Origin of the sequence: Fibrobacter sp. UWR4, assembly GCF_003149045.1 — a bacterium.
Taxonomy (GTDB): Bacteria; Fibrobacterota; Fibrobacteria; order Fibrobacterales; family Fibrobacteraceae; genus Fibrobacter.
Window position 1 is genome coordinate 57,672 of the sequence record NZ_QGDU01000008.1, and the last position, 57,671, is coordinate 115,342.

49 protein-coding genes and 1 pseudogene (2 of these 50 cut by a window edge) are annotated in these 57,671 nt (G+C 50.1%); 23 read left to right on the forward strand and 27 right to left on the reverse strand.

Annotated features, from left to right (window positions below; all coding sequences use genetic code 11):
* Positions 1 to 527 carry the end of a GIY-YIG nuclease family protein gene (locus BGX12_RS04700; protein ID WP_109734937.1) on the forward strand. Its footprint begins 2,362 nt before the window's first position, so the window shows 527 of its 2,889 coding nt (coding positions 2,363–2,889); its start codon lies off the left edge, out of view; its stop codon occupies positions 525 to 527.
* 67 nt (positions 528 to 594) lie between these two features.
* Positions 595 to 867: a hypothetical protein gene (locus tag BGX12_RS04705; protein ID WP_109734938.1), complete on the forward strand. Its 273-nt coding sequence runs from the start codon at positions 595 to 597 to the stop codon at positions 865 to 867.
* Between the two features lie 5 nt (positions 868 to 872).
* On the opposite strand, the gene BGX12_RS04710 is transcribed toward BGX12_RS04705, so the two are convergent.
* The 3 genes from BGX12_RS04710 to BGX12_RS04720 all read right to left on the reverse strand — a co-directional run bounded on the left by BGX12_RS04710 (position 873) and on the right by BGX12_RS04720 (position 5,225).
* Positions 873 to 2,222, reverse strand: a complete 1,350-nt coding sequence (locus BGX12_RS04710) for a LamG-like jellyroll fold domain-containing protein (RefSeq protein WP_109734939.1) — start codon at positions 2,220 to 2,222, stop codon at positions 873 to 875.
* Position 2,223: 1 nt separating this feature from the next.
* Positions 2,224 to 3,057, reverse strand: coding sequence for a TIGR02147 family protein (locus tag BGX12_RS04715; protein ID WP_233246254.1), 834 nt, complete (start codon positions 3,055 to 3,057; stop codon positions 2,224 to 2,226).
* Positions 3,058 to 3,206: 149 nt separating this feature from the next.
* Positions 3,207 to 5,225 carry a carbohydrate-binding domain-containing protein gene (locus BGX12_RS04720; RefSeq protein WP_109734941.1) on the reverse strand — a complete coding sequence of 673 codons (2,019 nt, stop codon included), beginning with the start codon at positions 5,223 to 5,225 and terminating at the stop codon, positions 3,207 to 3,209.
* A gap of 227 nt (positions 5,226 to 5,452) precedes the next feature.
* Between BGX12_RS04720 and BGX12_RS04725 the strand changes: the two genes are divergently transcribed.
* The gene (locus BGX12_RS04725) at positions 5,453 to 6,346 is read left to right on the forward strand and encodes a metallophosphoesterase (protein ID WP_109734942.1); all 894 of its coding nucleotides are present in this window, start codon (positions 5,453 to 5,455) and stop codon (positions 6,344 to 6,346) included.
* Positions 6,347 to 6,552: 206 nt separating this feature from the next.
* Here BGX12_RS04725 and BGX12_RS04730 read toward each other — a convergent pair whose 3' ends face one another.
* From BGX12_RS04730 to BGX12_RS15470, 3 genes are all read right to left on the reverse strand, one after another.
* Positions 6,553 to 7,854, reverse strand: a complete 1,302-nt coding sequence (locus BGX12_RS04730; protein ID WP_109734943.1) for a nucleobase:cation symporter-2 family protein — start codon at positions 7,852 to 7,854, stop codon at positions 6,553 to 6,555.
* 113 nt (positions 7,855 to 7,967) lie between these two features.
* A complete protein-coding gene (locus BGX12_RS04735) occupies positions 7,968 to 8,588 on the reverse strand; it encodes a xanthine phosphoribosyltransferase (protein ID WP_109734944.1) in 621 nt (206 codons plus the stop codon).
* Positions 8,589 to 8,684: 96 nt separating this feature from the next.
* Entirely contained in the window at positions 8,685 to 9,050 is a 366-nt protein-coding gene (locus BGX12_RS15470; protein WP_199220729.1) for a hypothetical protein, read from the reverse strand.
* On the opposite strand from BGX12_RS15470, the gene BGX12_RS15475 reads away from it, so the two are divergent.
* Positions 8,979 to 9,236, forward strand: coding sequence for a hypothetical protein (locus BGX12_RS15475; protein ID WP_158278170.1), 258 nt, complete (start codon positions 8,979 to 8,981; stop codon positions 9,234 to 9,236). The two genes, BGX12_RS15470 and BGX12_RS15475, sit on opposite strands and share 72 nt — an antisense overlap.
* Here the strand turns inward: BGX12_RS15475 and rsmA are convergent.
* On the reverse strand, positions 9,233 to 10,012 hold the full coding sequence (gene rsmA, locus BGX12_RS04745; protein ID WP_109734946.1) for a 16S rRNA (adenine(1518)-N(6)/adenine(1519)-N(6))-dimethyltransferase RsmA: 780 nt from the start codon (positions 10,010 to 10,012) through the stop codon (positions 9,233 to 9,235). The two genes, BGX12_RS15475 and rsmA, sit on opposite strands and share 4 nt — an antisense overlap.
* Positions 10,013 to 10,090: 78 nt before the next feature.
* Complete coding sequence (locus BGX12_RS04750) at positions 10,091 to 10,948, reverse strand: patatin family protein (RefSeq protein ID WP_109734980.1); 858 nt, start codon at positions 10,946 to 10,948, stop codon at positions 10,091 to 10,093.
* Positions 10,949 to 11,163: 215 nt separating this feature from the next.
* On the opposite strand from BGX12_RS04750, the gene BGX12_RS04755 reads away from it, so the two are divergent.
* The 3 genes from BGX12_RS04755 to BGX12_RS04765 all read left to right on the forward strand — a co-directional run bounded on the left by BGX12_RS04755 (position 11,164) and on the right by BGX12_RS04765 (position 14,281).
* Positions 11,164 to 11,592 (forward strand): hypothetical protein, encoded by a 429-nt coding sequence (locus tag BGX12_RS04755; protein ID WP_109734947.1) that lies wholly within the window; start codon positions 11,164 to 11,166, stop codon positions 11,590 to 11,592.
* Between the two features lie 149 nt (positions 11,593 to 11,741).
* The gene (locus tag BGX12_RS04760; RefSeq protein WP_109734948.1) at positions 11,742 to 13,280 is read left to right on the forward strand and encodes a phosphomannomutase; all 1,539 of its coding nucleotides are present in this window, start codon (positions 11,742 to 11,744) and stop codon (positions 13,278 to 13,280) included.
* A gap of 74 nt (positions 13,281 to 13,354) precedes the next feature.
* Positions 13,355 to 14,281, forward strand: coding sequence for a PorV/PorQ family protein (locus tag BGX12_RS04765; protein WP_233246256.1), 927 nt, complete (start codon positions 13,355 to 13,357; stop codon positions 14,279 to 14,281).
* Positions 14,282 to 14,315: 34 nt separating this feature from the next.
* Here the strand turns inward: BGX12_RS04765 and BGX12_RS04770 are convergent, their stop codons facing one another.
* Complete coding sequence (locus BGX12_RS04770) at positions 14,316 to 15,323, reverse strand: sigma 54-interacting transcriptional regulator (RefSeq protein ID WP_109734950.1); 1,008 nt, start codon at positions 15,321 to 15,323, stop codon at positions 14,316 to 14,318.
* A 223-nt stretch (positions 15,324 to 15,546) separates the two neighbouring features.
* On the opposite strand from BGX12_RS04770, the gene BGX12_RS04775 reads away from it, so the two are divergent.
* A complete protein-coding gene (locus BGX12_RS04775; RefSeq protein WP_109734951.1) occupies positions 15,547 to 16,866 on the forward strand; it encodes an aspartate kinase in 1,320 nt (439 codons plus the stop codon).
* Positions 16,867 to 17,017: 151 nt separating this feature from the next.
* Here the strand turns inward: BGX12_RS04775 and BGX12_RS04780 are convergent, their stop codons facing one another.
* Both BGX12_RS04780 and BGX12_RS04785 read right to left on the reverse strand, forming a co-directional pair.
* Complete coding sequence (locus tag BGX12_RS04780; RefSeq protein WP_109734952.1) at positions 17,018 to 19,228, reverse strand: FISUMP domain-containing protein; 2,211 nt, start codon at positions 19,226 to 19,228, stop codon at positions 17,018 to 17,020.
* Between the two features lie 11 nt (positions 19,229 to 19,239).
* Positions 19,240 to 20,760 (reverse strand): PEGA domain-containing protein, encoded by a 1,521-nt coding sequence (locus tag BGX12_RS04785; RefSeq protein ID WP_109734953.1) that lies wholly within the window; start codon positions 20,758 to 20,760, stop codon positions 19,240 to 19,242.
* 153 nt (positions 20,761 to 20,913) lie between these two features.
* Here BGX12_RS04785 and BGX12_RS04790 point away from each other — a divergent pair, with 153 nt between their 5' ends.
* Genes BGX12_RS04790 through BGX12_RS04800 form a run of 3 tightly spaced genes read left to right on the forward strand, consistent with a single transcriptional unit; the run spans position 20,914 to position 21,931 of the window.
* The gene (locus BGX12_RS04790; RefSeq protein WP_146196249.1) at positions 20,914 to 21,132 is read left to right on the forward strand and encodes a DUF3791 domain-containing protein; all 219 of its coding nucleotides are present in this window, start codon (positions 20,914 to 20,916) and stop codon (positions 21,130 to 21,132) included.
* Complete coding sequence (locus BGX12_RS04795; protein ID WP_109734955.1) at positions 21,129 to 21,677, forward strand: DUF3990 domain-containing protein; 549 nt, start codon at positions 21,129 to 21,131, stop codon at positions 21,675 to 21,677. The genes BGX12_RS04790 and BGX12_RS04795 overlap by 4 nt, the downstream gene beginning before the upstream one ends.
* Positions 21,674 to 21,931, forward strand: a complete 258-nt coding sequence (locus BGX12_RS04800; RefSeq protein ID WP_109734956.1) for a hypothetical protein — start codon at positions 21,674 to 21,676, stop codon at positions 21,929 to 21,931. The genes BGX12_RS04795 and BGX12_RS04800 overlap by 4 nt, the downstream gene beginning before the upstream one ends.
* 21 nt (positions 21,932 to 21,952) lie before the next feature.
* Here BGX12_RS04800 and BGX12_RS16075 read toward each other — a convergent pair.
* Positions 21,953 to 22,382: pseudogene (locus BGX12_RS16075) on the reverse strand (phospholipase D family protein).
* 8 nt (positions 22,383 to 22,390) lie between these two features.
* Positions 22,391 to 24,115 (reverse strand): AAA family ATPase, encoded by a 1,725-nt coding sequence (locus BGX12_RS04810; RefSeq protein ID WP_109734957.1) that lies wholly within the window; start codon positions 24,113 to 24,115, stop codon positions 22,391 to 22,393.
* Positions 24,116 to 24,285: 170 nt separating this feature from the next.
* On the opposite strand from BGX12_RS04810, the gene BGX12_RS04815 reads away from it, so the two are divergent.
* The 4 genes from BGX12_RS04815 (at position 24,286) to BGX12_RS04830 (ending at position 27,122) form a co-directional block, all read left to right on the forward strand.
* Entirely contained in the window at positions 24,286 to 24,840 is a 555-nt protein-coding gene (locus tag BGX12_RS04815) for a fibrobacter succinogenes major paralogous domain-containing protein (protein ID WP_233246258.1), read from the forward strand.
* Between the two features lie 293 nt (positions 24,841 to 25,133).
* Positions 25,134 to 25,667, forward strand: coding sequence for a hypothetical protein (locus BGX12_RS04820; RefSeq protein ID WP_109734959.1), 534 nt, complete (start codon positions 25,134 to 25,136; stop codon positions 25,665 to 25,667).
* Positions 25,667 to 26,332, forward strand: a complete 666-nt coding sequence (locus BGX12_RS04825) for a hypothetical protein (protein WP_109734960.1) — start codon at positions 25,667 to 25,669, stop codon at positions 26,330 to 26,332. Before BGX12_RS04820 ends, BGX12_RS04825 begins: the two co-directional genes overlap by 1 nt.
* 22 nt (positions 26,333 to 26,354) lie before the next feature.
* Positions 26,355 to 27,122, forward strand: a complete 768-nt coding sequence (locus BGX12_RS04830) for a hypothetical protein (protein WP_109734961.1) — start codon at positions 26,355 to 26,357, stop codon at positions 27,120 to 27,122.
* A gap of 149 nt (positions 27,123 to 27,271) precedes the next feature.
* On the opposite strand, the gene dnaN is transcribed toward BGX12_RS04830, so the two are convergent.
* Together dnaN and BGX12_RS15480 are read right to left on the reverse strand one after the other, a co-directional pair.
* A complete protein-coding gene (dnaN, locus tag BGX12_RS04835; RefSeq protein WP_109734962.1) occupies positions 27,272 to 28,387 on the reverse strand; it encodes a DNA polymerase III subunit beta in 1,116 nt (371 codons plus the stop codon).
* A 1-nt stretch (position 28,388) separates the two neighbouring features.
* Complete coding sequence (locus BGX12_RS15480; RefSeq protein ID WP_158278171.1) at positions 28,389 to 28,538, reverse strand: hypothetical protein; 150 nt, start codon at positions 28,536 to 28,538, stop codon at positions 28,389 to 28,391.
* Positions 28,539 to 28,602: 64 nt separating this feature from the next.
* On the opposite strand from BGX12_RS15480, the gene BGX12_RS04840 reads away from it, so the two are divergent.
* From BGX12_RS04840 to BGX12_RS04850, 3 genes are read left to right on the forward strand one after another with little or no spacing between them, the layout of a single operon-like run.
* Complete coding sequence (locus BGX12_RS04840; RefSeq protein ID WP_109734963.1) at positions 28,603 to 28,869, forward strand: hypothetical protein; 267 nt, start codon at positions 28,603 to 28,605, stop codon at positions 28,867 to 28,869.
* Positions 28,870 to 28,872: 3 nt separating this feature from the next.
* On the forward strand, positions 28,873 to 29,703 hold the full coding sequence (locus BGX12_RS04845) for a M23 family metallopeptidase (protein ID WP_109734964.1): 831 nt from the start codon (positions 28,873 to 28,875) through the stop codon (positions 29,701 to 29,703).
* Between the two features lie 33 nt (positions 29,704 to 29,736).
* Positions 29,737 to 30,747, forward strand: a complete 1,011-nt coding sequence (locus BGX12_RS04850; RefSeq protein WP_109734965.1) for a haloacid dehalogenase-like hydrolase — start codon at positions 29,737 to 29,739, stop codon at positions 30,745 to 30,747.
* Between the two features lie 7 nt (positions 30,748 to 30,754).
* Here BGX12_RS04850 and BGX12_RS04855 read toward each other — a convergent pair whose 3' ends face one another.
* Complete coding sequence (locus BGX12_RS04855; RefSeq protein ID WP_146196250.1) at positions 30,755 to 31,984, reverse strand: hypothetical protein; 1,230 nt, start codon at positions 31,982 to 31,984, stop codon at positions 30,755 to 30,757.
* A gap of 710 nt (positions 31,985 to 32,694) precedes the next feature.
* Between BGX12_RS04855 and BGX12_RS15740 the strand changes: the two genes are divergently transcribed.
* The gene (locus BGX12_RS15740; protein ID WP_233246259.1) at positions 32,695 to 35,805 is read left to right on the forward strand and encodes an Rne/Rng family ribonuclease; all 3,111 of its coding nucleotides are present in this window, start codon (positions 32,695 to 32,697) and stop codon (positions 35,803 to 35,805) included.
* A gap of 116 nt (positions 35,806 to 35,921) precedes the next feature.
* On the opposite strand, the gene BGX12_RS04875 is transcribed toward BGX12_RS15740, so the two are convergent.
* Both BGX12_RS04875 and BGX12_RS04880 read right to left on the reverse strand, forming a co-directional pair.
* The gene (locus BGX12_RS04875; protein WP_233246260.1) at positions 35,922 to 39,869 is read right to left on the reverse strand and encodes a fibro-slime domain-containing protein; all 3,948 of its coding nucleotides are present in this window, start codon (positions 39,867 to 39,869) and stop codon (positions 35,922 to 35,924) included.
* Positions 39,870 to 40,059: 190 nt separating this feature from the next.
* A complete protein-coding gene (locus BGX12_RS04880; protein WP_233246261.1) occupies positions 40,060 to 43,860 on the reverse strand; it encodes a fibro-slime domain-containing protein in 3,801 nt (1,266 codons plus the stop codon).
* A 333-nt stretch (positions 43,861 to 44,193) separates the two neighbouring features.
* Between BGX12_RS04880 and pta the strand changes: the two genes are divergently transcribed.
* The 3 genes from pta to BGX12_RS04895 all read left to right on the forward strand — a co-directional run bounded on the left by pta (position 44,194) and on the right by BGX12_RS04895 (position 46,592).
* Positions 44,194 to 45,582, forward strand: a complete 1,389-nt coding sequence (gene pta, locus BGX12_RS04885) for a phosphate acetyltransferase (RefSeq protein ID WP_109734969.1) — start codon at positions 44,194 to 44,196, stop codon at positions 45,580 to 45,582.
* Between the two features lie 115 nt (positions 45,583 to 45,697).
* The gene (locus BGX12_RS04890) at positions 45,698 to 46,075 is read left to right on the forward strand and encodes a hypothetical protein (protein ID WP_109734970.1); all 378 of its coding nucleotides are present in this window, start codon (positions 45,698 to 45,700) and stop codon (positions 46,073 to 46,075) included.
* A gap of 103 nt (positions 46,076 to 46,178) precedes the next feature.
* Positions 46,179 to 46,592 carry a hypothetical protein gene (locus tag BGX12_RS04895; protein WP_111361653.1) on the forward strand — a complete coding sequence of 138 codons (414 nt, stop codon included), beginning with the start codon at positions 46,179 to 46,181 and terminating at the stop codon, positions 46,590 to 46,592.
* Positions 46,593 to 46,642: 50 nt separating this feature from the next.
* Here BGX12_RS04895 and BGX12_RS04900 read toward each other — a convergent pair whose 3' ends face one another.
* The 8 genes from BGX12_RS04900 to BGX12_RS04930 all read right to left on the reverse strand — a co-directional run bounded on the left by BGX12_RS04900 (position 46,643) and on the right by BGX12_RS04930 (position 54,769).
* The gene (locus BGX12_RS04900) at positions 46,643 to 47,398 is read right to left on the reverse strand and encodes a lipopolysaccharide assembly protein LapB (RefSeq protein WP_109734972.1); all 756 of its coding nucleotides are present in this window, start codon (positions 47,396 to 47,398) and stop codon (positions 46,643 to 46,645) included.
* 15 nt (positions 47,399 to 47,413) lie between these two features.
* On the reverse strand, positions 47,414 to 47,557 hold the full coding sequence (locus BGX12_RS15485; protein ID WP_158278172.1) for a hypothetical protein: 144 nt from the start codon (positions 47,555 to 47,557) through the stop codon (positions 47,414 to 47,416).
* A gap of 72 nt (positions 47,558 to 47,629) precedes the next feature.
* A complete protein-coding gene (locus BGX12_RS04905; RefSeq protein ID WP_109734973.1) occupies positions 47,630 to 48,967 on the reverse strand; it encodes an ATP-dependent 6-phosphofructokinase in 1,338 nt (445 codons plus the stop codon).
* A 107-nt stretch (positions 48,968 to 49,074) separates the two neighbouring features.
* Complete coding sequence (locus BGX12_RS04910; RefSeq protein ID WP_109734974.1) at positions 49,075 to 50,976, reverse strand: cell wall metabolism sensor histidine kinase WalK; 1,902 nt, start codon at positions 50,974 to 50,976, stop codon at positions 49,075 to 49,077.
* Positions 50,964 to 51,686 carry a response regulator transcription factor gene (locus BGX12_RS04915; protein WP_073228368.1) on the reverse strand — a complete coding sequence of 241 codons (723 nt, stop codon included), beginning with the start codon at positions 51,684 to 51,686 and terminating at the stop codon, positions 50,964 to 50,966. The genes BGX12_RS04910 and BGX12_RS04915 overlap by 13 nt, the downstream gene beginning before the upstream one ends.
* Before the next feature lie 29 nt (positions 51,687 to 51,715).
* On the reverse strand, positions 51,716 to 52,639 hold the full coding sequence (locus tag BGX12_RS04920) for a hypothetical protein (protein ID WP_109734975.1): 924 nt from the start codon (positions 52,637 to 52,639) through the stop codon (positions 51,716 to 51,718).
* An 86-nt stretch (positions 52,640 to 52,725) separates the two neighbouring features.
* Positions 52,726 to 54,123, reverse strand: a complete 1,398-nt coding sequence (locus tag BGX12_RS04925; protein ID WP_111361652.1) for a hypothetical protein — start codon at positions 54,121 to 54,123, stop codon at positions 52,726 to 52,728.
* Between the two features lie 112 nt (positions 54,124 to 54,235).
* Entirely contained in the window at positions 54,236 to 54,769 is a 534-nt protein-coding gene (locus BGX12_RS04930; protein ID WP_109734977.1) for a PEGA domain-containing protein, read from the reverse strand.
* A 119-nt stretch (positions 54,770 to 54,888) separates the two neighbouring features.
* On the opposite strand from BGX12_RS04930, the gene BGX12_RS04935 reads away from it, so the two are divergent.
* The gene (locus BGX12_RS04935; protein WP_109734983.1) at positions 54,889 to 56,628 is read left to right on the forward strand and encodes an ABC-ATPase domain-containing protein; all 1,740 of its coding nucleotides are present in this window, start codon (positions 54,889 to 54,891) and stop codon (positions 56,626 to 56,628) included.
* Here BGX12_RS04935 and BGX12_RS04940 read toward each other — a convergent pair whose 3' ends face one another.
* Positions 56,629 to 57,671, reverse strand: the 3' portion of a protein-coding gene (locus tag BGX12_RS04940; RefSeq protein ID WP_109734978.1) for a GGDEF domain-containing protein. 469 nt of this gene lie beyond the right edge of the window; only the last 1,043 of its 1,512 coding nucleotides appear in the window; its start codon lies off the right edge, out of view; the stop codon is at positions 56,629 to 56,631. It abuts the gene before it with no gap.

The following is a 57,671-nucleotide window of genomic DNA, read 5'->3' on the forward strand; positions in this document are numbered from 1 at the left end:
TGAAGGATTTTGAACTTCTTTGCTCCTTGAATGTGTTTAATTCAAGCTTGATGAACGAAGCGATCTTCAGTTTCAAACGTTACGAAGATGCTAGCCTCAGCTATACCGGCCTGGACAAGCATGATGGCGATGATGTTGGTGGCTGGGATACCGTTCTTAAGCGAAAGGAATATGAGCAGCTGTTCTATAAGCAGCAGGATTCCATGAAACTGGAAATCAAGGATAATCTCTATGCTAAGAATTCTTCAAATGGTATGCAAGTTGTGTCGAAGAATTCGTCCGGTAAGGTTATTGAGTTTCCGAAAAAAGGAAATTCTGCTCAGGCTGTGTTGGCGCAAAAGGGTGCTGCAGAACCTCAAGCTCGCTATATGACCATCAAGGTGGGAGATAAGGTGTTGCATAAGTCTTTTGGCGAAGGAACTGTTATCAAGATTCCTCAGAACCGCAAATACATCTATGTGAAATTCGGTAAGGTGGAAAAACAGTTTGTTCTTGAGGCCGCTTTCAAGGGTGGATTCTTGAAATAGAAAGTGCTTTCTCCTGCTGGGCGGATTTTTCCCGCATGCCGGAACAGTTTTTTTTATATTTCCCTTCATGGCATTAAGACGTATCCGTTCCTTAAAAGAGATTGACCCCGAGACGGCTAGAAGCCTTGTGGCGAACTATGTGGGGGACGAACACCCTGTGGAATCCAGAGTTCACGCGACGGCAATCCAGATGCAGAAGGGGCGTTTCGATACTTATGGCGTGTGCCTGGAGATCAATTCCAGCGGTCGCCTGACAAGTGGCTTGCACTACGTGCAGGCAATTGTGGAAAGTAATGCGACTGTAAAAATTTGGGTGGCGAAAAATAGGGAAGTTGGATAATTCCCTTAAAAATGTTGCGCTCTGTTTTCCACGTGAATTTCGTCTAGCGCACCGTTCCAAGTTTCGTTATCGATATCGTTTCCGCCTGCGTGGAGCGGGTAAGCCTTTGTTGCATTGCCTGGAGTGAACGGTAATGCGCTTGCAGAATTGCCTTCACTGTCTTTTGCTGTTACGGCTTTATCATTGACGTACATGGTGATGTTTCCGCTTTGGGAGACGAGTGCGAAAAATGTCCATTCGTCGGTGGATATTGCGGTGGAATCAAAGTAGATGCTTTCGGTAGCGTCCGGCATTTTTTTCATGACGGCAAATTTGCCTTTTGCACCATCAAAGTACCACTGGAACTTTGCCGTGGAATCATTCCTGTAGGCGCGTTGGCTAAAAAGGACCTGGTCAAATCCATTGGGACCATCCCATTTTGTCCATAATGAAAGTGTGAAATCGCCCTTGGTGGGATCGATCATACCCAGGTCTATGAATTGACCTTGCTTTAGGATGATTGCCCTGCCGGAAATGCCTTCGACATATTGGTTGTCGTATGCTGGTGTCATGTCATAGTTCATCACAGGATCGTTTTTTTCGAAGCTGAGAGTGATGTTGACGTATGAAGGGCCTTGATGATTGTTTCTATGGTTGAAATCCACGCCGAACATGCCGTCGCCGAAGTCGGGAGGGGCAAAGCTGCCATCTTCCTTGCGGTTTTCCATAGGCGGCAGGTAGATGCTGTCGCGGTCATCGGTAGTTCTGAAGTCGAGGTGGCCTTGCGGTTTGTCGTCGCGGATGTATACGAGGGAAATGTCGCCTGGAGGAACATCTTCAAAGGCGAAGGTGCCGTCGGGAGCGACTTTTGCGGTCATGTTGGTGCCGACGATGCGCATGTAACCGTCGCTTTCGCCGCTGACACTGCTTTCGATGTGTCTGCGGGATCCTAGGATCAGCGTGTTGCTGCTATCCTGTGAGGCATAGGCAAGGCCGCATTCCTCGCCACTTTCGGCAAAGAGGATAATGCTTGCGGCGCCATCTACGGATAGGGTGAACTTACCGTTGCTGTCGGATGAGACTACCACGGAATCCGTGGCGGTGGTCTGCTCCCAATTGTCGTAGTAGGCGACGACGCGTGCACTGGGAACTGCAGTTCCATTAAAATTGGTGACGATGCCTTCGATTTTTGTTGTGGCGACGGAGTTGCCGATGTCCGTGACGCCGCCTGCAACATTGTTGTCGTTTGAGTCCGAGGAGCACGCGCTTGCAAGGAAGGCAGTGAAAATGACGAGAACGATATTGCTAAAAATATTGTGGTTGCAGAAAGTGCTTTTGCGGCTAATTTTCGAAAATAAAGATTTCTTGAAAATCATATTAAGCCTCCTTTTCCACTTTCTTGCTCATGGGGAATGCGACCACCATCAGCTCGTAAATTTTTTCAACATTTGAATCGTTTGCAGCCCGCGCAATGATCTTTTTGCGCGCCTCCTCCAATACTTCCGTTGCGTAATTATAAGAACTTTCGCTCATGGCAAGCGTAGTAAACGCTGCAAAACGTTCATCTTTTGCCTTGCGCTCTACAGCTCCGATGGCGTGCTGGATATATTCGCGGCGGATTTGGCGAAGGGCCATGGGAGGGATCTGCGTTGCGTCCAGCATTTGCGAAGTTTCTTCGTAGTGGTTTCCCACCTTGCGCAGTAATCCCCATTCCTGCAAGTTCTTGATGGCGTCGCGTGCCTCGTCTGTGGTAATTTGCGGATCAAGCATACGGGCAAGTTTCATGAAGTCGCCATTCCAGTCGGAACTTACGGCCAGTTCTCTGATGACGGGGTAATACCACTTGCTGAAATATGCTTGTTCTCGCGTGGTAATGTGCGTAAATTCGATGCGTTTCCGAATCTGGACAATCTTTTCCCAGGCGGATTCCCTTTTTTCCACTTGCTCGGCCTGGTTGTACTGGACGAGGGCTTCGAAGTAGTCTTTTTGCAGGGGTTCAAAATCCATGGCCTTGGCGATTTTTTCGATGGATTTTGGAGTCAGATTGAAACGTCCACGAATAACATTCAGGCAATAGGAACTACTGCTGAAACCTGCCTTGGCGGCAAAGAAACGGTGCGAAAATGCAGCGCGCAGTTTCTTCTGCTCCTCAAAGTAGTCATTGAGGAACTTGCGGAAATCATCGTAATCGTAAAGGTGCTCCAAAGCCATGCTCATGTTCCTAAAATAAATAATATTTACACAAAATCAAAACGTAAATCGCTTATTTGTTGACGCTTTGTGTGTATGCTTGATTTTATTTTTACACGTTTTGAAGAAAAAAAAGTCTCCCCTAACGATAGGGGAGGCTTTGGGATATTCTAGTTGTAGTAGACGGTGCTTCCGTTGGGGAAGGTGACGTTCTTGCTATAGCTGTTGACATTGCTTACGGTGGAAACCTGGCTGGTGCCCTGGATGTAGCTACCGGAAGTAGTGGGCTTGAAAGCGATGTTGGAATTACCGTAGTAGCTATTGGTGTTGAAGCTTACGTTGTAGCTGGTGCCCGCCTCGGACCTACTTTTGCTGAAGCCGAGAAGCGTCTTTGTGGTGAGGGATGCTGTGCCGTCAGAGTCGAAGGAACCGCCCATGCCGCCGCTGATCTGGCATTCCACCACAACGACGCCACCGCTGATAGTAAGATCGCCATTGGAATCAATTCCGTCGGTATCACCGGAACCTGTCTTTATGTAGTGTACGCCACCGGTTACAGTAAGGTGTCCGCTGGAACTGCCCATGCCGCCCATGCCTCCGCCGAATCCACCGGGACGATTGCCCCAGTTGTTGCCGCCAGTCTGCGTGTTGTTGCCGGAACCGTCGTTTCCTCCTGCTGCATTCCAGCCGTCATCGGAACTGTAGACATCGGTAACGCCACCGCTGATGGTGATGTACCAGGCCTCAAGACCTTCGTAGGAGTCCTTCACGTAGACGGTACCGTTTGTGATGCGTAGGGTGGAGTCTGCATGGACACCGTCATTGCCCTTTGCGGTAATCGTTGTAAATCCGCCGTTGAAGTCAATATTCAGATTGCTGTGGACGCCATCGTCGCCGGAAGTCACCGTGTTTTCGCCGCCGTTGATGTAGACGCGGTTCTCGGAAACGATGCCTTTGCCCGTGGAATTCACCTTGATGGAAGGAACCGAGACGCTATCGGAAATCATCACATAGTTGAAGGCCTGAATGCCGTCATCACCGGCCTTGGTAATGTTGATGGAGCCGCCCTTGATGCTTACGATGCCCTTGCCTTCGGTAATAGTGGTATCGCTTCCGTTTACGGTGCATTCATCGCTCTTGATGCCATCGCCGGAAGTGGCTATGATGGTGATGTTGCCTTTTTCAACATCTACGAGGCCCTTGCCCTTGATGCCGTTGTTCTTGGCGGTGACATTGATGGTGGTTTCGCCGCGGAAGCGGAGATCGTTGGAACTCTGGATGCCGTTATTGTAGTTGCCGGTGACGTTCAAGGTGCCGGTTCCCTTGAAGGTCATGTCGTCCTTGGAGTAGATGGCTGCGTTTGTGGTGTCTGTTTTAGTAACGCCGTTGCTGTTGACGTAGGTATGGGTCTTGGTGCGGGTGTTTCCGTCGCTTAGGGTGTTGACGGTTTCACTTTTTGCAACCACAAAAGCCTTGCTAGCCATCTGAACGTAGATGGGGGCGTCGGCGGTATTTTTGAGCGTAAGACCGCGGAGGTTCAGGTAGACGCCAGAGTCTGCCTTGGGGGAATAGACGCGGATTTGTGCATCATCGCCGCTGTAACTTCCGCTGAAATCGTATTCGCCTGCACAGGTAATGACCACTTCGCCGCCGTTCACGGTAACGCAGCCGTTGTCATTGGCGATGGTCGCGCCGGAGGCTGCATAGGTGATTACGGGGGCGTTCCCGTTGGATACGGATTCAAAGCTGCTGGAGCTCACTGCTTCGTGGATCACTTCCGATGAGGAACTGGAAACGTCTTCGGGCTGAACCATGGAGCTGCTGGAAGGCGGAACGCTTAAGGTAATTTTTTGACAAGCGGCATTGTACATGTAGGTGCTGCCGTCGATGCCGCTGATGATGGTGTTCTGGGAAACTACGTTGCCGTCTGCATCGATGCAAGTGTTTTGGGTGGGGACTTGCTCATCTCCTGATGGGGGCAGAGCATCGTCAAAACAGTAGACGACGCCGTCATCGCCAATTAAGGAAGTGAGCCCGTTGCAAGGGTCGATGTTGCCCTGCACTTCGCCCGAGGACAGATTGTCGCCAGAGGCGTTATTTACCATGGGATTTGATGTAGAGTCGTCTCCGCAAGCGGTCAGAGCCAGGAGAGAACCTGCGGCCATCATTTTCAAACTAATAGATTTCATTGAAGCGCTCCTTTGTTTCGCCAAATCACTAGAGAGAAATATAGGGTGTGGCGTTCAACAAACCAAGATTTTGGCTTTGCCGAAATGAAAAGAGCGTGTAAAGGTGTGTAAAAATTATTCTAGGAGTGTTTACGAAGGATTTTGGGTGTTGTCTGTTGTTGTGCAAAACATGTGATAATCCTGAAAAAAGTTTCTTATATTTCGTTCTATTGCATTAAGAATTTTTCATGACCTGCTTTTTCGTTAGCGACTTGCATATTGATTTTTACGCACCCTTGACTAGGACGGTGCAGTTGCTGCGTCGTTGCTTCCAGGATTTTTTTGATCGTAATTTCTTGCCGGCGGATGTCTGCTGTATTGCGGGGGATATCGCCAACAATTACTTCACTTACGTGGAGTTCCTGAAGTTCATTAGCGAAAAGTATAGCCAGGTTTATATTTGCCTGGGCAATCACGATATCATTACGGAACGTGAAGGCGTTTTCGGGGCGGATAAGGATTTCCCTACTTCCGAAAGCAAGATTGCCTATTACCTTGAGGAAGCGGCGAAAATTCCTAACGTCCACCTGCTGGAAAAATCTGCAGCGACGCTGCCCTCCCGAGTTTTGGCGACGGCGACTACCTTGCCCGCGGCTAGTAACTATTCTATTGCAGGCTGCCTAGGGATGTGCGACTTTACTTACAGGCATCGCCCGGACGCCTCCGTCGAGGAATACAAATTCCTGTGGAAGGCCCGCTGGTTCGATGGTCGCCACTGGAATTACAAGGACAATGATGTGGCCGCACTTTGGGCGCATTATAAGGACGTCATGAACAATCTGACGGCGGATCGCCCGAAGGTCATGATGACGCATTTTTTGCCCATGGAATTCGGCATGGCGGAAATGTACCTGGCCAATCCCAATTCCACGTACTTCTTCTTTCAGGGGGACGAATTCCTTCGCAATCTGGACGAAGGTTCCATCTGGCAGGCTGGCCATACTCATTCGGCGATCAAGCGCGTTGTCCGCGATAGCCTAGGCAAATCCCATCTGCTGCTTTGCAATCCGGTGGGTTACCCTACGGAACATCCTTACGAAGAGAACCATCTGAAGCGGGAAGACTTTCTGCTGGAAATTTGACGGATTTACCTGGCTGAAAAAAATGCCAGGTCCTGAAACCCGGCACTTTTTCATTTTGATTTTCTTTTAATCACAAGCATTGCAATCCCGCAAAAATATTTTAAGTGACACTTTAGTGTCCCTAAGACTGTAAAATAAATGACCCGTAAGCAATGCTTACGGGCCTAAAGTTTTACATGGGGGAGGGGGCAGAGCCCGTTGCGTCCTTATTCTTTTTCCTTGGGCAGAACCAGGTTCAGGATCACTGCCAGGAGGAACACCACGGCCACGCAGTTTTCCGCGAAGATAGTTTGGAAGATTTGCGGGAATTCCTTGAACATGCCGGCGGCCTGTGTAAAGCCCAGGCCTACGCTGAGGGAGAGGCTTACGATGACCATGTTGCGCTGGCTAAAGCCGCTCTTGGCCATCATGCCGAAACCTGCAAACAGAATGGAACCGAACATCATGATGGTGCAGCCTCCAAGTACCGCCTGCGGGATGGTGGTAAGCAATGTACCGATGGGCGGGAAGATGCCACCCAAGAGCATGACGATAGCGCCTGTGGCGATGGTAAAGCGGTTCACCACGCCGGAGAGAGATGCTAGGCCCACGTTCTGGCTAAAGGAGGTGATGGGAGTGCAGCCGAAAATGCCGGAGATGGTGCTGACGAAACCGTCGCAGGAAATTGCGCCGCCCATTTCGGACTTGTGAATCTGGCGCTTGAGGGCTCCGTTCACTAGAGCGCTGGAATCGCCTACGGTTTCCGTTGCAGAAACTAGGAAGATGGCTACTACAGAAAGAATAGGTCCGATGTGGAATTCCGGAATGAAGGGCAAAATCTTGGGGAGTGCCACGATGCTGCAGTTAGAAAGTCCGGAGAAGTCCACCATGCCCATGCAAAGAGCGAGAATGTAGCCGACCACAAGGCCCACCAGCACGGAAAGGGAGCGAAGGAAGCCCTTGGCGAAAACTTGGGTAAGCAAGCAGGTAAGCAAGGTTACGGATCCAACAATCCAGTTGTGTGTTGCGCCGAAGTCTGCGGAACCTAGGCCGCCGGCGAAGGAATTTGCGCCAATGGGGAGTAGGGAGAATCCGATAGCTGTCACCACGGTAGCGGCAACGATATGCGGAATAAGCTTCAGCCAGTATTTTGCGCAAAGGCCAAGCAAGCCTTCCACGATGCCGCCTACAATCACGGCGCCCATGAGGGTGCCCATGCCTTGGGTCGTCCCGATAGTAATGGCGACAGAGAGGAAGGTGAAGCTGATGCCCATGACGATGGGCAGTCTGGAACCAATTTTCCAGATGGGGAAAAGCTGTACCAGGGTACCGATGCCGGCGATAATCATACAGTTTTGAACGAGGGCCGCAGTCAGCTCCTTATCCAGGCTTACAACCCCGGCAAGAATCATGATGGGGGTAATGTTTGCGACGAACATGGCCAGCACATGCTGCAAGCCGAAGGGCAATGCCTTCAGCACCGGCACACGGCCGTCCAACTGGTAGATGTTTTCTGATGAATTGTTCATAATGATTCCTTAGAACTGGATTCTTCGCTTTGCTCAGAATGACGTACTTGTTGTCATCCTGTGGTTACATCCAGCACGTCGTCCTGAGGCCGTAGGCCGAAGGATCCATGCCGTTATCCAAGTTTCAAGTTGGTGTTTTTTAGAGGCAGTTCAGGTTGTTCGCGGAACTTGATGGTCTGGGTCTGCCAATCCATAGATTCTACGATAGCGATGGATTCTACGCGGTAACCTTCTTCGCGAAGGGTTGCACCGCCTTTCTGCTGGCCTTTCTCGATGGCGATGCCTAAGCCTGCCACGGTGCCGCCTGCCTGATGGACCAGGTCAATCAAGGCGTGTGCTGCTGCGCCATCTGCCAAAAAGTCGTCCACAATCAGGACCTTGTCGGTAGCCTTCATGTAGGGCTTTGAAATGAACACGTTGTTCATCTTCTTATGGGTAAAGGAGTAGGCCTGAGCCACATACTTGTCGTCAGTGCTGTTGGCGGTCTGGCTCTTCTTCGCAAAAACCACGGGCACGTCGTAAAGGTGTCCCAATAGGGTGGCAATGGCGATGCCGCTGGCTTCGATGGTAAGGATCTTGTTGATTTCCACATCGCGGTAACGACGCTGGAATTCGTAGGCCATCTGGCGCATAATATCTACGTCGATCTGATGATTCAAAAAGCTGTCAACCTTAAGGATGTTTCCTTCCTTAATGACGCCGTCACGGAGAATCTTTTCTTCAAGAAAGTTCATAATAACCCATGTGCAAAATTGCTATAGCAGAATAATAATAAAAAAGAATCCTACTTTCGTAGGATCCGGGAGATGAGATGGAAGTGAAGATCTCTATTAGAAGTTGATGAAAGCGCCGATGTCCAGAGCGATTCCGTCAGCCTTTGAAAATCCTACGAAGGGATTCTGAAGGAAGGTCTTGGTCATGGTCGCTTCCAGGGCAACACGGTTGTACTGGAAACGGGCGCCCAGGTTTACCGTGGTCTTGTTGGAAACGGTTTCCTTAGATTCTTCGGAATTGTCGTTCAGTTCCTTCTTTTCGTAAGTGAATGCATTCCAGTCAAAGCTTGCGCCACCGAATGCCATCAGGTACTTGCTCAAGGCGACTTCGCCATCAATGCGGGCCTTTCCGTGTTCGTCAGCGAATGGGGTACGGCTAATGCAAGTGGTGATGGCGTTCCTAAGGTGGACCGCAATGATCAATGGCAGGAATGGATGGACAAGTACAAGGTTTCCAGCGCCAACTGGTTTGCCTCCCGCGTCAACGAAGGCACTGCAGCATTTGCTCAGGAAGCAACCGTCGACTCTCTAGTCTACAGCACTTCCGGTGCTCTCGTCAAGTCTTATCTGGCTAAAAACCCCGACAGCTATAAAGTCTGCGGGGACTAACCCACAATCACTTTGTAAAATTCAAGGAACTGCTCGGGGGAAAGTTCTTCCGCACGGACAGTTGTAGGATAATCCAGGAGTTCAATAGCTTCCTGGATTTTCTTTTTGTCATAGGCCTTCCCGAAGGAATTGCTCAAAGTCTTGCGCTTCTGGGTGAATGCCGCACGGACGAAGTCGAAGAATCCCTCGGGAGCCTGCAGGGCGTTTTCGCGAGGGGTCAACAGCATGGTGGCGCTATCCACATTGGGCTTGGGAGTGAAATGTTCCGGCCCGATCTTACGTAAGATCTGTGTATTGGCGAAGGCGGAAACCAGCACGGAAAGGCTACCGTAATTGCTGCTGCAGGGAGCGGCGCAAATGCGTTCGGCAACTTCCAGCTGGACCATGCCCATGAAACCCTTTGTCAGGTAGAGTCGGGGCATGAGGCCTGCGATAATCGCAGTAGAAACATTGTAGGGAAGGTTGCCTGTCACCCAGGGCTTTTCGTGGGAATCCAAAAATCCCTGCAGGTCAAACTTCAGGAAGTCAATGTTTGTAATATGGAAATTCTTGCGGTCGCCGAATTTTCCGTTCAGCACTTTGACGCACTGTTCGTCAATTTCTACGGCGGTCAGATCTACGCCGCGGTTCAGCAGGTGTTCCGTCAGGGCGCCATGACCCGGCCCGATTTCAAGAACGGCTTCGCCCTCGTTTGCCGGCAGGTCGCCTGCAATTGCAATGGCGGTGGGAACATCCAGAAAGTTCTGGCCAAATTTACGACGACGAGCTCTATCCATATTTTGAAATTTAGAATTTTTGTGCGAATTGATTTCTCGGAATGACGCTCGGGAGTACGGATCTAAACCTGCGTGAAATTAAACACCCAGGAATTTCTTCAATGCGTCCATGTGATCCCGGGCGTCTTTCAGTCCCAATGCGTACAGGGCCTGCAGTTTGGCAGTGTCTTTTTCCACGCGGCTGATTTTCATGTTCACGCTGGGGCGGAAAACGAAAACCTTTCCTTCCTTTTCCCACTGGGCCAGAGTTTTCAGGCACTTGTTGTAACGGATGTGGCGATTGCCTATAGACTTTACAAAGTTGGGATACTTGCGGTAAACCAGCTTGTACAGGGGCAGGAGCGTGTTGGCTGTCTTCTGGTATCCCAGCGGTCGAGTGGTGATCACTACCTGCTTCCTGTATCCGATGGAATCCATGAATTCGAACGGAATACTGTCTGCGGTATTTCCGTCAAACATTTTCTTGCCCTGATAATGCACCAGGCTACTGACCAGCGCCAACGAAGAAGAAGCGCGGATGGCTTCAAGATCTGCTTTCAGGTCGCGGACTCGGAAATGCTCGGCGCCGCCTGTCTCCACGTTGCTTGCCGCAACATAAAATTCCGAGACCTCTGCGCTCTTGCGGAAGGTTTCGTAATCAAAGGGGTCGATGACTTCCGGCACTGTGTGGTAGCAAAATTCCAGGTCAAAGTAGTTGCCGGTACGGAGCCAGTTTCCAAGGCTCATGTAGCGGGGATCCTTGGAATGAATCGTGTCCAGGCGCAGGTTTCTTTCCCGCTGTTCCGACAGGTAGTTGCAAAGGTGCGTTGCCCCTGCCGAAGTCCCCGCATAGCCACCGAACTTGAATCCTTCATCGTGGAATGCGTCCAGCACGCCGGCCGTATAGGCCCCGCGCATGCCGCCACCTTCCAGTACCAAAGCAATATCCTTAAACATGAAAAGTAATTTAGCATATTCCATCACGTCATGCCGAACTTGTTTCGGCATCAGCTTTTTAATCGGGGGTGTAATAGCCGATGCTGACTTTCGTCAGCATGACAAAGAGGATGCTCCTGAATAGTCGCAGTTGGAATATTCTTTGTTGAATTTTCGGACGTGTCCGCTTTCTTTCAAACGGGGGTATATTAAGAAATCTAGGAAGAAGAGGACTTATGAAACCGATAATTCATGGCATTTTTTCGATTGAGACTCCCGCCGAGAACAGAGTTCAGTTTGATGATGCAGTCCGTGCCTTGCGTAATCATTTTAGTGAAGTTCTTCGCAATGCACCTGCAAGCCCGTCCGTTGCCGATGGCGCCCCTACCGTGATTGACGATGCTGGCGGCCTTCAGTACAAGACGACAGATGAATTCTGGCTCTACCAGGTCGACATTGAATTTTGGACTGAACTCGCTCATAAGTTCCCTTGCCTGGAAATTTCCGTCTACTACGGTTCCATTTTCGTTGGCGAAGACTGTGGCATGTTCCTTGCGTCCAAGGGAAGTGTTTCTGACATCCGTTACGAAAACGGGTCGCCTGACGCCCTGGAATTTTCGAAGAGCCTGGATGGGATGGATGGTCTACACGAGGAAGAATCCTAGGATTTGGTGTTTGGTGAATGGATTCACCTCGTTCTTTCAAGAAGTAGCCGCTGGGGCAGGGATCCCCAGCGGTTATTTTTTTATTTTGTTAGACGAAAAAATGGACGGGGGATACTCCCGCTCGTATTAAAATGAACATTGAGGTTTAAATGTCTGTTGCAATGCAAGATGTAATGAAGCAGTCCGGCGTGGCTTTCGGTACCAGCGGTGCCCGCGGTCTCGTAAGTGCCATGACCGATCGCGTGTGCTATGTCTATGCACGATCCTTTATCAAGTACTGCGAAGCTTCCTACAAGTGCGATCACGAAATCGCAATCGCTGGTGACCTGCGCCCCAGTACGGGTCGCATCTTGCAGGCTCTGGTGAAGGCTGGTGAAGATGCCGGCTGGAAGGTGACCTACTGCGGCCGCATTCCGTCTCCCGCAATCGCCCTCTATGGCTTGGACAAGAAGCTCCCCACCATCATGGTGACAGGCTCCCACATTCCCGCTGACCGCAACGGCATCAAGTTTAACCACCCCAATGGCGAAATTACCAAGGCCGACGAACAGGGTATCGTAAGCCAGAGTGTGGATTTCGATGAAGCACTTTTTGACGCTAAGGGCATGCTGGTGAACGCTCCGGAACTTCCTGCAGTTGAAAAGGAAGCGGAAGAAAACTACTGCCTGCGCTATCCCAAGTTCTTTGGCGAGAAGGCCCTGCAGGGTTTGACTATCGGCGTGTACCAGCATTCCGCGGTTGGCCGCGATATCGTGGTCCGCGTTCTTGAAAGCCTTGGCGCCTGCGTCAAGCCTTTTGGCCGCAGTGACGTTTTCGTTCCCGTGGATACCGAAGCTATCCGCCCCGAAGATGAAGAACTGGCCCGCGAATTTACCCACAAGGATTACGTGGACGCCGTGTTCAGTACCGATGGCGACTCTGACCGCCCGCTTCTGGCCGATGACGTGGGCATGTGGCTCCGCGGTGACGTCCTTGGCATTCTCGCTTCCCAGGCTCTGGGTATCAAGCGCATCGCTACTCCCGTCAGCTGCAATACCTCTCTTGAAAAGTGCGGCAGCTTTGAAAAGATTGAACGTACCCGCATCGGTTCCCCCTATGTTATCGCCGGCATGGAAAGCCTTATGGAAGGTGACGCCGCTGCAAGTGCTGCCGCCGGCGTGTCCGTCGCGGGTTACGAAGCCAACGGCGGCTTTTTGCTGCAGACCGACCTGAAGCGCACCGCATACGATGGCGTTACCCGCACTCTGCCCGCTCTCCCCACCCGCGATGCCTTGCTTCCCATGATTGCCGTAATGGTCATGGTCCGCGAAGAAAAGATGTGCGTGGTGGATTTGCTCCGCAAGCTTCCCAAGCGCTTTACCGTGAGCGATCGCCTCAAGGAATTCCCCACCGAGATTTCCAAGGCAAAGCTTGCAGAAGTCAAGGAAAAGAACCTGGGTGAAAAGCTGTTCGGCAAGTTTGCCGCAAAGCCCAGCAAGTTCAACAAGGGCGCACCCTTCCACGGTAAGATGGTAAGCCTCAACGAAGTGGACGGCTACCGCATGGAATTCGACTCCGGTGACATCGTTCACCTCCGTCCCAGCGGCAACGCTCCGGAATTCCGCTGCTATGTGGAAACCGAAGGCAAGGACCGTTCCGCCGAACTTCTGGCAGACTGCCTGAAGGTCATGGAAGGCTGGCGCAAGTAATGCTTACGTCATTCTGAGCATCGAAGATGCGAAAGATCCAGTGACGTTCCACTCTTTTTTGTATTTTAAAACTCATGATGAAGAAACTTCTAACAACTGCCCTGCTTTGTTCCGCTGCCACCGCCTTCGCTGGCGAGTATTGGCATGTGGACCGCGGTGGGGTTTCCATGAAGTTCCTTTCCATGCAGGTTTCCGCCCGCAGTGCCGCCATGTCCGGCGCCGGTGTGGCGGACGTCGCCCGTGTGGCCGAAGCCTCCCGCAATCCTCTGGCGGCAAGTGCCGTAAGTGAAGCGGAACTGGGGCTGAACCAGCTGATCTTTAACGAGAACAGTGCCGACAATTTTATTTCGGCTTACTACGGCCTTCCCTTCAACGTCAAGAAGTATCCTCTTGCATTGACAATGTCCGTGGATTTTCTCGGTTACGATAACATCGAAGGTCGTGACGAGTACGGCAATAAAACTTCCGAGTATGGCGCCTACGCCTGGAGTGTTCAGGCTGGCCTTGGCAGCCGTGGGGAAGTATTCAACTGGGCTGCCGCCGCCCGCTTTGCAAGCCAGACTATTGACGATGAATCCGCTATTGCCTTCCTGATGGATGTAGGTGGCTCTTTCAAGGTGAACAAGTACTTCGCCTTCGCCGCCACCCTCACCAACTTGGGATATATGGGCGATTACGATGGGGAAGACGAAGCTGCCCCGCTGGCTGTACAGGCTGGCGTTACCGGGATCTTGCCCATTGCGGATAAGTGGAACATCCATCTTTCCGCTGACGGTTACCGCCGCGCGGATACGGACGCCCAGTGGCTCTTTGGCGGCGAATTGAACTATATGGATGTTCTCTCCTTCCGGGCAGGTTATGCCATCCGTCCCGATACCGAAGACGGTATCAGCTGTGGTCTGGGCCTGAACTTCGGGATGATCGTCTTTGACTACGGTTACAGTCCCCGTCCGGCATTTGGCGGCGGTGATCATCATCTGACCGTGGGTCTGAAGTTCTAACCGTTCCTCACGGCATTCTGAACAAGCGAATATCTCAAGTAGGTTCCGCCTGCGGGGTGGCACCTTGGTGTTTCCGCACTTGGTAGCAAAGGCTCCCTCTGCTGATCCCAAGCTTTTGCGCGGTAACGGTCTTGTTCCAGTTGTTTCTGTGAAGTTCCTCCCGAAGGATGTTCCAGTCCGGCGTCGGATTGTATAGTCTGGAATCTTCCTGCGTAGGGAGGCGGCTCATTTCTCGGGCATGTCCGTAGGGCGGATCCGCGAACTCGTCCCGAAGGATTTCCCCTAGGGAGGTTCCGTGGGGCCGGAGCAGGGCGTAACGCTGCAGCACGTTCTTTAACTGACGGACATTTCCCGGCCAGGGTTTGCTGGCGAGGGACTGCACCTCCTGCGTCGATAGAGGTGGCGCTATGGAACAGCCTGCGGCCGCCTGATTGTGACGGCCCGCGACGTACCCGCCAGAGGGACTCCCGAGGTAAGTGCTTTCCTGGCTGTAGATTGCTTCTCGCCAGAGGTTCTGCGCCAGCGTGGCGAAGTCCGTACGTTCCCGTAGGGCGGGGATTTTAATAGGGAAGACGTTCAGCCTGAAGTACAGATCCTCGCGGAAGCGTCCGGAGGCGACTTCCTGACGTAAGTTCCTGTTGGTAGCGCAAATGAGCCGGAAGTCCACCGGGATGTTTGTGGTTGCGCCAAGAGGCATGACGGACCGTTCCTGGAGAATTCTCAATAACTTGCACTGGGCTTCCAGCGGCATTTCTCCGATTTCGTCTAGGAACAGTGTGCCTCCGTTGGCCGCCCGCACTACGCCAAGCTGGTCTCCCACCGCGCCTGTGAACGCTCCTTTTCGGGAACCTTCCAGGATGCTTTCTGTGAGGCTGTGGGCGATGGCTCCGCAGTTGAGGGCGATAAATGGTCCGTTACTACGCTTGCTGTGGTCGTGTATGAATCGTGCCGCCACTTCCTTGCCTGAACCGGATTCTCCTTGGAGCAGCACTGAAATGTTGGAGCTGGAGGCGATGTGTAGAAGGTTTTGTGTTTGTTTCATTTGAACTCCTCACCCTATACACGTTATTTTGGGTTGATTTGCATGGGCTTTCTTACTATTTTTACGCTCGCCCTTGAAATTTTACATTTGTATACGTAGAATGGAGACGTTTCAGGGTATCACAAGAGGCTGGCTTAGGCAAGTAGGTCCGAGTCGAAGGTTTGTCGCTCCGAATGGGGCGCGAGGCTTGGGACCCAGGGGCCGGCAGCCCAAAGGAAAAAACATGTCTAGAATCGTATGTAAGTTCGGCGGCAGCTCTGTTGCCGACGCTGGTCAGTTCAAGAAAATCAAGAACATCGTTTCCGCTAACGCAAAGCGCAAGGTGGTTGTGGTCTCTGCCCCGGGCAAGCGCAATCCCAAGGAAACCAAGCTGACCGACCTTCTCTACAGCACCTATGATCTCGCTTCCAAACACCTGGATTTCTCCGAACCCTGGAACCTGATCCGCAATCGCTATCTTGAAATTTGTGCAGACCTGGGCATCGAACCCAAGGTTGCTGAAGACCTGGACAAGCTTGAAAAGCAGCTCCGCGACGACGTGGAAAGCATCACCACCGACTATCTCGTAAGCCGTGGCGAATACCTGAGCGCTCGCGTCATGTCCGTGTACCTGGGCGCAGAATTCGTGGATACTTATCCCATCATCACTTTCGATGAAAAGTACCGCATTCTGCCTTCCAGCTACGAAACCATCGCCAAGGCCCTTTCCGACGAGAACAAGCTCTACGTTCTTCCGGGCTTCTACGGTTCCAACACCCGTGGCGAACTGAAGACCTTCAGCCGCGGCGGCTCCGACATTACCGGCGCAATTCTCGCCAACGCTATCGACGCCGAAACCTACGAAAACTGGACCGACGTTTCCGGCATGCTGATGGCTGCCCCCCGCATCGTGGAAAATCCGCTGCCCATCGAATACGTGTCTTACCGCGAAATCCGCGAACTGGCCTACTCCGGCGCAAGCGTCCTTCATGACGAATCCATCGCTCCTTGCCGCGCCAAGAAGATTCCTATCAATATCCGCAACACCAACCGCCCGGAAGACGCCGGCACCATCATCGGCCCCACTCCGGAATCCACCAAGCTTCCCATTACCGGCGTTGCAGGCCGTAAGGGCTTCTCCATGATTTACATCGAAAAGTCCATGATGAACAAGGAAGTTGGTTTCGGTCGCCGCGTGCTTGCCGTTCTCGAAGGCGAAGGCCTTTCCTACGAACTGTGCCCCAGCGCCATCGACTCCATGAGCATCGTTGTGGATACTAAGAAGCTGGAAGCCGTTGAACACGTGGTCATGGAAGACATCACTCAGCAGATGCATCCGGACCGCATCAAGATCTTCAAGGGCATCAGCCTTATCGCTACCGTTGGCCATGGCATGACCAACAAGATCGGTGTTGCTGCAAAGCTCTTCACCGCCCTTGCAGAAAACAGCGTCAACGTCCGAATCATCGACCAGGGTTCTTCCCAGATCAACATCATCACCGGTGTGGATGAAGACGACATGAACAAGGCCATCAAGGCCATCTACGACGCATTCACTAAGTGATACGCCGCAAGCGGCGTGTCATTCCTTCGACAGGCTCAGGACAGGCTCTGAGCGAAGCCGCAAAGCGGCGAAGTCGAAGGATCCAGTGACGAAAAAACAGCCCGCAGTTCAACGCTGCGGGCTGTTTTAGTGAAGAAAAGTTATGCTAGGATTAGCATCCTCGACAAACGAGGGCGCCTTTTGAACATCTGCAACTATGACAACCATCAAGGAAGAATGTTTCTCCCTCTTCCTTGTCTGTGGGACATGTGTTGATATACTCCCACTTTTCATTCGTACAAGTGTAATACCCTTCTCTAGATGAGGATATTGATGCAATTTTACCTTCAATTTCTAATGTGCATATCCCATTTTCATATTCCAACTGCGTTACAGGTTCCCAGGTTTCATTTTTACACAAGTAAAAATCATTTTCGAATGACACAAGTTCGTTTTCTCTGCTAGTATTGCAATTCCCGTATGAATAAGGCGTTTCGATCCAAGCGCCTTCAGAACACATATAGTATACACCCCCGATAGGGCCTTTTTCTATTTCATTCTCTTTATGGGAGGTGCATGCTCCATAGGTGTATGTAGCCCAGTCTGTTTTTTCCCATTTAGAGCTATGGCAGATGTAGAATGCATTTCCATATTCGTATACGGAATTTTCAGTTTCACATGACTCTGGTAGAGGATCTTTCACGCAACGGATACTTCCGAAACTTTGTGAATGTCCGTAGATTTGTGATGATAGTTGATCAGAACTTAAAAAAATGAATTCGTTGTACCAATCAGCTCCAACGTCGTATTTGTCATTGAAATTTGGGATTCCTGCAAAACCATACTTGTCTTCGTATTTGGTGCCCCAGCCAATACGAGATTTGAGATTTTCTTCTCCACCAACAATATCATATAGTTTATCCCAATCTTTTGATGTTGGGAGGCGCCAACCATTTGGGCAAATCCCTTGAATAGAGGTGTCGAATAGACAGTTCTTCCCAGCTCCGCATTTTTTTCCGAATTCTTTATAAATTTGGAGTGAATCTATTGCTGCAGACCAGTCGTAGATCGCTCCCGCAACATCGCATTTTTTTTCTTCAACGGTCCAGTTTTCATATTCTCGGGCGCCACACCAAACATGTTTTTTTAGGGATGTAGTGCTGACTGAATCTAAATAATTGAGATTTTGCGCCATCCAAGTTTGAACAAATTCTCCTTTTTCTATGGTGACTGTTTTATAAGATTTGTTATCTCGATCATCTTCAAGGATTCCGTATGTAATACTAGGATTTAAATAAATGTCACGAGGTAAATCCCATTGCATTTCTCTTGCTTTGAACCATTTTTTTTCAAAACAAATATATTCTGTTTCGTAGTACACTTCATTTATGTCATCCGCATAGTGAATGATGTCCATTTCTCCTTGGCGTCTAGCTGTACAACCGTTTATTTCAGAGTGATCTTCTTCTGAAATGCTAGCTCTCCAACCATTATTGTCTTTGTCAAAGACGTAATATTCGTTGACATTGACGTTGCCTGTTTTCCAGGCTCCATCGATTGTATCGGGTACCCAACCGTACGTATCAATGACGAATTTAGATGCTGCGACCCACTTTAAATCTATGCAAGAAAAATAGCTGTTAGATTCTGTTTTTTGGGTTATTCCTTCCTTTGCATGAGTGCAACCGCCAAAACCTAATTCACAATCAATATCGTCTCCTATTCGCCAGTTATTATATGCAGAACTGGTATCGTATACATAGCAGTTCTCTGTTTGTATTTGTCCAAATTTTGTGTCACCATCTTTACCAGACTCCCAACGATAAGTATCTACTTCAAATGTGTTTGCTTCGGACCAAGCAGAGTTTTTGCAAATGAAATAGGTTCTGCTGACCAGACCGATGGAATCTTCTATGTTTTCAACACATTCGCCATGTTCTGCGATAATGTCTTCAAGGCAAACTAAATCCCCCGAATACTTTTTGCAATCTTCCTTCTCGCAACTTTCGTAGTCAACGGCGTGACTTCCGTCAGGGCATAAATATAGCGCAGTCACTGCACTAGAAGATGAACTAGAGGATTGATTGCTTTCTGATGAAGAACTTTTTGATTCGTGTTGAATTGTGGAGGAAAGATGCGTTGTAGTGTTTGAACTTGAACTTTTGGGATGGTCAGAAACAACAGGACTCCATGCGCCGTCTTTACAGATACGGTCTCCTCCGTCAATGGTGGAAACTTGCGTACCTTCAATATATTTATCGCACTCAATGGATCCTGCTGTTAATCGTTCCTGGTATTCATCTTTAATATCATCAGCATAGTCACTACAGGCGTTGAGAAGTAAAAGTATGGAGATGGATAATAATGCGTATAACTTTTTCATTATGATATCCCCTAAAATGCGAAAGACAGACCGACGCCAATGGCGCCTACAATTGCGGTGATAATACCGGCGGTTCTTAACTTTTGGCCATTTTCGGCATCTTTCAAATTCTTCTTGTATTCCGCAGTATTCTTGAAACCCTTCTCGCTTGCGCTCTTTGCGTTGCTGTTGCCTACTATTGCGAGAATGGCTCCTGTTGCAGTGACTGCTCCGCTTGCAGCAATCAATCCCCAATGAAAATCTTTAGAATTTTCAAGTGATGTTTCTGGAATGTTTGTAGGAATTTCTGCAGGAGTTTCTGCTGCTACTTCAGTTGGTTCTGGAATTGCGATTGGCGTAGGCTGTGGAGGTTCTCCCATGGAATGTGTGATTTTTGTGACTTCATGCCATTTTAGTTCGGTTTTCACTTCTTCGGCATAGGTAGAGTCGCCTACAGTAATTTGGGAGCAAAGTGGAATAGTTCCAGAGAATGGTGTTTTTCCAATAGGGGCTCCGTCAATATATACGGTTACTTCTTGTGGAACATCATTTTTTTCCACATTCAGTTCAAGACCGCATGAACCGCGAACAAGCTTTTTTTCAATAGTCTGGTTTTTCCCTTTCTCGATGGCGACATTAAAATGAGCAGGATCGTAGCAGGGGTGGCTAATGGTAACCTGGTGGGGACCTTGGTCAAGAAGGATGGCCAAATCTTTTTCTTTAGAACCATCAACAGTTAGCGTTACGTCTTTCAAATCGCCGATGCTATCGGTCAGCGAGGGGGAAACGTTTAAGTAACCAAAGATGGGTTCCAATGTCAAGGATACTCGCTGATTGTTTTCAGTGATAGCAACTGTAACTTCGGTGTCGTCGTAGTGTTCCTTACTGGCTACAAAACGATGCTCGCCTGCTTCCAACAAAACCTTACAAGGAGTACTTGTGCACTTGGGAACCCCCTTGCCATCCACCGTGGGGAGGGCTCCTTCCGGATTGGATGTGATTTCTACGATGACCTTTTGAATAGCCTGGAATGCAAAAGCGTTATCGACGGAAAATTCTCCCCATCCAGTTCCTGCGTTTTTGACCTTCTTGAAAAATTCTTCGGATTGTTCCTTGATGATTTGTTCAACATCGTTGATAGTACTGCCTTTGCCGTTAAAACTGGAAATCAATTTGTTACCGGCAGTCTCGTACATTTCTACACTGATGGCCAGTTCTCCACTCACCAAAGTAATACGGGCTTGGGAAACGTAGTCTGCAGCGATATTTCGACCTGTTTCGGCAAGACAGCTTCCTTCACAGTCTTCAATGGTTTTGCCGGGAGGAAGCATCACATTGATGTTCTCGCGAGTCATGATGGTGAAGTTCTGCTCCGCAGGTAAGCTTTGAATTGCAAGACCTCGTAAAACGTCGGTAAGGTAACGGCGTTCTTCCGTGGAGATTTTATCCTTTGCGGAAGGTTCCGAAATGGTTTCAAGAATTGCAACGTATTTTGCCCACAGAGTCTGAGGGACAATGCAAAAGGCTAATAAAAGAAAGAATAGACGTTTCATAGGCGAATTTGTATTAAGCTGTAATGTAAATATATATTATCATTTCGTTTTGAGCTTGATTACCTAAATTTTGGATGGGAAAAATTGAGGAGAATCAAATGAGGGTGTGTGTGTCTCCTTTTTGTCTTTTGGCAAATTTTTATATTACCCCACATGAATCGTGCAGATGAGATAGTCCTGATGCAGGTGCGGCTTGTGCGACTTGCTGTAAAGACCTGGAACAAGAGTATGCAAGAAATTGCAGGACTGTTTTCTGTCAATGGCGTTTATGGATATATCCGTGAAATGTACGAGGAATTCCATGTCCAGGGGGATGCCGCAAACCTTGAAGAGGTCGGTGTGTTCCTGAAGTCAAAGGGAGTTGTGCTATGAATGAAAAGGTGACTCTCTATCATGGAAGCTATTGCGCCGTTGAACATCCGGATTTGGCGTTCTGCAGCAATGCAAAAGATTTTGGCCGTGGATTTTATCTGACAACGAACGAAATTCAGGCGAGAAACTTTGTTAAAACATCCATTAAGAAGGCCGCAAGTCGAGGCGTCTATTTTTCGGATCATGGTCGCGGTTTTGTAAATGTCTATGAATGTGTTCTTGATAATTCCCTGCAGACATTTACATTTGAAAATGCGGATTTATCCTGGCTGCATTGTGTTGCTGCACATCGTAGCGAAGGTGTTTTCCCTGGCGAAGTTGAAAAGTGGCGAAGCTACGATTTGATTTGTGGAAAAATTGCCAATGACAAGACAAATACTGTGATTTCTGCATATATAGATGGCCTCTATGGCCCTGTAGAATCAGATAGGGCTGGTGAAATCGCAATCGGTTTTCTGGAACCGGAAAATCTGGTGGACCAGTGGTGCTTCAGAAGTGTAAAGGCTCTGGGTTGCCTTAAGTTTGTGAAGGCGGTGCGTCTATGAGTCTTGAACGGGAGATTGAATTTTCCATGTGCCTGTTGGCTCAGATGGCTATTCGAAAGTTGGCAAAAATGCAGAACTGTTCCGATGACGAAATGGCTGCCGTATTTATGCAGTCCACTACTGCGCAAATGCTTTTTGATCGTGAGACAGGGCTGTTTGGTTACGGCCCCGATTACATAGCCAATGAATATATGGAAGAACTGGCTCGGAATTTGAAAATTGCATCGGATATCTGCGCGACTTATAAGGCGTAGTTGCGCCGCTGCAAAACGTCCTTACTTAATCCTATCCCCGCAATATTCCTTGCGGCCGCAGTTCTTGCAGTGGGCGCCCATCCATAGGGTGTCAAACTGGTTGATGGCGGCTTCGACGATTTGTGGGTCGTTGGTGAGGATGCCTGCTTCGAAGTTTCGCTTCAATGCGCTCTTCATGCCGATGCCGGCGCCGGTCAAATTGGCAGATCCGATGTAGGCTACTTCCAGGTCGAAAATCACCATCTTGAAATGGACGCGGGGGCAAAGCACGCGTCACACCGCGTTTCAGCAGGCCCGCAATTTGCCCCAGCAGGGGAATGGCCTCGCCGTTCTGCGTTACATACAAGTCCTTGATGTCGGCGGTACCGATCCACAGGGTGTCACGAACTTTAGCGATGCGTTCAATGACTTCGCTGTAATGTTCCTCGTTGGCGATGTACTTGGTAAAGATTTCAGACACTATGCAAAATCCCTGCCGTCAATCTCACTGATGTTAATCTGACCGAGATTTTCCACCTTTGCCAAACGATTGGCCTGGCGCTCGATGGTCTTTTCAAAGAGGTTGCGGACAAAACGACCGTTACCGAAATGGGAATCCTTTTCGCGGACTGCCTTCTCCACGCATTCTGTCAGAGCTGCCCGCGCAGAATCGTTCAAAATGTAATCGTACTTATCCACCAGCAACTTGAAAATTTCTTCCAGCTCGCTTTCGGAGTAGTCCGGGAAGTTGATATAGCGATTGAATCTTGAGGCGAGGCCGGGATTGGAATTGACGAAGTTCTTGATTTCGTCGGTGTAGCCAGCGATGATGACCACCAGCCGGTCGCGATCATCTTCCATACGCTTTAGCAAAGTATCGATGGCTTCCTGTCCGAAATCATTTTCGGAACTTCTGGAAAGAGTGTAGGCTTCATCGATGAACAGCACTCCATTCAATGCACTGTCAATGACCTTATTTGTCTTGATGGCTGTTTGTCCCATGTAGCCAGCTACCAGATCGCTACGGGATGCTTCTACTAGATGACCGCTGGAAATTACTCCCAGGGACTTCAGAATCTGCGCCATAATGCGGGCGATAGTGGTCTTGCCGGTGCCAGGATTTCCAGAGAAAACCAGATGGTAGGAAGTAGGCGGAACGGACAATCCCTTCTTCTTTCTTTCGTTCTGAATTCTCAGGAAATTACGGAAGGTAATCACTTCCTGCTTCACGGAGGAAAGACCGATCAAAGCGTTCAATTGCTTTTCGGCGTCTTCTGCGCACTGCTGGGCGGATAAGGTCGTAACCTTTGCGGTAACGGCAGCTCCATCCATATCGTTTTCAGAATCACAAGCATCCTTGTACTTGATGGTTCGGGGACTGAACTTAATATCTCTCGTTCGGTTAGCGAAACGATTTCCGCCAATGTATCTTTCCATGAACTGCAACCATTGAATTTCAGTCAAGGTCAACTTGCCGTCAATATTTGCAAGTGCCGCAGAAAAGTCATACATCAGGCGCATGTATTTTTTTGTAGCGTCCGGGGAGAAATCCGCAAAGACGGAAGGGAACAGGAAATAATCTCCGGCTCTTTCCAGGGGCGCGCGGTTCTGCTTCAATTCAGAAACCAGGGCACTTACGTCCACGTCATTGTTGACGATGGTCTGGAGTGTCAAACGTTTCCAGTCAATTTCGCAAGGTGTGGAAGAACGCAGGCGGAGCATCAGGGAAATGAAGCCGCAGGATTCCGGCTTCTGTATATCTACCGGATGTCCGGACTTTTCAGAAATGTAGGCCAGGTCCGTGAGAAAAATGGTGGCAAGTTCGTCGGAGGGGCTGCTTCCATTCTGGTTGGTAATGTGCATGCGGAGCTTGTCGCTTACGCCATTGAACAGCAGAAAATCCTGGAAGAAATTCACCATCTTGGAAATGGTGGGCTCCAGCTTCTGCATGTATTTTGCAAGCAGCGGGTTAATGACTGCCTCAGGAGCGACCTTGGTTGCCGTGGAGGTCTGGGATCCGTCGGGAGCTTTGGTGGTTTCCACTTGCTTGACGCTTAAATCCTTGGTAAATTCTTCCAGGGCTTTCTTGGCAAGGCCTTCCTTGATCTGCTTCGCCTTCTCGGTCTGAAACTGCCTGATAGCGACTTGGACACCGATGACGATTACGGCGAGAACGACAAAGAGGACTATGCTTCCACCACTCATGTTCTTCTAAATCTCCTTATTCGTGTATCCCAGACAAAATTCTATATATAGAATGTAGTATATATTTGACGATAAACTTTTCGCGGCCTTGTGGGTTGTCAAGAAATATGATTGGTTTAAAAATTAGACTTTCCTCACTTTATTCTTTAATTTGTCCAGCCATCATGGCCATGGCTTTTTGTACTCTGGTGTCATGCTCCAGTAATTTTACGGACGATCGAGATGGACAGAGCTACAGTGTGGTGGATATTGCTGGTCAAATCTGGATGGCTGAAAATTTGAACTACTCCGGCGTCGAAGTGGCGTCTGGAAGTTTCTGCCCCGAGGGTGATGAACGTAATTGCTCCAAGTATGGCCGCCTCTACAGTTGGGAGGCCGCAAAGGTGGCGTGCCCTGCTGGCTGGCGCCTGCCTACCCGCGAAAATTTTGAGAAACTTATGGCTACCGCTGGTGAAAAATCGGGTAAGGCTCTCAAGGCTTCCAGCGGGTGGTTCAAGAAGGGGAATGGCGATGACGCCCTTGGCTTCCGCGCTCTTCCCGCAGGCTTTAAGTCCGATAAGTTCGATGGTATCGGCGGTTATGCTCATCTCTGGAGTGCAACTGCCGACTCGCAGGAATCCGCCTTCGCCTACTATCTCTATCTGGATTTTAGCAGTTCTGTTGCGCGTCTCAGCAGTTTCAGTGCAGCAGACGGCCGTTCCGTTCGTTGTGTAAAACGGCAATAGCTGTTTTTGTAGCGGTTTTTTGTTTGATGACAATCTTTCCTGCAAGGTGTCTTTGACGAAGACCTGAAATTTTTACTATATTATTTCATACAAATTCAAAGAGTTCATAGATCGCTTCCTGCAAGACCCGGAAAATCCGGCGGACCGCAGTGGCGGTCTTTTTTTTTATGCTCTGAATTTGCGATGCGGGCTGCCCGCGACGAAACAAACCGAAACAAACCGAAACAAAAACGAAACAAACGGAATCGAACGGAAATAACTAGAAAAGACTTGAAAAAATTGGAGAGGTCATTATGAACAGAAAAAAGAAAATGAGGGCGTTGCTCCCTCATCCGGTGCATTTTGAAAAGCTGGAAATGTTTGGCGGCAATTACGTGGGGGATCCGACTCTCCTGACTTTGCCCTGGTCGCGTATCGGTGTGTTCGCATCCCGTAGCGAAGATCCTGCGATTGGATTTTTGCGGGAACAGTGGGCCATGTCCAAGGGGCGTAAGCGCTGTTGCGTTATCGGGACATTTCACTCCCAGGGGGAATGTGAAATTCTATATCACGTCCTGAAATTTGGCGGCTCGGCGGTATGGCTTATGGGTTGCTCCCTTCCGGCGGAACTGTCCAACTTTTGCAAGGACGCCATTCGCAAGGGGCGCCTGCTGATTGTCTCCTGCTTTAATCGGGAACAGCACACTTATGCGACCGCCCGTTATTGCGCCCACCTGGCAGATATGTATTCCAGTCGTCTCGCCATCTGGTCCATGAAAGAGGGGAGCATGATCCAGCCCATATACAATCGTGCTAAAGCGAACGGCAAGATGGTGGAGGTGTTCTGATGTTCGCGACGAATCCTCCTGACGAAAAGAATTCTCTTGACGGAAAGAATTCTCTTGATGAAAAGAAGTCTCCTGTAACGTCCGCTTTCCAGTTTCGCAAGAAGCGCCCGTGGAAATCCTCCTGCAAGCCTGTCCCGAAAATGCATCGTCAGGACTTCGAACTGCTGGAATGCAACCGTGCCTTGACTTTAACAGGAATGAGCTGGATTGGCAATGCTTCCCTCTGGCGCATGGGGCGAAAGAACCGCATTGGCGTTTTTGCTGGCGAACAGGCGCGAAGCAACGTGGATTCGGAACGTTGCCAGTGGGCGATCAAGATGGGGGCGCGGCGCCAGTGTCTGGTGGGGACATTCTTTACCCGTGCGGAACAGGAAATCCTTCGCTTGCACCTCCGTCATGGCGGGCGCGCCATCTGGCTGCTGGGTCGTTCGTTCCCGAAAGGTTTCAACACGGACTGCGCCAAGGCCATTTACGAGAACCGCCTTCTGGTGGTGTCCTGCTTCTGGAAATCCCGCTGGGGCTATTCCACGTACAGATACTGCACGCAACTTGTCTCCATGTGCGCTGCTTCCCTGGTGTTCTGGTCCATCGGGGAGAATCAGTGCACAGCCGCTGTCTACCGCAAGGCAATGGCTTATGGTATTCCTGTCGCACTTCACTCTTGACAAATGTACTATCTTTAGTTTTATGAAGTCTCAAGTCTACAATCTTCTCGGGGAACTGCAGTTCCGCTGCCAGCGTATCGAATGGCAGATGAGACGTCTTGTAGACCGCGACGCCAGCGATTCCGAAATTGCAGGAAAGTCTGCAGGCAAGGTTGGTTCTTTCGCCAACTTCAAGCAGACCTTTCTGGACCTGGTGTATGGCCCCAAGGTGGAGAAGAATGTCGAGATCGGTGAACGAAACCGTGCCCGCCGTAGCAAATCCCTGGATGCCTTTGTCAGCAAGCGTAATTACCTGTCTCACTATTTTGCTTTCGAGTTTGACCTTGCATCCGATGAGTCCTGCAAGAAGGCGCTTACCCGCCTAAAGAAAATCCAGAAGGTCATCGAGAAGACGGAAAGCGATCTGGTGGCGGACAAGGAAACTCTCCAGCGTTCCCGCAAGAGCTTGACCCAGATTCTCAATCCTTCTGACTTTCTGGCGGTTCTGGAGGAACGCGTGGTGCAGTTCAACAGCAACCGCGAAGTGGCTGCCTACCTGACGAGTCTCGGTTTTACCGATAGCGAAGTCCTGGTCTTTGTGGACATCCTGCTGTCCTATGAAAAAGGCACATGGATTGTTTCCAGTTCCTTCGGCCAGCGCCTTACCAAGCGCATTCCTGGCTTCAAGTTCTCTGATCACCAGGTCAATTCCCAGGGCAAACTTTTTGACCTGCTTGCACAAAAGCATTACATCGAACTCATTCACGATGTAACTGGCAACCAGAAGTTCCGTGTGCTGTTTAAAGTCTAGCGTCGGGACATTATATCCAGAAAATAGAATTTATTAATTTGTTTGTAATAAAAAAATCCGAGCGGATCATGCCGCCGGCAACCAAGTTTTCGTAAACGAAAAAATCCCGCCTACTAAGGCGGGACTTTTAATATCGCAATGTTTTGGACCTAGTCCGTGAGGCGGAGCGGCATCAGCAGGAAGCTGAAGTTGAGGCCTTCGCCAACCGGTTCGATGATGACAGCGCCAATGGGGTTGTTCATCTTCAGGATGACTTCTTCGCTCTTGCACATGCCGAGGATTTCGGAAATGTAGCGACCGTCGAAACCGATGCTGAAGCTGCCTTCGCCGCTATGGGTGACAGCCAGTGCTTCGCGGGATTCGCCGCCAACATCCGGGTCGGTTGCGCTGATTTCTGCCATGTTGCCATCGATCTGGAAACGGATCTGGTGGGTACGGGGATTAGCCATAGGCAGGATGCTGCGGACCTTGTTCTGCAGTTCGGTGGTGTTGGCCTGAACGGTACGTTCGAAGCTCTGGGGGATCACTGCGCGGTAGTTAGGATACGGTCCGTCGTACAGCTTGGAAATAATCTGGGTAGAACCGGTGGAAAGCAGGATGTGGGTTTCGGTGGTGCGAACTTCGATCTGGTCGTCGTTCTTTGCCATGCGGAGGATCTGCTGGAGAACCTTGGGCTGGACGATGATGCCACCGGGGAGGCTGACGCCTTCCTGTTCGATGCTTGCGCGGCCCATACGGTGACCGTCGGTTGCGACCATGGAAATCTTGCCGTCGGTTGCTTCCAGGTATACGCCGTTCAGGTTCAGACGGGTAGAGTCGTTAGAAACTGCAAATGCGGTTCTTTCGACGAGGAATGCCAGTTCGCATGCGGCAAACGTAATGCTTTCGCCTTCCACTTCCGGGAACGGAGGGAAGTCGCTTGCGTCAAAGCCCATAATGGAAGCCTGGCCGCGTTCGCTCCACTTGATCTTGGTCAGGTAATCCTGGACGTCGATGCTTACGGTTTCGATAGCGGGGTCTACAAGAGCCTTGATGAGTTCAGAGAACTTACGGGCGTTCACGACCACTTCGCCGTCACGTTCGCCGTTCACTTCAATCTTGGTCCTGATACCCAGGTTCAAGTCAGTAGCGCAGATTTCGAGGATATTGCCTTCCAGACGGAGGGAATAGTTGTTCAAAATCTGAAGGGTGGACTTGTTAGGAATTGCTGTAATTGCAGTCTGCAAGGCTTCCTGCAACACGGACTTCTTGATTTCGAACTTCATTCTAGCCTCTCTGGATAAGCGTGGTTCCCACATAGAAAACCACGGCAATAATTGCAATTGCAACGATAACCCAGGTATTCAAGCTTTTCTTCTTGCTGGGTACAAATTTCTTAGCATCTTGCTTAGCATGTCTACGATCGCGACGACTCATAGAAAATCTCCAATTGTATTACGGATAAAAAACTAATTTTTTTATAGACGTAGGAAAAAAACAAATGAGCGAAACACCTCTAAATAAGCTAAAAAACAAGGGCATGGATTGTGCCTCCGCGGTGCTTACCCGTGTTGACCTGGCGATGGAGGAGTCCAAGCTCCGCAGATGCTTTACCCGCCTGGGCCAAAAGCTTCACGGATCCATCAAGACCCAGCTTTTTACCGACGTGAAGAACGACTCCTCCATGGTGGAACTTCTGGGCGAAATCGAAGAACGAACCAAGGTGATTAAGGAACTTAAGAGCCGTTTGAACAAACGAGTGCTGTAGAACGTGAAAAAACTCGAAATACATGTATTCCCCAACAAGACCAGCAGTGGAAAGAGCTATAGGCTGTCCATAGTTCGTGCTGTGATTACGGTATTCCTCGTGATTGCCGCAGTAGCTGGCTTTATCCTGTTCTCTCCTGCCAAGATTTTGGACAACGTAACGAGTGGTGACATTACGGAAATGCATCGCCAGAATTCTACCATCAAGAAGGAACTGAAGGTTATCCGCGAAAGTGTGGATGAATCCATCCTGAAGGCAGAAGAAACTCGTATTCTCCGCGATAGCACCATGAAGCATAGCGGCATGGGCTTTAAGCTGGAACAGACTGTTAACGAAGATGAAAATAGTAAGGCTCGCCGCAAGAGTCTTATGGAAATGGAAGTTACCTTCAAGAATCTTCTTGCCGCATTGGAAAAGGATTCCGCCTTGGCTGCAAGGATTCCTGTGCTCCATCCCATGAAAAACGGTCATCCTGTCCGTAAGCGTTTCGAGATGGCTTACGACCCCTTTACTGACCGTATGCTGCCTCATCGCGGTATTGACTATGTGGCTGCCGAAGGCGATACGGTCTACGCTACAGGCGATGGCGTCGTGGTTGAATCCCAGAAACATCGTGGTTTCGGCCTTTCCGTAAAGATTGAACACGTTAAAGGTGTAAGGTCCTTCTACGCCCATCTGGAACAGTCTCTGGTTTCCAATGGTTCCAAGGTTTCCCGCGGTCAGCCTATTGGCATCGCCGGCGAAACGGGACGTGGTTCCAGTATTGGCCTTCATTACGAAATCCGTCTGGCAGGTAATTCTGTTAATCCGGAACGTTTCTTTATAACGAAGTAGGTTGGTTCATCCTGTAATGGAGCGGTAGAATCTATGAGTAAATCTGCATTTGAACAGAACATTATCGCCATGGTGTGGGACTGCGACAAGACCCTCATCAGCTCCTACATGCAGGAACCTTTGTTCCGCCACTACAATGTGGACGGCGCCAAGTTCTGGCAGGAAGTGAACGCCCTGAAGACCCGCTACAAGGAACAGGGAATTTCTGTCAATGCGGATACCAGCTACTTGAACCACATCCTGACTTATGTAAAGGCGGGACTATTCAAGGGCCTTTCCAACAGCCTGCTTCGTGAATTCGGGAAGGAACTGAAGTTCTACCCCGGCCTTCCGGATTTTTTCGGTGAAGTGAAGAAACTCATCGAAGAGGACCCGAAGTACAAGGCATTCGATATTCGCCTGGAACATTATGTGGTAAGTACAGGTTTTGCGGAAACGATCCGCGGAAGCGCCATCGCTCCCTTTGTGGATGGTATCTTCGGTTGCGAATTTATCGAGGACGTTCTCCAGCCCGGTTTTCTGGAATCCCCGCGTCATTCTGAGGATTCCCCGCGTCATTCAGAGGAATCCCTTCGTCATTCTGAGCGTAGCGAAGAATCCAGTGAAATCTCCCAGATCGCCTGTGCTCTGGATAATACTTCCAAGACCCGCTACCTCTTTGAAATCAATAAGGGAAGCAACAAGTATCCCGAAACCATCGACGTGAATTCTACCATCGCGAGAGAAGTCCGCCGCGTGCCTTTCCAGAACATGGTGTATATCGCCGACGGTCCCAGCGACGTGCCCGCATTCAGTATTCTGAATTACAATGGCGGGAGCACCTTTGCCGTATACCCCAAGGGGGATGTCAAGGGCTTTAAGCAGGTGGAAACGCTCCGCCGCGATGGACGCGTCCAGATGTTCGGCGAAGCGGACTACAGCACCGCAACGCAATCCTGGATGTGGCTTACGGAAAAGGCCCGCGCCATCGCCGACAAGATCGTGGAACAGAAAACCGCCGCCATCAAGAACAGTGCCGGCGCACCGCCAACGCATTTGAACTAGTGTTCTGCTAAATCCCCACGTACATGTAGAATCCGGTGGTGAACCCGCCGCCGTTAAGGTTGTTAAACTCTGGCGTATTCAGGAAGATGTAACCTACTTTCAGGCGGAAACCTGCGTAAATTTTCCATCCCTCGTCACTAACGTCTATATCCAAGTCAAAGGGGCTGAAGTTTAACATCCCGCCAAAGCTAAAGTCTGCAAAGTCCCCGATGTTATTGTATTGGTGGTTTTTATCTACGTCGTAGTCACTGTCAATATGGAAACTATAAGCGTTCCAATGGTAGCCTACATAAGCTCTTACATCAAAATAGGGCGTATAGTAGGGGCGCCATTCCAGCAGGAGGGACATTCGTACATCTCCATTTTCCCTGTTATACAGGGTGTCGTTCACCACATGGTCTTCGCCTGTTTTCCTGCTGTAAAAAAACGTGACTTCGTAATCCATACAGAAGGGGCCTCCACCAAAGCAGCCGCCGATGCCCATCCAGTTTAAGCCCATCTGGTAATCGCTCTTGAAGACTTTCTGGGCTCCATTTCTCAGGAGTTGTGCTTCGCCTCCGAAGTAGAGGTAGAATAAAGGACTATAGGATCTTTTCTGTTTTGAAGACGGATGGGTTTTCGTCCTCATTGCATAGGAACGTCCATCTCGCAACTGTGTGCGGATATCGACGGGAAGGACGCTAATGCTTTTTTCAAAACGGAAGTCGTTTGCTGGTGCAATCAGTGCTTTTTGCAAATCGGCTCTAAGTGCGTTGCTATCGCTCATGAAAATGCAAGAAATGCAACGAAAGTTATAAGCTTTTAGATAGTTTGTGTCATTAGCGAGTAAAGCGAGTGGGGCTTCATAGCCGCTAATGGGCGATTGACCGTAGGTTTCCTTCAATTTCGTTGCAATTTTAAGCACCTCCGGAATAGAATCGTATTTCTTTTCCTGAACCATCCGTAGGGCGGTGGAATAGAGGGGTGGTGCATCGATGGAATCCATCTGGATGTAGTCTTGATAACGGGAATATTCCTTCAGACTGTCATAGGGGAAGGACGATAGCTCTTCTTCGGAAACAGGCCTTGAAAAATGATGGGGAAGGAATACGCGGGGATTGGAATCGATGCTTGCGATGGGTTTGAACTGATAGAAACGTTTTTCCTTGATATTGTAGGTTGGAGCGCTACTTGTGAATGAATAGAGGGTGAGTACGGAATCCTTGGGTGGTGCGGTCCATGTTCCTGTGGAATCCAAAATTTTTTGTACCTGGACTCTAGTGATTACGAAATCCTGGATTATTGGGTTTAAAATGGATGCAATCCTTTTATCATTTTCGGGGATCCCTGGGGCATTCTTGATGATATAGGTTGCGCTCTCAAGGAAACTGTAGGCCTTTTTAAAAGCGGAAAGAAAGTGTGTGCCTTGTTCTGAATCGGACCAAGTCTCCTTTTTTTCCGATTCCCAGGATGACATTTCTTGCCAATCTATTCTCTCTATGACCTTTCCGTAAACAGGGGAAGGGGATGCCTTCTCCGGAACTGCTGCGTAACAGATTAGAGCACATAACAATAATGTGTTGAGTATTCTTGCTAACCCCATTCCCATACCTCGTCTAGATCAGATAAATGCCCAATTCGTTGAGGAATTTGTTCAGACAAAATAACGCAAATCCAAGAATCGCAATCAACAGGATCACGTATTGTACAGGATGTTCCCTAAAGCTATAATCACTGTTCTGATACGAGAAATTACCCCGCACAATGGCGGTAATAAACCAGGCGAAGAAAATGACAGTGAGTATTAGGGACATTTCCCTTAAAAATACAAAAAATACGAGCTATTTCAGCCCCGAATCGCCATTTCAAAAAAATCAAATAGACCCACTTATATATATATTTGTAGTCCCTAGTACTCTAGGGGCAATTTTATCGACTATCAAGTTTTTATTGAACTTTAGGTTTTGAATGACGAATAAGTGTAAGTGCGGGATTCTGATTAGCAAGACCCCCTACGAGAAGCGCTATGCCATCATGGAAGATGGTGAATTGGCGGAACTGATCGTAGATGGTGGTAGTGCTGTCCAGATTCTCGGAAATATCTATAAGGGTATTGTTAAAAAGGTCCTTGCCGGAAAGCTTGCTTTCATCGACATCGGTCTTGATGCGGATGGCGTCCTGCTGCAGGAAGATGCAGTGGACAGGAGTGCTCCCCGTGGCAAGTTCGACCGTGATGATGTGGCTGTAAGCATCGAAAAGGTGCTCCAGGTAGGTGACGAGGTGATGGTCCAGGTGTCCGCCGAGCCCGAGGGCAAGAAGGGTGCCGGCCTTACCATGAACCTGAATTTGGCAGGAACCCTCCTGGTTTGCATGCCGGGTACGGACCTGATTCGCGTCTCCAAGCGTGAACGTGACCAGGCTCGCCGTACTGATATCAAGCGCTTTATTAACCATGCCAAGGCAAAGGATGTTGGCTACATCGTCCGTACCGAGGGTGTGAACGCTTCCGAAGTGGAACTGACTCAGGAAATGCGTGGCCTGGAAACCAAATGGGAAGGCATCAAGGAAAACTATGCTAACCTTTCCGGTGCAGGCCTTGTTTACGAAGAAAGCAATTCTACAAAGCGCGCAATTGGCGAATACATCAACGAAAATACCGATTACGTGTACATCGACAATCGCGATGAGTATTTCGCCCTCCGTGAAGATTTGAAGGCCATGTCTCCGGACTTGCTGGACAAGGTGAAGCTCTGGAGCTCCGCCGAAAGCCTGTTTGAATACTTCAAGGTGGAAAACGATTATGCCCGCTCCCTGCAGCGTACGGTTCCCCTGCCTCGTGGTGGAAACCTGGTGATCGAACAGACTGCAGCCCTCGTGTCCATTGACGTGAATACCGGTCCTAAGGTCCATGGAAAGGATCAGGGCAAGATTATTCTGGAAACCAATATCGATGCCTGCCGCGAAATTGCTAAGCAGCTGCGCCTCCGTGACGTAGATGGCCTGACCATCGTGGACTTTATCGATATGGAGACCGAGGCCGACAATACCACGGTCTATAACGAATTTTGCAAGGCCATCCGTCGCGATAAGGCAGAAGTGACTCCGGCTACCATTAGCCAGTTCGGCCTCATGGAAATCAAGCGCAAGCGAGTTCATGTGGAGCCCGTTGGCGGCAAGACTCATGTGTGCCCGGTTTGCAGTGGCGGTGGCCGTACTGCAACCCTGGAAAGCACCCTGGGTATGATTGACCGCTGGATGGCTCGTGCCAGCGCCAAGGAAAATATGAAGCAGGTAACCCTGGTGACCAACCCCTACGTGGTGGATGTGCTTGCCAAGGACCGCAGCCGCATGTTCAACTACCTGGAATACAAGCATGGCATGACTATCGACTTGATCCAGGACGAAAATGCACATGTGAACCAGTTCTGGATGTACAACGAGAACAAGGAAGACATCACAGACCAGTATAACTTTGCCGATGTGGAAAAGACGGTCAAGCCGGCTAAGCCTAAGCCTCAGAAGCAGCCCGGCCAGAAGCGCAACCGTCGCGACAATCGCAACAAGGCTAAGCGCGAAATCCTCATCAGTAAGACTCCCTATGAAAAGCGTATCGCAATCATGGAAGATGGTGAACTGGTGGAACTGGTGGTGGAAGGCGTTTCTTCCAACCGCGTGCTGGGTAACATTTACAAGGGTGTCGTCCAGAAGGTGCTTCCTGCACTGAAGGCTGCCTTTATTGATATCGGTATGGAAAAGGCCGGCTTCCTCCATCAGGAAGACGCCATGGACCGTTCCGAACTTCTCCGTCGTGAATACGGCGATGACGATGAAGAGGGCGGCTCCGCAAAGGAAGTCCCCATCGACGAAATCCTCAAGGAAGGTCAGGAAATCATGGTGCAGGTGGTGAAGGAACCCATCAGTACCAAGGGTGCCCGTCTGACGACGCACTTGAGCTTTGCTGGTCGATTCCTGGTCTGCATGCCTGGCACCAACTTCATTGGTGTGTCCAAGCGTGAACGTGACCCGGCCAAGCGTCGCGAGTTCAAGAAGGTGGTCCGCCGCCTGAAGGGTCGCGATGTGGGTTACATCGTCCGTACCAACGGTCTGAACGAATCTGAATTTGAAATCAACAAGCAGATGCGTGAACTGGAAGCCAAGTGGGAAGAAACGAAGTTCAACTTCGAAAACCAGCCGGCTGAAACCTGCATCTACGAAGAATCCGATTCTATTGAACAGACTGTCCGTGAATACTTCAGTGACAATACCGATGTGGTCTACATCGATAATCGTGCTGAATACTACGCTCTTCGCGATTACCTGCAGCGCCTGTCTCCGGACAAGCTGAACAAGGTGAAACTTTGGAACGAAGACGTTAGCCTGTTCGAAAATTTCAAGATTGAAAACGACTACGCTCGCTCCCTGCAGCGCAAGGTTCCTCTGTCTAACCACGGCCATCATATTGGCTGGTTGATTCTGGAACAGACCGAAGCTCTGGTTTCCATCAAGGTGGACCTTCACGGTAATAGCCTCAACTTGGACGATGGTGTTATCGTCTGTCAGGAAATTGCCAAGCAGCTTCGTCTCCGCGACGTGGGCGGTCTCATTATCATCAAGTTCCCGGAATTCGCTACCGAAGATGTTCGCGAAGGCGTTTACCAGGAGTTCCGTAAGGCGATTCGTCGAGACAAGGCTCCCATCAGCCCGTCTCCCATTAGCCAGTTCGGCCTGATGGAAGTGACCCGTAAGCGCGTCCGTGTGAACCTTATGACTGAAAAGACGGAAGTCTGCTCTGTCTGCTGTGGCGGTGGCCGTATCGGTACCATCAACGGCACTCTGGGCATGATTGATCGCTGGATGTCTCGCGCTCACAACAAGGGCCGTATGCGTGAAGTTACTTTGGTTGTAAACCCTGCCGTTGTGGATGAACTTTGCAAGAACGATTGCAATGTTTACCGCTACCTGGAAGCCAAGCACTTCATGAAGATCAATCTGGTGGAAGACGATCACGCACACGTCAATCAGTACTGGATGTACGACAAGAACAACGAAGATATTACTGAACTGTATAACTTCGCATAAGGAGATGTTGAGGGGAGGCGAAGCTTCCTCCTCAATTTTGTCTGGTCATCGCTATGTTGTGATTAAAAAAAGGACCCGCGTTTTGCGGGCCCTTTCTTTTTGAAATTGCTGGTGGGCTAGAACTCCAGTTCAAGACCGTTGATTGCGCCGCGGCGGACGCCCATCAGCTTGTCGCGGGTCTGGTCCAGAGTGGTCTTGCCGTTAACCTTGATCTGCATCTGGAGTCGTGCAATGTACACGCCTGTACCGACCAGTCGGCCCTTATCGGAACGCATGTTCCAGGCCAGGAACAGCTTGCCCTTGTTCGCCATGCAGCCGCCCTTGCCGTAAACGGATTCGTCGGAACACTGGATGGTCTTGGATGCGCCACCTACGTATTCGCCAAACTGGCTGTAGTAGCGGGTCTGGTAGTGGAGAACTACTGCGGTGTCTGCAACCAGGGTCTTGGAGCCGCTACGGAATTCGTCCACGTTGGTTTCGTCCAGGGAACCGTTCTTGATGGCTTCGATCAGGGTTGCGCTTACGCCGGCCTTCTTAAGCTTGTCATCCAGTTCTCCCTTGCGGATAGCTTCGAACAGGTCTGCCTGGGTGGTGGTGGAAATGCTGCTGATGGTGATTGCTGTATCACGGCTGGCTTCCACACTTTCCTTCATCAGGTCAGTAATGGTTGCAGCTTCCTTGGAACTCATCTTGGATTTGTAGTTATCCTTGGTGATCGTTCCGTTCATTACGCCATCGATGGTTTCCTGACTGAGAAGGTAGTTTTCGCCAATGAGACCGCCCTGAATATCCTTGAAGATGTCTGTCAGGGCTTCCGCTTCGGTCATACCTGTAATGACGGTGTCGTAGGTAGTCGTGCTGCCCAGTCGATTTTCAATGAAGGCGTCAAGGGTGTTGATATCCTTCTGGGTTTCTTCCAGCATAATCTTGGAAATGTCGAAGTCGATCAAGTGGCCCTGCACACCCAAGGAATCGCCGATACTCTGCACATCCTGATTGATGTTGGTAATCAGGGTGGGCTGGGTGGTTTCAGGGTTGGAAATGATACCGTAGGGGTCTTCGCCAACAGCAATCACGCCCGGGGCTTCGTTACTTACTTCCTGGTCGCCGGTGATGGTTACCCAGGGATTGTTCTCGTGAGGCTTGTTGCCGGAGAGGTCAACGGTCTTTACGTCCTTGAAAAGGAAACGAATCTGGTCGCCGTTATCCGGGAGGACTGCGTCTTCTGTGGAGGATCCGTAGATCAGAACCAAGGTACTGCCCTTGCCGCTAATCTGTACCGGATTTTCAGGAGCGCCGGGGATGCCGTTGCGCACGCACATCAGCTCGAAGATATTGGCGAAGTCTTCGCGGGATTCGTCCGAGATTCCTTCGCTCATGGTGATTTCAAGCTCGCGGTTACCATCCTTCAGCTTGGTCTTCACTGCCTTAAGGACAATGGGGCCGACGCCGTCGGTGATTTCCTCGTTCTCGGTATTGAACTGGGTCGACTTGTTGCCTTCGGTGTAGGTAAACCAGGAATTCAGCTTGCCGGTATATATGGTGGTTTCACCACCGGTAATCTGCCTGCTTCCAAAGCCGCAAACATCAGCGGTGCAGGACTTGCCTGCGGATTCGGCGGTAATGATCAGGTCGGTGTTGTTGACGATCTTGTAGCCGGTAGTGGTGGGGAAGGATTCGCCGAAGGTAAACTGGATGGAATCCAGATGTGCCTGGCCCTTCAGGTCTCTATCGTAACTTACGTACATGCTGTCGGCACGGCCATCGCCATTACGGTCCACGATGATTGCGTTCTTTACGTGGGGGATGGGAGGATCCTTGAAGTTCAGCTCGGTCCAGGTGGAAGCGGTTGCTGCGGATCCCTTGGCGATCAAAGTCACGCCCTGTACGGCTGCGTTAGCATGGATGTAGAAACTTGCTCTGCCCTTTTCGTCCAGGTTCACAGAAGAAATCTTTCTGCCGGTAGAATCCTGAATGTCCACATTAGGATTGTTAAAGGACAGGTTCACTTTCTTGTTGTAATTCGTGACGACCGCCCAATCTTCGAAGAAGGAAATGTTCACCTTGTAAGTGGCGTAAGCCCAGTCGCCAATCTGCAACGTATCCCCAGAAACTTCTGTGCCCAGTACGGACCAGTTTTCCTTGGTAAAGGCGACTCTAGGAACCGCATAGGACGGAACCACAATTTCGACCTTGGTCATCTGGGAGGGATCGGACTTCAGGGTGATTTCCAGGAAGTAGTGTCCCGGGGGGAGTGTTGCGTTGTCCACGATCTTGGCGGAGTCAATGCTGAAGGTGGAGTCAGAGAAAATCTTAAGACCTTCATAGTAGGTCTTGCCCGGAGTGAGGATTTCGTTCGTATTGGGGCCGGTCAGCTTGAAGTTGGAGGCACCGCCGGTAGTATCCACTTCCGTGTTGTTAGGGTCAAAACCGCAGGAGAGCTTGTTCTTCTTGTTCACCTGCCAGACGTCATAGTTCGTTACGGAGCCGCGCTTGTCTGAGGTGACAAAGATGGAGGCGTCCACCTGCAGGTCGATGGAAGTGCGCATACGGAAGTTGGAGGAACTTACGTGACGTTCCACATAGAAAATATGGAAGTTGTAAGTTTCACCAGGAATCAGTTTCTTGCCGTTGTTCTGGCCGATGGTGTCCAGGTCCACAGCACCTGCAACCTGTCCATGCTGACCACCGATATCCACTGCAAGGCGGTTGTCGATAAAGACCCACACGTCATCGTCACCGTAGAAGTCAAAGTACTGGCCAGGAACATATTCGAAGGTTGCCTGGATCTTGACTGCAAAGCCGAAATTATGGTTACCGCCGCTTCCGTTCAAGTTGTCATAATAAGGATTCTTGATAGTCTTGGCTTCGTCCAGGTATTCGAAGTCGTCCACCAGGAACATACCGCCCTTGTTCTTTTCGTTACCCTCGGAAATCTTGCTGCTGGAAACTTCTGCAAGCCAGAACCCTGCGTCATCCATGGAAATATAGAGATCGCGGCAGGTCATATTGGTGTATTCGTTGCCTGCATTGTCCTTGGCCACCACTTCGGGGAGGAACCAGTCGGCAAGGTGAGTGGTAAGTTGGCACTTTTCAGGGAACGGAGTGGCAGGAACCGGAACACCGTTCTTGCCCAGATTATATTCCACCATTCCTTGCATGAATCCCTTGTTGTTGTTGCTGCCGCCGCAACCACCGGAACCGAAGTCTGCGCTAACGCCGTTGTCGGGATTACCGTTACCGCTGACGCCGTCGCCTTTATTGCCGTGGAGCCAGTCAAAGACTGTTACGGGGAACTTTTTCAGGGGGCAATCGCCCAGAACCTTGGGATATTCGGAGTAAACGGTAGGAACATCGTTCTTGTAACCCTGGATCCAGATAGTGTCGCTACCGAGAGCGGCTACGGAGTCTAGGGAAATTTCGGTAGCGATCGTCGGTTCCTTGTTGACCATGCCTTCGGCGGTTACATAGTTCAAACCGACGGTTTGCTTGAAGTAAACGGTAAAGTTGTTGGAAGGAGGTGTAACTGCAGTTCTGAACCAACCGCAATAATTCTTCATGGCGGTCATGGTGGCTACAGAGTCGCCGTTCATGTAGAGGACTGCGTTGGTATTGGACCAGGGCGTAAAGAATGCGATGACTTTCTTGCCCGCGGGTACCTGGTCTTCCTTGCCGCCAGTAGGCTGTTTATCGCCACCGGGCTGCTGTGCACCAGGATCATTGCCAGCAGGCTTGTTGACGGTAAGTCTACCATTCTTACTTAGGGTTGCCGTAGCGGTGGTGGCGCCATCGGTAAACAGGTTGCTTCCTCTCACGGAAGTAATTCTTGTTTTGCACTCCTTGTCGCTATAAAAATTGATGGTTGTACGGTCAATTTTATTGTTGGTTTGGACAATTACGCCGTCTGCTGCGGATTTGCAGGTTTGATCTGTTGCATAATAAAGATCGCCACCTTCGTAAGTAACGCTTGCAGTATACGTCGCTGCAAGTGCGGAAGTAGCACTAAAAAAGACACCTAAAGCGAGAGCGCGAATTGCGCCCCCGAGGGAATTATAACACCTCATCCAGAAACTCCTCAGATCCTTGATAATCCAAATCTAGAAATACCTTTTTTTTTGCGAAATTTCAATACCCTCCAATCTGCAGGGAGGTTAATTTGCTGTTTACAAAGCCGATTTCATGCGCCAGTAATAAAAAAAGGGAGTTTTCATCCCGAAAAGATGAAAACTCCCTAACTTCTTGTTGAAAAAAGCGTTATAGACCCAGGTCTATTGCATTTACCTGGCCGCGACGGACACCCCAGAGGAAGTCCTGGGTGCGGTCCGTAATGACCTTTGTATTTACCGTTACCTTGATCTGGATACGGGCGATATATACGCCGGTAGCGGCAAGTCGACCGCTAGCGGAACGCATGTTCCATGCCAGGAACAGGCGACCATCGCTTCCCAGGCAATTTTCGGCACCATCAGCCTTGTAGATGTCTGCGTTACAGTTGATTGCGCCGGATTCCTCGTTCACGAAGTGACCAAGGCTGGTGTAATAGGTGGTCTTGTAGCGAAGAACGGTCTTGTCCGCTACGGCGGCAACAATGTTCTTGACATCGGTTTCCGTTCCGTGAGCGTAGTTCTTCAGGTTTTCCTTGGTGAGAAGGCCGCTCTTGTAGGCGTCTACGATGGTTTCGCTTACGCCATACTTCTTCTTTGCCTTTTCGATGGAAATTTCACCTGCGGAGACCTTATTAAGGATTTCTTCTAGTGTGTAGCCCTGCTTGGCTGCGGCACTGGTGCTATCCTTCTTCATGGCTTCCTTGTCGTGATAGATGGAGGTTCCCTGAACTTCCTTCACGATTTCGGCGATTTCATTTTCGACCAGTTCGGCCATGTCCAGGTCTCCCAGGAAGTGACCCTGGGTACCGAATTCTGCGGCAGCGGCTTCAGCGGAAATGTTGTCGCCGGTAAGGATCTTGGGAATAGTCGCGCTATCGCTTCGGATGATTTCCTTTGCCTTTTCAAAGCTTTCGGTACCGGGGGTCAGCGTGACGACTGCCGGGCTGGTTACCGTAATGCGCTGTTCGCCAGTGATACGCACCCACGGGTTGTTTTCGTGGGGCGGGACTCCGAGCAGGTCCCTAGCCTCTCCATTCTGGGATGGCGGGGTAAAGCGGACGGAATCGCCTACAACAGGAATAATGTCCAGGTCGCTACCCTTGGGGAATACCAGAGTCCACTGGTCGAAAGGAATGGTCCCAATGTCGCTAGCAGGTTTTACGATGGAATCCTGGATGCCATTCTTCCAGCAGTGGAATCTGAACATTTCCGTATTGGCCTGGTTGTAATCCAGGCCTTCGCTGAAGGTGAGCTTCAGCTGAGTGTTGCCGTCGTTCATGTATTCCACTTCGGCTGCGAGAATAATAGGGCCTACGCGGTCTGTCAGGGCGCCTTCCACAGGGAAGAGTGTCGCCTTGCCGGCGTCGTCCGTGTAGGTGTAATAGACTGTGATCTTTCCAGTGTAAGCCTTCTGTGCTCCACCAGTAAAGATTGCTGAGCCGAATCCTTCTGCGTCAGTAAAGATGGAAGCGGTCATGTCCCCATCCTTGTAAATAGCCTTGTAGGGTCTGTCGTAGTTGCCGCCAAAGATGAACTTTGCAGAATCCAGAACACTTTGCCCGCCAAGAGGTTTGGTAAACTGAATCCAGATGCTGTCTGCACGGCCATCGCCTGTGCGGTCAAAGATGTAGGCGGTTTCAATCTGCGGTACCGGCGGAACTGCCATGTTGATGTGGGTCCAGTCCACGCTCTTGTTTTCTGCGCCAGGGCTAGAAACGGTAAGCGTTGCATTGATTACCTCACCAAGGCCCTTCACGTAGAAACTTGCACGACCCTGTTCCAGAAGGATTTCTGTGATGGGGTCGCCCATGGAGTCACAGGGCTGGAGCATAGGGTCGGAAGTGGTGACGGTAACGGGAATTCCGCTGTACATGGCAGCCCATTCCTCGGCGTACATGATGTATACCGGATAGGAGCGTCCTGCCCACATCTTTTCGGTCTTGCTCAGGCTCAAAGGCAATGTGTCGCTGGAAACGTTGCGAGAGAGTTCGTCGCCATAGGGTTTCCAGTACTGGTCGAAGTACAAGGTGTCTTCAATGTTGTAGCCAATAGTGTAGTAGTTCGAATCCTTGACGTTCGTGGCGAATGCAAGATTCGGAAGAGCGTGGGGAGGAATGGTAAAGTAAACGTCCTTGTATTCGTCCTTGTTGCTCTGGAGGGAGATCCGTACATAGTAGGTTCCCGGAGGCAGGAGCATCGCTTTACTGAGGGCGTCGATGTCGATTGTCAGGCGAGTGTATTTTTCGGCAATGGTGATACCGCCGTAGTAGGTGGAGTCCTGCACCTTCAGTGCGACGCCACCCTTGGAAACGCCCTTACCGAAAAGTACAAAATTGGAAGGACCCAGTTCAGTACGTTCTGTTTCGGGGCTGCTGGAGAAATCACAAGCCAGTTCGCGCTCGCGGATAATCTGGTAGACATCCTTGATCTTCATGACGGTGGTGTCGCTGGAAAGTTCAGCGAGAAGCATGCTGGCATCTGTCTGAAGGTCAATGGACGTACGCATCTTGAAGTTGGATTCATCCTTATGGCGTTCCGCATAGAAGATATGGAAGGGATAAGTTTCGCCTTCGGTAAGGCCTAGCTTATCCAGATCCACGGAACCATTGGACTGGTGATGCTGACCGCCGATGTCCACCACCAGCTTGTTGTTGATGAACACCCACACGTCATCATCGCCGTAGAATTCAAAGTACTGGCCCTTTACGTATTCGAACTGGGCCTGGATTTTCATGGTAAAGCCGTAGTTATGAGTGCCGATTTCCTTACCGCCGCTGATCCAGTCAAAGTGGGGGTTGGGAACGGTTTGTGCTTCGTCAAGGTACTTGAAATCGTCCAGGAGGAACAAGCCTTTTTCTGGACTGTCAATATTGCGCTGCCCCTTCCAGAACCCCTTGTTGTCCATTTCCAGTTCCAATTCGCGACAGGTTACGTTGGTGTATTTCTTGCCGTCAGCACCAGTGGCAACTACTTCCGGAAGGAACCAGTCGTTCAGGTGTTCCGTAAGCTTGCAGTTTGCAGGGAAGTTGGCTGCACGTACGGGAACACCGTTGGGACCGAGGACGGAATCCACCATGCCGGTATAAAGATTGTCGCATCCACCAGTTCCGAAATCCTGATTGGTGGTTCCAGCCTGGTTTTTTGCGTTAATGGCATCATCTTCATTGAGATTGTAACCGTTCTTGCCGTCACCATCGCCATGGAGCCAGTCGAACATCATGACGGGAAGCTTTTTGATGGGGCAATCGCCCAGGTCGCCCGGGAAGGAGGAACTCAATTCAGGATAACCGTACTTTGCGGAAATCCACACTTCGTTGCTGATGGCCAGAATGGAATCCAGTGCAATTTCATCGGAAATGGGAATGGTCTCATGGGAAACGCCGTCCTTACCCAGGTAGGTGTCCCCAATGGACTGCTTGAAGTAAACGTATGCGTCCTTGGGAATAATTCTCAGGGTGTCTACGAACCAGCCACAGTAGGTGTCACGGATGGGAACCATGGTGTGCTTTTCGCCGTCAACATAAATCAGGGCAGAGGTGTTGTTCCAGGGAGGAAGAACCCTGACGATTGCGGTGATAGAATCCGGAAGAACATACTCTTCGGGAATTCCCGGCAGGACGGTGATGCCGGTAGCGTCCAGCTTAAGCCAGACTTCGTAAACGGGCTGGTCCTTTTCCTGGTAAATGTAGTCAGGGAACAGCTGCTTCAAGGTCGGAAGGCTGGCTTCGTCCTTGTACAGGTAAGTTTCGCAGTCTTTTTTGCCTTCGGTGCATTTTAAACCGAAACGCAACTTACGTGCTTCCACAGCCGATGTCTTAAGACGTTCCTCTTTGAACTTTACGGTATAGGTGCCGTTGTGTTCTCTTTCCAGAGGCTTGAATTGGATATTTTCTTCGTTATCGGCGTAGTAAAGGCCTTCGCCGTCATAAATGACGTGGGCGATTGCCACCGTTTGCGCATTTGCGCACGACACAAACAGAGCTAGGAGCAACCCTAAGCCCCGGAATAGGTTTTGATACCTCATCCGTTCTCTCCTGTTAACCAGACATTTTCCTAAAACACCGGTGCCAAAAATAGGAATATTTCGTTATTAGTCAAGAAGTTATGTTTTCTGTAAGTAGTAAATAAAACACAAAACGCTCATATTTTCGTAATTGTAAATTTTTGTTTAAAAAAGAATGACTTTTGTTGCTTTATCGAGGTAAAATCCTAATTTTAAACCGTATTTATTTAATGAAGAAGCGGGACCCTAACAGCCCGTATTTTGACAAGGAGTCAAGTAATGAATCGTGTATATCTCGTAGCCGCCAAGGACATGGCCGAAAAGGTTAAAGTTGCAAGTGACGCCGTAGCCGCTGCAGGTCTCAAGACTGCTGTTTATAAACCCTCCGTTAATGGCGAAGCTGCCGTTGCTATGTTGAAATCCGGTGAAAGTGCCGTTCTCATGGAAAAGATCGCTGCCGACTTCATCGCCCAGAATTTTGACGCTGTGGATGTGGTCATTGTTGAAGGCGCCCAGGGCATGAGCGATGCTGCCGCCTACAAGTACAACGACAAGCTGGCTACTGCCCTCGACGCAAAGATTTTCTGCGGTGACGATGACGCAGACCTGTACTGCCCCAACCGCATCATGCATTGCCCCAAGTGCATTGCCCGTAATCTTTCTGAACCCGCTGCCGAACGCAAGACCTCCCAGGCCATGTTTCGTGCAGGTCTTCTCCAGAAGGCTTCCAAGTCCGTAAAGCGCATCGTCCTTCCGGAAGGTTCTGAGCCCCGTACCGTTCAGGCTGCCGCTCTCGCCGTAGAACGCGGTATTGCAGTTCCTGTTCTTATCGGCAAGAAGGCTGAAATCGAAGCTGTTGCCAAGGAAAAGGGCGTAAAGCTCCCCGCCAACATCGAAATTATCGAACCCAGCGCAGAACTTGCAGAAAAGTATGTGCCCACCCTCGTTGAACTCCGCAAGGCCAAGGGCATGACCGAAGAAGCCGCACGCGCAGCACTTGCCGACAACGTAATGCTGGGTACCATGATGCTGAAGATGGGTGAAGTGGACGGCCTGGTTTCTGGTGCCATCCATTCTACCGCAGATACTCTCCGCCCGGCCCTCCAGATCATCAAGACTGCTCCAGGTGTGAAGTCCGTCAGCTCCGTGTTCTTCATGTGCCTGCCGGGCCAGACTTATGTGTACGGCGACTGCGCCATCAACCTGAACCCCACCGCAGAAGAACTTGCCGGTATCGCCCTCCAGTGCGACGACACTGCCAAGGCCTTCGGCCTCCCCAGCCGCGTGGCAATGCTTTCCTACAGCACCATCAATTCCGGCAAGGGTCCTGACGCGGATCTCGTGAAGGAAGCTACCGCTATTGCCAAGGCAGCACGCCCCGACATGGCTCTGGATGGCCCGCTGCAGTATGATGCAGCTACCACTCCCAGCGTTGGCAGCCTGAAGGCTCCCAACAGCGCTGTGGCTGGCAAGGCAACCGTGTTCGTGTTCCCGGATCTTTCCGCAGGTAACATCGGCTACAAGGCTGTACAGCGTTCCGCCCAGGGTACCATCGCCATCGGCCCCATGCTCCAGGGTCTTGCAAAGCCGGTGAACGACCTTTCCCGTGGCGCCTTGGTGGAAGACATTGTCTATACCATCGCCCTCACCGCTGTTCAGGCACAGTAATATATGTGCTGTATGTTGTAATACATTATCTTGCTTAAAAAGGAATACGCTCGGTTAATGCCGGGCGTTTTCCTTTTCCAGAGATTTTAGTATAAGTTTAAATAAAATGGTTTATATGAAAAAAATACTACTGTTTATTTGTGGTTTGACATTTTTCCTCCTCTCGGCTTGTTCAGAGGATGATCCTGAATATGTCTATTTTCCAGTTTTGTTAGAGAACCTGACTGAGGATGATGTCTATTATTGTGTCGCATGGAATGGGGATGAACAATGTTCTGTTCTTGCATCGGGAACGACTATTTCCCTTGAAGATTCTGTTCGTGCTTTTATCAAGCAGAGTAAGAATTGCTGCGCTGATTTCGGGATTACCTCGTTTAAGTCTGCAAACCAATCTTCTATAGAGGTAGAAACAAAAGAAAGTTCATCTGAGTTTAACGACGGCTGGGGGAAGACGATAGTTTTTGTTCATGCTATGTTTAAAAGCGCGGATTAACCTCCGCTGCTATTTTGACAATTTGATCTATTATTTTGAATAAATTAAAAGTTGGTTTGTACAAAATGATTTGTGCAAAAATCTGGTCCGTTAGGAGGATCCTTTGAAACATCTCTTATTTTTGCCTTCTGTTTTGTCGTTTCTCTTCGTTGCCTGTGGAGAAACCGATGATTTTGGTGATTTGACTTATTTCAATTATGTCAATTCAACCCAAAGTACTGTTGTCATTGAAAAATGGAACGATGATGGCTTGCAACGTTCTCATGAAATATTGGCGAAGGATTCCATAAATCTTCCGAGTTCTCTTACGAATGTTGTTGCGATTATGGATGACTTATCTGATTCCAGTCAAGTTGTCTTGCGGTTCATTGGAACTGAGGGTAGGTGTTTTATCTATCCTTTGAAAGAATGGATTGAAAACGACATTCGCTTGGTTGAGTCATATACCAAAGTTGGTGAGACTCTTCGATTCGAAATATCCGATACTTTGCAGACCGTTGTCTGTTCAAAGGAATAAAAAAGAAACGCGATCTCAACGAGGTCGCGTTTCTTGTAGTTCTTATTTTTTTACTTCTTATCAAGTTTTGCGTTGATTTTTTTCTGCAGTTCCTTCAGGTGCCAACGGCCGCGTTTGTCTTCCAGGAAAAAGTTGGTACGTACTCCTCGGGCAAGGCCGCGGTCAATGAGGCTCAGGGCGTCTGCGTAACGCTTTTGGTCAAAACGTAGTTCCGCCAGGAAGAAATAATTATACAAGTCCTTGGGATCCTTCTTCAGGGCCATATTCAAGTACTTGTCCGCCTGCTTCTTGTCAGGCCAGGAAAGAATCAGGGGCACGTAGGGAAGGACAAAGTGTGCTCGTCCCAGGATCTGCCAATTTTCCGAGGCGGTTGCCACGTCACGCACGATCGTTGCCACTCCTTCCTTTACGGATGCAAGGGCCCCTCGCTCATTGCCCCACATGGAAATGGCGGTGGCGTAAATATGGGCGATGTCATAATTCTTGGGGAACTTCTTGTAGGCGCTTTCGCTGGCGATCTTCAGGGTGTCCAGTTTCTTCATCTTCATTTTCTTGTCGAACGAGATGAATCGAATGCTGAAATAAAGGCTCTTGAGGTAGCCTTCCGTTGCCGCTTCCAGTACGGAGGTGTCAGCCATGGCGGCCTTGTACTTATCGATCATGAGGAAAGTGTTCTTCTTGTCCGCCTTGTCCCCGTTGGCTCGTTCCGCACGGGCCGCATAGCAGGAATCCGCAACACGAAGATCCTCGTTTGCGAAGGTCATTCCCGCGAAGAGAAGAACAAGTATGAAAGCGATAATTCTCATGAATCGAAATTTAATTTAGACTTTCCAGGTCTGCAGAAGTTTGTTCAGTTGTGCAATGCGAGATTTTTCTTCTTCGGTTCCGTGGTAAGTTTTGAATAAAAGATAACGATATTCCATGAGTGCAGTGCGAATCAAAACTTTTTCTTCTTTTTTCAGCATACAAAACTTCAGTACAAAAATGGAGGAACGGGGCTTTTAGTCCCGCCCTCCTAAAATGATCGAATCAATGGATTACTTGTGACCCTTGCCCTTGCCGGAGAAGTAGTCCTGCTGGCGGGTCATTCCCAGCACAGCGTGCCACAGGTTTCCGTTGGGGTTGATCTTCTTGCGTTCGTTCACGGCGTACTCGATAGGTACATGGGAGAACACGTTGTTCATGCTGCCCACCACCATGTCGGTCTTGCCTGCCATACCTGCATGTACGGCAGCTTCAGCCAGCTGGAAGCAGAAAATGGCGTCAGTACCCTTTGCCGGAGTGCTACGAACCATGTAGCTGGGGTCAAAGTACTTGATGTTGATTTCCTTGCCTACCTTGTTGAAGTGCTCCTTGATCTTTCTGGTCAGGAATTCACCAATGTCGTTCTTCAGGACGTTTCCGCTGGCGTCCTTGCGTTCGGGCTGATCCAGGAACAATTCCTGGCCGGCGCCTTCGGCAACAGCGATTACGGCGTGGGTCTTGCCATTGTCGTAACGGCTTTCCAGAGCCTTGCAGAGCCCCTCAAGAGTGAAGGGAACTTCGGGCACGAGGCAGATGTTCACCACGGTAGTTGCAAGGGCTGCGTAGGCTGCAATAAAGCCGGAGTCGCGACCCATGAGCTTTACCAGGCCAAGGCCATTGTAAGCACCGTTTGCTTCGTTATGGGCGCAGGTAATGACATCGGTTGCACTGAGAACGGCGGTTTCGAAACCGAAGGTCCTGTCAACCAGGTTCAAGTCGTTATCAATGGTCTTGGGGATACCGATGATGGAAATGGGCTGCTTGCGCTTCTTCACTTCTTCTGCGATTGCGTGTGCGCCACGAAGAGTACCGTCGCCACCGATGCAGAACAGAACGTTGATGTTCAGGCGCATCAGGGTGTCTACCATGATTGCCGGATCCTGTTCTCCGCGGGAGCTTCCGAGGATGGTACCGCCGTCTTCCTGGATGGCGTCCACTACGTCCGGGTTCAGGACCTTGGGAGAGTAGCCGTACTTGGGATTCAGACCGCGGTAGCCGTAGGGTATACCGAAGATGTTGCGAACACCGTAGTCAAACCAGAGAGTCTGCACAAGACCCTTGATCACGCTATTCAAGCCGGGGCAGAGACCGCCACAGGTCACGATACCTGCACGGGTCCATGCCGGGTCGTGGAAAATGGTTTCGCGAGGACCTGCCGCTTCCAGGCTAGGAACGGGAATGTTGTTTTCGTAGAAATGCTTCAGGCGCTTCACGTCGGTAGTGAGGCTTACCTGCTCGCTGTCGGAAACGTACTGAAGTCCCTTCAGGGGGGATTTCAAGGTACCCTTACCTACAGTTTCAATAGAAAGATCATATTCAGTCGGATTCTGCAGAATATCTTCTTGTGTCATACTAGCATCCCTCTTGTGGTCGCTGGGTTTAACTCTCCCTCGGTCTTTAAAAATACATATTTGCATTTCCTGCGGATGTTGCAAAAATGATTTTTAATAGTGCAGAATTAAATGTCCAGCGGCGGGAAGTGGATTTTAGTCCTTAAACCAGGATTTGCATTTTCCACTTCGATTTTCATATTACATAATGTGCAAAGCTTTTTCACCATGGAAAGGCCGATGCCCGTACCACTTGTCTGTCGGGTCATTTCGTTTTCCACGCGGTAGAACTCCTGGAACACCTTTTTCATTTCGGACTGGGGAATGCCGGGACCATAGTCGCGGACCGCCATGTACATGTCCGTTCCCTTGATGGCAAGTTCGATGCTGATCATCTTGTAATCGGATTTCTTACTGAACTTCAGGGAGTTATCCACCAGGTTCATGAGGATCTGCATAATCGCATCACGGTCAATAAGCAAGTGGATGTTGTCCGCTTCCATATCCGTAGAGACCGTAAGCTCGAAACCCTGCTTTTCCACATTCTTGCTGTAGGTGGCGAGGAAGTCGTCAATTACTGCCTTGGGGCGTTCCATGCGCAACTGGACATTCCAGCGGTTTCCATCCAGTTTGGACAAATTAAGCACGTTCTGGATCAGGCGGGAAAGTCGGTCCGCCTCACTTGCAATCTGGTTGTAGTAGCGTTGCTTCTTTTCCTCGTTTGCAACCCAGGAATTTTGCAACAGTTCCGCATACATCTTGATGGCTGCGAGAGGCGTCTTCAGCTCATGGGTGATGGCGGAGACGAAGTCCTGACGCTTGGTTGCAAGGTCCACCTTACTGCGGGTAAATCTGTAGATAGTGATAAAGCATGCGGCGATCACGAACAGCAGGATCAAGCCTGTAAGCAAAATGGTGTAGCTGGCAAGGCGCGTCCCGTTATTGGAATAGACGCGGAAGGAAAGACGTTCAAAGGGGGAAGGTAAAGTCTTGTCGAAAATGAGCTCGTTATTGTATTTTTTGCGGCCCCTGGTACTGATCACTTTATTGTCGAGGGCGATTTCCACGGCGTAACTTGGGTTTGCGATTTCCTGAGGAAGACTATGAAGCAGGTAGTTTAAGTAAGTGTTTTGATTGACCACAAACCCCTGCACCATGGAAAGCGCGCCGAAACCAATATCGCGATAGAATACGATGTAGCCCTTGGAATATTTCGCCTGGAACAGGGAAGTCACCACGCTCAGGTCGTTGCTGATGGTGACCTGCATGCGTTCCATGTTTGCACTATCGCCGGTGCTGTCCATCTTTGCGGTTTCCACAAAGTAGGTCAGGGCTTCGTCTTCGGAAGTGATTTCTGTACGGCGGATGTTGATATTGGAATTCTTGGCCCACAGCTGGTCGATAATGGGGCCGTCTTCTGCAACGGTAGCGGAGTCCACCACCTGGAAGGATTCCTGGCTAACGATCTCGTTGCGGATTTCCAGGGTGTCTACCAGATTCTTGATCAGGTCCCTGATGGAACGGCGCTGCTTTTCGTCTTCGAACGCATAGTAGTCCCACACCATCTTACCGACGATGGCGTTGGTATCCGGATAGAACGGCGTTAGGAGGGTATTGCTCTGATCGATCTGGAAATGTCCCACCAGGCCTTTACGGCAACGGTTGTTTTCCGTATCGAAGGAGCAGTAGGGGCCTGCTGAATCGGGGAAGAAGAACGATTCAGAAATCTGGGGGCTGTACCCACCGATCACGGGCGTGGAATTCAGAATGCCGTAAACCTTATAGGAACGGTTATTCTCGCCGTTGAAATCCTGGGTCAGATCATCGGAAAGCGTCTGGAACGCGTTGTTGGCCGCTTCTTCCTGGTTCTTGGCCTCCAGGGCAGTAGACTGCCGGTAAGTATGTATAAAAAGGAGGCTGAGGGGAACTGCAATCACCAAGAAAATGGAAACAAACACCAGGCGGTCCTTGAAAATCGCCTGGTGTTTCTTTAAGTAAGAGAGAAGCTCTTTTACGTTTAGCGTTCGCATTCAGGTGCAGAGCGCATCTGGTAGCCTTCACCGCGGAAGGTGACCAGAAGTTTCGGGTGAGAAGGATCGTCTTCGATTTTCTTGCGGAGCTTGGTAATGTGAATATCCACGGTGCGGGTATCTACGGATTCTGCGTTTTCGTAGCCCCAAACCTTGCGGAGGAGTTCGGAGCGAGGAACTGCATGATCACGGTTGTTCCACAGGTATTCGAGGATTTCGATTTCCTTGCGGGTGAATGCCAGTTCTTCGTCACCGCGGGTACCAGTGTATTCACGGAAGTTCACCTTCAAGTTGCCTGCGACCAGCTTGCCTTCGTTTTCCATGGACTGACGGCTACGGCGGAGCACTGCTTCGATACGAGCCAGGAGCATAGGAACGGAGAACGGCTTGGGGATATAGTCATCGGCGCCGAACTTCAGGCCGTTGATGATATCTTCGTCAGCGTTCTTAGCAGAGAGGATGATGATGGGGAGGCTTCTGTCCTGTTCGCGGATCTTGTCGCAAACGGTAAAGCCGTCCATGCCCGGGAGCATCAGGTCCAGAAGGACCAGGCCGTACTGGCCGGACAGAGCTTCGGCAAGACCGTCTTCGCCGTTGATTACGTGCTTGACGCGGTAGCCGTTCAGTTCGCAAAGGTCTACGAGGCCTTCTGCGATAGCAATTTCATCTTCAATGATAAGGATGTTTGTGCTGCTGGTATTTTGAGTCATTTTACACCTAGTTATTCTTTAAAGAGCTATTAGAGAGCGAAGCCCACACCGATTTCTGCAGTCATGTTGCCTGCATCGATTTCAGCCGGGTAGTCGCCACCGAAGTAGTACTTGAAGTTGGCGTAAGCCGCAATCGGGATGATGGGGAGCTTGGCACGGAGACCTAACATGACGTGGCCACCGATGCTGGTGGTCAGGCCTTCTTCCATGGCGGCTTCCTTGATATTATCCACTGCCTGGTCCTGAATGCGCTGTGCGAGGCGGTCTGCCATCTGGGCCGGATCCATCTGGGCCATGATGTCGGCTGCCTGTTCCGGATTTGCCAGAGCGTCAGCCGCTGCCTGAGACATTTCGTCCTTCATGCTCTGGAGGACTGCGCTGTAGATACCATTGACAACACCATGGGTGAAGCTCTGGTTCAGGATGAAGCTGTTCATGTTAAAGGTAACGCCACCGCCGATGTAGGGGCGGATGATGGGAATAAAGGTAATGGGGTAGGTGATGGTCAAGTCACCGTTCATGTGGAAGAACTTGGGGTTAGCTTCTGCCCAGGAAGGAACGCTACCCATTTCCACCTTCAGGGGGATTTCCTTGTAAAGATCAATCTGGGAAGGATCCACTTCACCACCTTCGGTGAGAATCTTGGACAGAGCTTCCTTATCCTGGAGAACATAGAGACTTGCGTCATAGGAGCCGAACTGGATGTTGACGGTTGCTTCGACATCGATGATGGGCAGAAGGTCGATCCATGCCTTGAAACCGATACCCTGCATCATTTCGTTAAAACCATCGTGCTTCACGAGGATGGTACCGTCGTCGGTGACCTTGGCCGGAGCCTTCATTCCATCCATCTTGGTTCCGAAGCCGGGGGCGTAGTGAACACCGACGCCCAAAATTGCGAAAGACTGGCTAGCGAGCAGAGCTGCTGCTGCTGCGAATACTTTAAAATTCATGGGGTACTCCTTAAAAAACGTTTTGACTTGAAATTACATAAAAATTTGGGAAAACGGACTGTCAAATTTGTCTGGAATCCCAAAAATTACCGAATTGAGGGCACAAACAGGAATCTTTTCTGCCCTTTTTCCACATTAATCTTGTTGAAATTGAAGTCATCCACAGGCTGATTATCCTTGTTGATGGCTTTTACGTTCAAGGTATGGGTTCCTGCTTCCACCGGGATACGGGCTACATGAATGTAGTTGGGCATGAAAAGTCCTACTCGAAGGTCGGCCTGTTCCAGCTGGCTCTGGGCGACGTCCACGCCGATGTTCTTTACCAGGTCAAAGATACCGTTTCCTGTCTGGGTTGCCTTTTTGGTAGCCTGGGCGGCAATGGTCCTTACGGTCACGCGGACTGCGGTACGGGCGATTGTTGTGGGGGTTTCTTCCTCGATGTTCTTGGTCAGTTCGCTATCCACGTTCATGACTCTTTCGGGCATTACCTTCAGGCTGTTGTCCAGCTTTGCAAAGAAGTGGTGGGTCTTCTGCTTCAGGCTCTTCTTTTCGGGCAGTGCAAATCCGATATGGAAGGTTTCGCTGCCGGCGTTAGGTACGATAGGAGCTACGAGGGTGATGGAGCTCATCTTTCCGGTCTGGGCATCCTTGTAGTTCAGGTGCATGGAACCGCCGCTGACGAAGGTGCCGGACATATAGAGTTCCCCAAGGATGGGGCTATGGCCGGCGTAACCTACCAGCACGATTTCCTGGCCCATCTTTCTTGCGTCATCAGCCTTGGGGGTAGATTCCACCGGCTTGTACCCCAGGGAATTCAGGTCGGATACGCGGTCCATCTTGGTCAGACTTTCGCAGATATATTCCCACACTTCCTTGGGCATATCGATGTTGCCTTCCTTGAAAGCCTTGGCTGCCTTAATGTAGGCGATGGCGGCATCGTCTTCTTCGCCAGCCATTTCATACACAATACCGCAGAGGTAGCGGAGGAAACCATTGTCGTTCACCTTGTCCTTGTCTTTCTGGTAAAGAGCGTCCAAGGCGATCTGTGCGCGCTTCACTTCCACCAATGCGTCATCCACATTTTTCATGGCCAGATAGTTCATGATCTGCAGCTGGTGCATGACGATAATTTCAAAGGGACGTGCGCGGTAGGGACGGATGTTGTCGTTGGTTACCACGGCGGCGGCTTCGTTAGTCACGGAGCGGGTGTACAGATCGTCGTAAATTTCCTCGGCCTGTTCCAGGTGCATGATACTCTTTTCGTATTCACCGTTGTAGTGGTAGAGTGTACCTAGGTCGAGGTGATAGAGGTAGGCACTCTTTTCCCCGTAGAGATCGTCCTTCTTCTTGTCGATTTCCTTGATGGTGCCGGTATAGCCCTTCTTTTCCAGGACCGGAGCCAGGGTTTCGTAACGGGTCATGGCCTTATTGGCACAGGAGCAAAGCATGAGCAAGCTTGTCAAAAGCAATACGAGACGTTTCATTAAGATTCTCCCTTTTATATACGGAGTAGAATATAAAATATTGCAGAGAGCATAAAAAAATCCCCGGTAGGATTACCGGGGAAAACTTTTGACAATTTGCCAGAGGAGAGAATTACTTCTTCTTCTTCTTGGTAGTGTCGATAGTGACGTTCACGGTTTCTTCACCCTTCACGGTCACCAGTTCTTCTGCAGCCTTGCGGTTGTTGCATTCTGCACGGACCAGGTGGTCACCAGCTTCCAGGTTGTGGACGGTCAGCGGAGCGCCATCAGTCTTGTCGGCCAGGTCGCCATCGATGTAAACGTTGCACTTGCCCGGAACGGTAGTGATCTTGATGTGACCCTTAGGAATCTTGGTACCGAAGTTAAAGTCGTTACGCTTGTCCTTGCCCGGCCAAATGTTCACGCGCTGGTTCACCAGTTCGTAACCCTGGTCGATCACCACGAGGGTCTGACGGCCAGAAGTAACGTTCATATTGACAATGGGGCTCTTACCCAGAGGTTCGCCTCCCAGATACACGTCGCTGTTAGGCGGTTCAGTGATGATGTTAACCACTGCTGCCTTGCCGCGAGGAGGAGGATCATCGTCAGCGACTGCTGCGGTGAAGAGGAATGCCACCATGAGGGCGAAAATGTAAAGCTTCTTCATAAAAAGAACTCCTATCAATTAACTTGCTCGTTAAAAATATAAAGATTTTAAAAATACGAGCCCTGTTTTATGAAAAATGTTTGTTAATAATGGGCGTTTCAAATGTTATTTTTGGAAATATGAAAGCTCTTTATCAAAAAATTCGCACTTTGAACGGCAAAAACTATGGTCTTTACAAGTCCCTGGCGGAAAAAACCTGGGATTTTGGAGACTTTTCCCTGGAGTTTCTCCATGTTCAGGGAGACCCCTTTGCCCCTGCTTCCCGAATTATGATAAAGGCAAGCCTCCAGATGTTGGGCTATTCTTCCGAATGGGGGAGTACTTTTGAACGCCGGTTGGCTTTGTCCGATTTTTTATTGCGCCGCATGAGTGGTCTGGTCAAGGAAAAGTATCCCGATAGGGATGCCGCCGTCGCTTTCGACGTGGCAGGACCTGAAATGCTGGTGCGAAATTCCCTCTGGATCGACAATGGTGAGCTGCGAGCTTGCCTCCAGGTGAAACTTCCGGGCGAGGGACGTAAGATTCAGTCCGAGTCCGCCGCGGAAATCCTGACCATGGTTCTTCCGGACCTTGTGTCTGCAAGTCTATACAATAGCGGCTCCAGGAATCCCGAGGGCGTGGCGCCTGAACTTCTGGCCCATTATCAGGTTCTCGCGGACCGCAGGATGATTCTTGAGGAACTGGAAAAACGTTCCCTCTGCGCCTTTGTTCCTGATGGAGCTGTCCTTCCTAGAGCTTCCGGGATTTCCCAGGACCCCATGGAAGGGGCAATCCCCTTTGTCTCTCCCGCGGAACTGGCGGTTACCCTGAATGTCAATGGCCGAGACATCCGTGGCATGGGTATCCCTAAGGGCATTACCGTTATTACCGGCGGTGCTTTCCATGGCAAGTCCACCTTACTTCAGGCTCTGACAAGTGCGGTCTATCCCCACATCCCGGGAGATGGACGTGAAGGGATTGTCATTGACGAAAGTGCCCTTCGGGTTGGCGTGGAAGATGGCCGTAGCGTCCGCGGGACGGACCTGTCCCAGTTTGTAAGGGACTTGCCCGGTGGCGTCTCCACCAGGGATTTCACAACCGCAAGCGCTTCCGGTTCTACCAGCGAGGCTGCCAACTTGCTGGAAGCAATGGAAGCGGGATCCAGGACATTCCTTATCGATGAAGATTCCTCTGCGGTGAACTTCCTTATTCGGGATGTTCGTGTCCGTAAGCTTCTGGGGGATGATCGGGAACCACTCATCCCTCTGACGGACCGCATCCGTGAAATTTGCTATCCCGAAAGTCATTCTGAGCTAGTTTCTGGATCGGCCAATGCATTGCGCAGTTTTATCCTTGTGGCTGGCGCCTGCGGCGACTATCTGGAACTTGCGGATCACATCATTGTGATGGCCAATTATAAGGCCGAATACGCTCGTTTGGATTCCGAACGGTCAGTACCCGCTTTGCCTCCTTTCAAGGCACCCATCTCCCGCGCTTTTGCGGAGTATATTAGGCCCCTTCAGAATAGCGTACGCCCCACTTCTGCAGTGGAACGTCAGGTTAAGGTAAAGCTGTCCGGTGATTATCTAATCCAGATCGGTTTCCTGGTTTCGGATACCAGCTGCCTGGTGACTATCGCCGATCGACAGCAGCGACTCGGTGCTGGCTTCATTCTCCTGAATCTTTGTCAGAACGCCATTAGCAACGGCGACTCTGCTCAGGATACGTCCATTGTGGATACCATTCGAATCATTAGTGAAAAAATCATGAATGTAGGTTTCCGCAACTTGCCTCAGGGGCTTAGCCGTGAAATGAGCTTGCCCCGACCGGTGGATATCGCCTGCGTGTTGTTCCGCCTGCGCGACCAGGGGCGCAAGTAGCTATCGCCAGAAGGTGAAGGCCTTGCCTTCGATCTTCTTGCTTTCGTAAGTACGAGTGTCCGCTCTCTGGTAGAGTGTTTCAAAGTCCAGGTCCTGTTCGCCTCGGTAGAATGCCGCACCTAGACTTAGGGAAATACTGTAGTCCGGTATTTTCTTGAAAGTTACTTTGTTCAAAAGTTCGAAGAAACGGAAAATTACCTGGGTTCCAAGTTCTTCTGTAGTTACGCCGGAGACGAATACCACAAATTCATCGCCTCCCAGACGAAGCAGGACGTCGTTATCGCGGAATGCCTTTCGCATGGTGTCCGCAACTGCAAGAATCACTTCGTCCCCAGCCTGATGGCCGTAGGTGTCGTTTACATGCTTGAACTTATCTACGTCAAACAGGCAAAGCATGCCGTTTTTCCTAGACCTAATGTCTGACTTGATTCTGTCGACCCCCGCCTGACGGTTCAGGAGGCCTGTCATGGCGTCCGTTTCCGCCTTGGAAATCAAGGTGTTTTCTCGATTTTTCTGTTCGTTGATGTTTTCGACTGCGAACAGCACATAGCGGGGTTCGGAATCTTCGGTCACATCGCCGACGGCAATGAATCGTGCTCGGCACCAGCCCACATGCTTTCCCAGGAATTCATGGGTAATGGTGGACTTGCCGCGTATTCTGCGAATGAGGGTTGCACTGTCCACGAAGGCAAGCATTTCGTCCAGGTAATTAGGATGGGTTGTAGCTTCCATCGCAAGTTTGATTTGCTGGCTGAATCCTTCGTGCAGGTTGTTCATGCTGTTGTCGATAATGCTGTTGGACTTGATCTTCACGAAGGTTTCGTTGGACAAGTCGATGTAGTGCATGGAGACGTAGATGTTTCCGATGGACTTCAAGTATTTTGCCAACTGCTCATTGCCATTCAATTCGACGAAACGTTTCTCGAAGATGAGGCCTTTCAACTTGGAGCGGGAAGAGTAATGTCCAGTCATAAGGCCGATGCTACTATATACGATGCAGTCTACGATTTCAAGTGCGAGGATTTCTGGAGGCTTGACCTGGA

Bases quoted from the DNA above. Each gene is read 5' to 3' on its own strand.
- BGX12_RS04705 (WP_109734938.1), top strand. From the start codon at position 595: ATGGCATTAAGACGTATCCGTTCCTTAAAAGAGATTGACCCCGAGACG.
- BGX12_RS04710 (WP_109734939.1), bottom strand. From the start codon at position 2,222: ATGATTTTCAAGAAATCTTTATTTTCGAAAATTAGCCGCAAAAGCACT.
- BGX12_RS04715 (WP_233246254.1), bottom strand. From the start codon at position 3,057: ATGGCTTTGGAGCACCTTTACGATTACGATGATTTCCGCAAGTTCCTC.
- BGX12_RS04720 (WP_109734941.1), bottom strand. From the start codon at position 5,225: ATGAAATCTATTAGTTTGAAAATGATGGCCGCAGGTTCTCTCCTGGCT.
- BGX12_RS04725 (WP_109734942.1), top strand. From the start codon at position 5,453: ATGACCTGCTTTTTCGTTAGCGACTTGCATATTGATTTTTACGCACCC.
- BGX12_RS04730 (WP_109734943.1), bottom strand. From the start codon at position 7,854: ATGAACAATTCATCAGAAAACATCTACCAGTTGGACGGCCGTGTGCCG.
- BGX12_RS04735 (WP_109734944.1), bottom strand. From the start codon at position 8,588: ATGAACTTTCTTGAAGAAAAGATTCTCCGTGACGGCGTCATTAAGGAA.
- rsmA (WP_109734946.1), bottom strand. From the start codon at position 10,012: ATGGATAGAGCTCGTCGTCGTAAATTTGGCCAGAACTTTCTGGATGTT.
- BGX12_RS04750 (WP_109734980.1), bottom strand. From the start codon at position 10,948: ATGTTTAAGGATATTGCTTTGGTACTGGAAGGTGGCGGCATGCGCGGG.
- BGX12_RS04755 (WP_109734947.1), top strand. From the start codon at position 11,164: ATGAAACCGATAATTCATGGCATTTTTTCGATTGAGACTCCCGCCGAG.
- BGX12_RS04760 (WP_109734948.1), top strand. From the start codon at position 11,742: ATGTCTGTTGCAATGCAAGATGTAATGAAGCAGTCCGGCGTGGCTTTC.
- BGX12_RS04765 (WP_233246256.1), top strand. From the start codon at position 13,355: ATGATGAAGAAACTTCTAACAACTGCCCTGCTTTGTTCCGCTGCCACC.
- BGX12_RS04770 (WP_109734950.1), bottom strand. From the start codon at position 15,323: ATGAAACAAACACAAAACCTTCTACACATCGCCTCCAGCTCCAACATT.
- BGX12_RS04775 (WP_109734951.1), top strand. From the start codon at position 15,547: ATGTCTAGAATCGTATGTAAGTTCGGCGGCAGCTCTGTTGCCGACGCT.
- BGX12_RS04780 (WP_109734952.1), bottom strand. From the start codon at position 19,228: ATGAAAAAGTTATACGCATTATTATCCATCTCCATACTTTTACTTCTC.
- BGX12_RS04785 (WP_109734953.1), bottom strand. From the start codon at position 20,760: ATGAAACGTCTATTCTTTCTTTTATTAGCCTTTTGCATTGTCCCTCAG.
- BGX12_RS04790 (WP_146196249.1), top strand. From the start codon at position 20,914: ATGAATCGTGCAGATGAGATAGTCCTGATGCAGGTGCGGCTTGTGCGA.
- BGX12_RS04795 (WP_109734955.1), top strand. From the start codon at position 21,129: ATGAATGAAAAGGTGACTCTCTATCATGGAAGCTATTGCGCCGTTGAA.
- BGX12_RS04800 (WP_109734956.1), top strand. From the start codon at position 21,674: ATGAGTCTTGAACGGGAGATTGAATTTTCCATGTGCCTGTTGGCTCAG.
- BGX12_RS04810 (WP_109734957.1), bottom strand. From the start codon at position 24,115: ATGAGTGGTGGAAGCATAGTCCTCTTTGTCGTTCTCGCCGTAATCGTC.
- BGX12_RS04815 (WP_233246258.1), top strand. From the start codon at position 24,286: ATGGCTTTTTGTACTCTGGTGTCATGCTCCAGTAATTTTACGGACGAT.
- BGX12_RS04820 (WP_109734959.1), top strand. From the start codon at position 25,134: ATGAACAGAAAAAAGAAAATGAGGGCGTTGCTCCCTCATCCGGTGCAT.
- BGX12_RS04825 (WP_109734960.1), top strand. From the start codon at position 25,667: ATGTTCGCGACGAATCCTCCTGACGAAAAGAATTCTCTTGACGGAAAG.
- BGX12_RS04830 (WP_109734961.1), top strand. From the start codon at position 26,355: ATGAAGTCTCAAGTCTACAATCTTCTCGGGGAACTGCAGTTCCGCTGC.
- dnaN (WP_109734962.1), bottom strand. From the start codon at position 28,387: ATGAAGTTCGAAATCAAGAAGTCCGTGTTGCAGGAAGCCTTGCAGACT.
- BGX12_RS15480 (WP_158278171.1), bottom strand. From the start codon at position 28,538: ATGAGTCGTCGCGATCGTAGACATGCTAAGCAAGATGCTAAGAAATTT.
- BGX12_RS04840 (WP_109734963.1), top strand. From the start codon at position 28,603: ATGAGCGAAACACCTCTAAATAAGCTAAAAAACAAGGGCATGGATTGT.
- BGX12_RS04850 (WP_109734965.1), top strand. From the start codon at position 29,737: ATGAGTAAATCTGCATTTGAACAGAACATTATCGCCATGGTGTGGGAC.
- BGX12_RS15740 (WP_233246259.1), top strand. From the start codon at position 32,695: ATGACGAATAAGTGTAAGTGCGGGATTCTGATTAGCAAGACCCCCTAC.
- BGX12_RS04875 (WP_233246260.1), bottom strand. From the start codon at position 39,869: ATGAGGTGTTATAATTCCCTCGGGGGCGCAATTCGCGCTCTCGCTTTA.
- pta (WP_109734969.1), top strand. From the start codon at position 44,194: ATGAATCGTGTATATCTCGTAGCCGCCAAGGACATGGCCGAAAAGGTT.
- BGX12_RS04890 (WP_109734970.1), top strand. From the start codon at position 45,698: ATGAAAAAAATACTACTGTTTATTTGTGGTTTGACATTTTTCCTCCTC.
- BGX12_RS04900 (WP_109734972.1), bottom strand. From the start codon at position 47,398: ATGAGAATTATCGCTTTCATACTTGTTCTTCTCTTCGCGGGAATGACC.
- BGX12_RS15485 (WP_158278172.1), bottom strand. From the start codon at position 47,557: ATGCTGAAAAAAGAAGAAAAAGTTTTGATTCGCACTGCACTCATGGAA.
- BGX12_RS04905 (WP_109734973.1), bottom strand. From the start codon at position 48,967: ATGACACAAGAAGATATTCTGCAGAATCCGACTGAATATGATCTTTCT.
- BGX12_RS04910 (WP_109734974.1), bottom strand. From the start codon at position 50,976: ATGCGAACGCTAAACGTAAAAGAGCTTCTCTCTTACTTAAAGAAACAC.
- BGX12_RS04915 (WP_073228368.1), bottom strand. From the start codon at position 51,686: ATGACTCAAAATACCAGCAGCACAAACATCCTTATCATTGAAGATGAA.
- BGX12_RS04920 (WP_109734975.1), bottom strand. From the start codon at position 52,639: ATGAATTTTAAAGTATTCGCAGCAGCAGCAGCTCTGCTCGCTAGCCAG.
- BGX12_RS04925 (WP_111361652.1), bottom strand. From the start codon at position 54,123: ATGAAACGTCTCGTATTGCTTTTGACAAGCTTGCTCATGCTTTGCTCC.
- BGX12_RS04930 (WP_109734977.1), bottom strand. From the start codon at position 54,769: ATGAAGAAGCTTTACATTTTCGCCCTCATGGTGGCATTCCTCTTCACC.
- BGX12_RS04935 (WP_109734983.1), top strand. From the start codon at position 54,889: ATGAAAGCTCTTTATCAAAAAATTCGCACTTTGAACGGCAAAAACTAT.